We start from the raw sequence: 53064 nt of genomic DNA on the forward strand, positions 1-53064 counted from the left end.
AGGTAGAAGGCGGCGTCGAGCCCGGTGAAGCCGAGAACGAGCGGCAGGATGAGGAACAGGACCCCGACCGCCAGATCGACCGCAAGGTGCAGCCGGTAGGGAAGAACGCGGACGATGCCGAGGTGATGGTCGGTGAACACCGTCAGCACGAGGGCCGCGACGCCGACGATCGGCGACACCGCAAGGGCCAGCGGATGCGAGGCGCCGAGACCGAGGAGAAACGGCAGGGCGATCAGTGCCAGGGCGACCGGATAGTCGAGCCAGGCGTGGATGGTCTTCGTGACGAAGCGCATGGATTTGTCCTTTGTCAGAGTTTCAGGTGATGCACCGTAGCGGTGCATGACACCGGATATGTCTTTCAGACAGGACGATGAATTTCAGATGATCCAATTTATCCGCTAGATCGTCCGAGTGTTCGGACTATCAAGCGAGCTCCCGCTCCGCACCCTTCATCCGGAAGGCCGCGGGAGAAAGCCCGATCTCCTTCTTGAAAACGCGACTGAACGCGGATTCCGACGCATAGCCCGAAATCTCGGCCGTCTCGGCGACCGAAAGACCGCGGCTGGCCAGTGCCTCCCTCGCGATCTGCATTCGCCAGGAGGTCGCATAGGCCATCGGCGTGACCCCGATCCGGCTCGTGAACCGTTCCGCGAAACTCGTCCGCGACAGACCCGCCTCGCGGGCCAGCTTCTCGACGGTCCAGTCCGCGGCGGGAGCACGGTGAAACGCGGTGAGCGCGCGCGCGATGTTGGGGTCTGCGAACCCGGCGAGGCTGTCGCCAGAGGCGGCCGACTGCTCGATATGCGCCCGGATCGCCTGAGCGAAGATCGCCTCCGACATCTTGAGCGCGATCAGGTCGCCACCCAGCCGAGCGCCGCCGGCTTCGGCGCCGATCACGCGCAGTGTCGCCTCCAGCCACGGGCCCAGTTCGTCGCCGTAGCCGCGCAGGTGGATCAGCGCTGGCAAACGGTCAAGCAGGATGTGCTGCGATCCCTCTGCCAGCGCGAAGTGGCCGCAGATCAGCTGCGTGTCCTGCGCCGATTCCTCGCCGCCCCAGACCAGAGTCCCGTGTCCGGGAAAGCACGAGCGGGCGAGGATGTCGTCGAGCGGGAGGACGTCGTCCGGCCCGGTGTGTCGGCACAAAAGAACATGAGACCGCCCGTGCGGCACGATCACCAGGTCACCCTGCTTCAGGTCGACTGTCCGCTCGGTACCCTCGACGCGAATCCGCGCCTCTCCGCGATGGACGTAATGGAACCGTGTCACGTTTCGAAAGGCGGGGACGCGCACGCCCCAGGGCTCGGTGAAGCTCGTCCGGAAGTAGAGTGTCCCCTGAAGGGACAGACGCGTGAGGATGTCGCTCAGAAGGTCCAGCATGTCCGACCGATACACGCTGTGATCCGTATTCGTCCAGCCATCCGGACGATCTGACAGAAATACCGGACTTCACGGCATTCAGAAGACGGCATCGCTGTGGCAATCGAATGCCACCCTAACCCAAAACCGGAGATTCCCCATGAAGATCACATCCCTCACGCTTGTCGTCGCCGTGGCGGCCACGGGCCTTGCTGCCGATGCCGGCCAGCCTATGAACGACCTCGAAATCGCACACACCGCCTATACCGCCGGTGGCCTCGACATCCGTTACGCGCACCTGGCGCTGGCGATCTCCGAGAACGAGGCGGTGCGCGAGTTCGCCCAGACGATGATCCGCGACCACACGGCGGTGAACGATGCGGCAGGCGCGCTGATCGCCGAGCTGAACGTGACGCCAAAGGACAATGACCTCAGCCGCGCACTGGTCGAAGGCGCTGCGGCTAAGCGGGCCGAGTTCATGCAGCTCTCCGGCGCCGCGTTCGACTGCGCCTACGCGACAAACGAACTCGGATACCACCAGCTCGTCAACAAGACGGTCGCCGAGGCGTTCATTCCCGCCGTCACGGTTGCGCCGCTGAAGGCACTGCTGGAGGATGCACTTGTCACCTTCCGCGCCCATGAGGCGCATGCCGAGCGCATGGTCGACGGTCTGCAATGCGCCGGCTGACGTCTCTCTCGCGGCGTCGCTTCGGCCAGGGTCTGGGCGCAAGCCTGGCCCTGGCTTCGACGCCACAGGGCGCAACGGCGCATGACGGCCCCCACGTCGTTACGGTGCGGATGTCCCGCTTCACGTTCGTTCCAGCCGGCGTCGAGATTCGCCCGGGCGATACGGTAATCTGGACCAACGAGGATCTTGCGCCCCACACCGCGACGGCGCGAGACGACAGCTGGGAGACCGGCGCGCTGGAAGTCGGAGAGTCCCAACGCATCACCTTCGCCGCGCCCGGCGAATTCCAATATTTCTGCGCCTTTCATCCCCACATGGTCGGATCCGTTTCGGTCCTGCCATCGGGCGGAGGATGACTGGCCCTCCGGTCGCCCTCCCCCCCCGGGGCGGCCGGACCTGACACTGAAAGGAAACGACATGCCTGCCCCTATCACGCTCATCAGCCACGCGCTTTGCCCATACGTGCAGCGCATCGCGATCGCCCTCGCCGAGAAAGACGTCGTCTTCGAGCGGCGCACCGTCGATCTCGTCCGGAAACCGGATTGGTTTCTGGCCCTGTCGCCACTCGGCCGGACGCCGGTCCTGCAGGTCGGCGATGACGTGCTATTCGAGTCGGCGGCCATTCTCGAATACCTTGAGGAGACGCTTCCGAACCCGCTTCATCCGGCCTCCCCAGTGGAGCGTGCGCGGCACCGCGCCTGGATCGGCTTCGGCTCAGAATGCCTGAACGACATCGCCGGCTTCTATTCGGCCCGCGACGCCCAGACGCTCGACGCGAAGGCGGCTTCGCTCCACGCGCGTTTCCGGATCCTCGAACGCCAGTTGGAGAACGGCCCCTGGTTCGCGGGCGAACGCTTCAGTCTGGTGGACGCGGTCTTCGCGCCGGTCTTCCGATACTTCGACACGTTCGATGCCATCGGCGATTTCAGCGTTTTCGAAGGCCTGTCGAAAGTGACCGACTGGCGCAGAAGCCTTTCCGCCAGGCCCTCGGTTCGGGACGCGGTCACGCCAGACTACGCCGTCCGCCTCGAACGGTTCATCGAGCGAAAGGGTGGTGCGCTGGCCAACGCTCTCGTCGTGCGGTCGGCGGCGGTGCGTGTCGCCGGGGCGGCCTAGATGTATGCTGAGACCAAATCCTCTGAACGTTCACAGGCGACATCCGCGGCCATGCCTCCCCTCGAGATCAGTTTCGTCCGCCTGACCGAGGTTCCGCTCGAATTGCTTGTCGCGCACATGAGCGATCCGCGAACCGCAGAGCATATGCCGCTTCTGAAGGGGTCCTGGACAATCGAAGACGCCGCCGCCTTCGTTGCAGCCAAGGAAGCCTGCTGGCAGCGCGACGGCCTCGGTCACTGGGCAATCCTCGAGGGCGGCCGGTACGTCGGTTGGGGCGGATTCCAGAAGGAAGGCGAGGAATGGGATTTCGGACTGGTTCTGGTCCCCGACGCTTTCGGTCTTGGTGCGAAGATCACGCAGAAGGCGCTGTCCTTCGCCCGCTCCGATGCCCGCATTCCCTTCATCACCTTCCTCCTGCCGCCATCACGAAAGCATTTGGGCGCGCTTGGTCGCATGGGCGCAGAACTGGTCGGCGAGATCGAGTATGATGGCGCCGTGTTCAGGAAGTTCCGGTTAGAAATGAACCTCCGTGATCAGCGCTAGCGATCGCCAAATTCGCATAAGGGAGGGGCCATTATCGCTACTGAAGACTCCGATTTTGACGCCCGCAATCATGCATCGTTCATCACCCTGAACTCCTGTAACAAGTAGCCGCCGCCGTAGTCTCGCGTCTCGGCATGTTCGAGCCGAGGCGGGAATTGGGCGTCGCCGAACAGGCGGACACCATCGCCGAGAACGATGGGTGCGCGTTTGAGGCGCAGCACGTCAATGAGGCCTGACGTAAGGAGCGAGCCGGCAAAGTCGCCGCCGCCGCAAAGGTACACCGGGCCGCTCGATCGCGCCCGAACGGCCATTATGGACTCGTCGTGGCATGATGGTTCCACCGTGATCTCCGAGCTGTCTAGTAATTCGAGAGATTTCGAGAACACGATGGTTTTCAAGTGCGGGTAGGGATTCTGACCGGGCTTCATTCCGAAGCGATAACCGAACTCGTAGGTTGCCCGACCCATGATCGCGGTTGCGTAGCATTCGAGCCGTTCCGTGTAGTCGTCGACCACCGCGCCTTCCTGGGCGAACTGCGAGATATCTCCGCCCGGCCCGGATATGTGGCCGTCGATCGAGACGGCGACATCGTAGATGATGGGGTGCATGGATTGCTCCTTCCTTGCTGTTCTCCTGTCAATGTGTGCCTCGCTCATGACTGCCAGGTACTGATCCAGCACCTATACCAGAGCGAGCGAAACACTTCGAACGGCGCGGTCAGGCCGGCTTCGGCGAATAGGTCTTCCGTTCGGGCGCCCGAGACCACCGACAGGTCCGAGATCGCGTCGCGTTCCAGACAAGTCGCCTCCGGGGACCCCCCGAAGATCTTTGCATGTGCCAGATAGAGAGGGACCAGTCGGCGAAAGTCCTCGAGTTGGTCGAAGCTCACGTCCGCATGTATCAGATAACCGCCTGGTGCGAGCCTCTCCCGAAGCCCCTTGAGGTATGCCAGTTTGGCGCCATCATCCTTTAGGTGATGCATGACGAGCATCGACGTCGCGACATCGAACGTCTCTCCTTCCGGGATGTCGCCCACGGTACCGACCACAAACCGGACCTCCGGCGATGATCTGGACTTTCGGACGACGGCTCGCGCCAGGTCGAGGTTTTCCGCCGACGGGTCGATCGCGGTGATCTGGCCCGCGAAGTGTCCGTCGAGTAGCTCCTCGAGCTCCCTGCCCCCGCCGGCACCGACGATCAGGACCCGCGGCGCCTCCTTCTCGTGACTTGCGATCAGCGCATTAAGAAGCCGGTACATGCCGTCGAGACCGGGAACGGCGCGTTGCATCTCCCGGTACATGGCAAGCCTGTCGGCATTTTGCTTTTCCGGACCGCGCATCATATCAGCCCCTCACGCGCCATCGCTTGCCGGACAGATGGTCGTTCCGCGATGGTATCAGTGTGCCGCTTGAGAGCCGGCCAATCCGCAAGGGCCATGTTCAGGTCCTCCAGCCACCGGCAGACGACGTAGAGATAGACATCTGCCAGGGAGAAGCCGGTTCCCATGAGGTATGCATTCTGGCGCAGATGTCGCTCGACAACGGCCAATCTGCGGCGCAGATGCCGCTTTCCCGGCTCGAGGAAGGACGGTGGTGTATCCGGTCGGAAGAGCGGGCTGAAGCTCTTGTGGATCTCGGTCGCGATGAAGTTCAACCACTCCAACGCCCGCAGCCGCGGCAGTCCAGATGCCGGCAGCAATGTGGCCTCTGCGGCTTGGCCAGCCACGTATTGAAGGATCACCGGCACCTCGGTCAAAATCTCACCGCTGTCGAGCGCGAGCGCCGGCACATACCCCTTCGGATTGATCTCTCGGTAGTCGCCGCCGCCCGTTGTGCGTCGTGTCCGGTAATCGACTTCGACAAGGTCAAATGGCAGAGCCGCCTCGCAAAGGGCAATGTGCGGGGCGAGCGAGCAGGCGCCGGGCATGAAATAGAGCCTCATGTGGCCGCTCCCCCGGTGAGATGCCTGCGAAGCGCCAGAATGCACAGTCCCGAATACACGATCGTTCCGGTGGCCATCGCGATCCAAATGCCGATCGCACCCATGTCGAAGACGATCGTCGACACAGCGATCAGGGGCGCCGCGACCACCCAGTTTCCGATCAGCGAATAGATCATGACCGGGCGCGTCACCTTCCGCGCGCGCAGCAATCCCGCTGCGGCTGCGCCGGCAGGACCCGACAGCTCGGCCACGGCAAGCGCGCCGATGACGGCGATTGCAACGCTGACGGCGGCAGGTGCGGAACTCCGCAGCATGTAGTCTGCGACCGGTGACGCTATCGCCAAAAGGACGATACAAAGCGACAGACCGACCGTGACGCCAAGCAGCATCGCGGTGCCTCTCACTTCGTGCTCCCGATCAGACCCGGGCTCCATCCGTGCCAGGCGGGTCATCGCTGCCTGCTGCAGGCCGAAGTAAAAGGTGTATCCGACGCCAGCGAGGCGGATCGCCACGGAATGCGCCGCCGCATCTGTCACGGTGAGCGAGGCGGCATAGATCGTGGCCCCGAGATAGATTCCGACTTCGGCCAGGGTGGCGATCCCGATGGGAACGCCGATACGGAAGATCTCGGCAACGTCGCCCGGATCAACGCGGCCTGCCCCGCTATCTCCCGTGCGCCAGACTTCCCACGTCAGAGCCGCGAGAGTGAGCAGGCCCACCAGAAGGGACGACAGGCCAGCGCCCGTTACGCCAAACTCCGGAAGTCCGAACGCGCCGTACATGAACACGTAGTTGAAGACGGCATTCAGAGGCACCGCGCACAGGGTGATCCGCAGCATGACGCCCGGTCGCTCGATGGCGGTCAGCCGGGTTCGCAGCACACCCACCGCCAGCATTGGCACCAGCGTCAGCGCCATCGCCCGGACATAGCCCGTGCCGGCTTCAACGAGGCTCTGGTCGATCCCGAGCACGCACAACATAGCCGGGGTATTCCAAAGCAACGTACAGATCGGAAGCGCCAGAAGAGCGCAGGTAATGTTGCCAGCCGTCCTGAGACGCGCCAAGCGATCCGCGTCACCCGCCACATGGGCAGCCGCATAGAGCGGACCAAGCCCGCCAATGCAGCCGACAGCCAGATAGAAGCAGATCGAGTAGAAGTCGCTCGCGACGGCGACGGCAGCCAGAGCCTCAATTCCGAATGCCGCCGTCATCAGCGTGTCCGTCACACTCATCGCCATGTTGACGAGCGCGAGACCGGTCAACGGCGCGGCGAGCTTCAACAGCGCCCATGCTTCGGCCTTGGTCACGCTTTGCGTATGGTGCCGGGAAGAGGCGCCCGTGCTCCGCGAGATATCGATGTAAGTCATTATTATCACTTCGCTCTTCTTCAGCACCTGCCGGTGCTGGACACGTGTTCCGGCTGGCGGCGCGAACAGGTCGCATTCGCGCCGCCAGCCCGCTCCTCGGGCCTCGTATCACCCGGTCTGCAGCGACGCATTCGGCAACACGGGACCAACCGGGAAACCGGAATCCCATTCCGTGTGATCTTCCTCGCTCGGGTAGGTGGGTTCCGGACCATCGCCGAGCTCGATCTGGAGCCGCACGCCGTAGCCGTCGCTCATGCCGAGCATCACCTGGTGCATCTCGGCTGGCGCTCCGGCGTAGTCACCCGTGCCACCCGTCACGGCCCGCGTGACGACGAAGCCAGGGTCTGCAAGTTCGGCGCCGTGGCTGATCAGCAGATCCCCGTCGTTGAACCGGTACACCTGCCGCGTCATCACGATGGCTCCGGTCTCGGTGCGCATGCCGTCGCCTACGAAATAGCCGTCACAGGTCCATTCGCCGATGACGAGGTCCGGAAAGGCGGGTTCGCCGTCGGGCAGCGTGCCCTCGACGCCGCCATCGAGCGTCCCGGCCGGATAGATGTAGCCCTGGGTGACGAAGGCGTTCCCATAGGCCGGCATCCCGTCCTCGAAGACCGGCGCGGAGGCAAAGACGAAGCGCGAGAGGTCCTCGGCGACGTCGAACGCCGCGAGCGGTTCGTCGGCGCTAGCTGCCAGTGGCATCGACGCGATGGCGGCTGCGCAAAGAAGGGTGGTGTGTCGCATTTGTGTGTTCCTTACGGTGAGTTCTGGGAGGGTCATGCGTCCGCCGCGGCGGATCGCTTCGGTGCGGCGCCCCTGATCGGCGCGCCGAGCGTTTCGGGGGATGTGATCCGACGCGCGTCACCCGTAATGGCAGAGGCGATACGGCGGGCCGCAATCCCGGCAGCGTCGAAGAAACCGGTGTAAATCGGCTTGAACCCGGTAAACCAGAGGCCGGGATTCTCCGGGTCGTGCTCGCCCATCGGATGGCGCGGTCTGCCATTCTCGTCGAGGACGCCGAGATGGCCCATGAGCGGTTCAAGGCCGGTCCTGTACCCGGTTGCCGCGATCACCACGTCGGGTGTGCAGAACGTGCCGTCGGCGAGATGAACGCGCTCGCCGTCGAAACGCTCGACGCGCGGCACGATCCGGAAGCGCCCGGCCTTCAGCGCCGCGACGAAGCCGTCATCGATCGCAAAGGTCACCCCGTCCCGCAACAGGCGCGTGCTCCCGCCCTCCGGGTGGCTGGTCAGCCCGTAGCGCCGGAGATCCCCGAGAAAGAGCCGTTCCGTCATCTTGAACGCCGGATCGAGGACACGGTTCGGCAGAGCCGCGAACACGCGCGCCAGCCCGTGGATCGGGTACCCGAAAATGCGCTTCGGCACGACGACCGGTCCGTAGCGAACGGACACCATCACCTCGGCCGGAGTATGGCTCGCCAGGTGGTTGAGGGCGTCCGTGCCGGAGTTGCCCGCGCCCACGACAAGCACGCGCTTGCCGTCGAAGCGGGACACATCACCGAGATCGGCGACATGAAGGAACTCGCCGGAGAAGCATTCCTTCCCAGGCCAGTCGGGGACATGGGGGATGCTCTCACGCCCCGTGGCGACGATGAGGTTCTCGGCACAGTGCAGCCCGGTGTTCGTGGCCACATGCCAAGCGCCGTCGACGGCGCTGATCTCCGTCACGCGACAGCCGTAGTGCACCGGCGCGTCGAGCCGTCCGGCATAGCGCTCCAGATGCGAGACAACCGTGTCGCGCTTCAGATAGGTGCCATCACCTTTCGGTGCCGCCTGCCCGGGGAGGCCGGCGAACTCACGGTGGATGTTGAGCCGCAGGGCGGGGTGGCGCCCGCGCCAGGGTTCGGCGGGTCGGTCCCGTGCTTCCAGCACGGTGACGGGCACGCCGCGTTCGGCCAGCACATGTGCCGCGGCGAGACCCGAGAGCCCCGCGCCGATCACCAGCGCGCTGCCTGGTTCTATCCTGTTCATGGGTCTTTCCTTTCTGTGGTCTATCGCCAGAGGAGCGGAACTGCGTTGTCATGTGGGGCCGCATATTGCCCGAGCCCCATGTCGCGGAGCAGGTGGTCCGGGAGATGGGAAAGCTCCCGCATCTCCCGGCGAATGCGACGCCTCTCTCCGGCGCTCTCCACCCACCGGCGAAAGTCGTCGGCGATACGTGAACCCCGCCGGCGCCCTGCGCCGGCATTCGATGAAATCATGGTCATGTCCTTGATCCTTTCTGGGCCCGCTCAAGCGCGGGCGACGAAGTAGGCGTTGAGGGGATCGTGCGGCAGGCGATGCGTCTCGACCGATGCGAAGCCTGTCTCGGCGAGATACTCCTCGGCCGTCTCGACACCCCACATCGCTCCCAGTCCTGGCCCGCCCTGCCCGAGCGAGATCGGCATGCAGTGCATGCTGGAGATCATGAACAGGAGCGGTGCGAACGGGTTGGCGATGTTCTTCTCGAGATCGCGCGAGCCGCCGATGTCTTGCATCAGGAAGATGCCGCCGGGGTTGAGAGATCGGCGGATCAGACGCAGGAACCCTTTGGGATCGGCCTGATCGTGGACCGCATCGAAGGCGGTTATCAGGTCGAACGCCCCGATGACTTCTTCGCGGGACAAATCCCTTGTGTGGAAACTCAGGTTTCCGAGCCCCTCTCGCGCCGCGACATCGGCGGTCCGCGCAAAGGCGTCTTCGCAGAGATCGAAGCCGGAGAAGCGGCTGTTCGGAAAGGCCTTCGCGAGGGTCAGCATCGCCAGTCCGCCACCGCAGCCGAAGTCGGCCACGTCGATACCGCTTTCGAGGCGCGCGATCAGACCCGGCACAACCGGCAGGATCGCGTCGATCAGATTGGCGACGACGAGCTGTGCGCTGTCCTCTGCCATGACTTCATGGAACCGGTCGAAATGGTGATAGCAGAGGCCCTCGCCACTCTTGAAACGATCCAAAAGCTTGTCCTCGACCGACGCCGCGAGACCCACGAACTGCGTCGTGACCGCCATGTTGTCGGGGCTGGCGGCGCGGGTCAGAAACGCCGCGTGTTCGGGCGGCAGGGTGTAGGTTCTCGCGGTCGGGTCGTAGTCCACGACGCCCGAGGTCACCATCACGCCCAGCCATTCCCGCAGGTAGCGCTCGCTGACGCCGATCTTCGCGGCAAGTGCCGCCGAGGTCAGGCCGGGATGGGCAGCCAGCCCGTCAAACAGGCCGGCCCGATGGCCAAGCGACGACATGACGGCCAGTGCCGCCTCGTTGAGTGTGCCGACGAAACGCTCTGCAAAGGCGTCCGCCTTCGTTCCGTCGAATGCCGGGATATGTTCCTGAACTGTCATCTTGCGTCCTTCCGTGTTTCCAAAGGCCCAAGGGGCCGTTTTCCTGTGCGCTGGATGGACGGATCGTCAGAGATGCGTTAGAAGAGAAAAGGACGGAAACGGTGATAATCGGACCACCGAGGAAGATTGGAGCGGGGCATGAGCATCAATACGGTCGTGATCGGATCGCGGCACTCAGGAACGTCGACGCTGTTCTCGATCCTGGACGTGCTGGCGTCCGTGGGGCGGGACTGGGAGATGCTGCACGGTCTTCCGATGCAGGTCCCGCTGTTCAGCGCCAGCCTCAGGACGGTCGACGGGGCACCCTATTGGGACGTCAACGGCCGGAAGATCACACCCGATGCGATGCTCGGAGAGGCGCCCGAGCCGGATGTGATTATTGTCTCGGACCTGCACATCGATCCGAACGCGGGGCTACCGGAGGACCTGCGGCCGGTCGCGGATTGGATCGCGGCGGCCCATGCCCGCGGCGCGATCGTCACCTCGGTCTGCTCCGGGTCCGTACTCCTGGGCGCGGCCGGTCTGCTCGATGGCGAGGAAGCAACCACCCATTGGGGATACGCCGACATGCTGGGGCGGGACTTTCCGGAAGTGAAGGTCTGCCGTGAACGGATATTGGTGCCTGCCGGCGACGGACACCGGGTTGTCACCGCCGGCGGTGCGTCGGCCTGGGCTGATCTCATGCTCTACCTGATCGGGCGCTTGGCCGGTGCCGAGGAAGCGCGCCGCGTTGCGAAGATCTACCTGATCGATCCGCATCTCGACGGGCAGTTGTCCTATGCTTCCCTGACCTCGGGGCGCCAGCACCAGGACCAGTTGATCGCCGATGCGCAGGTCTGGGCCGCAAAACACTACGACTCGCCAAGTCCTGTCTCCGCCATGGCCGATCAGTGCGGCATGACCGAACGCGGGTTCCATCGGCGGTTCAAAAAGGCGACAGGCCAAGCGCCCGCCGACTACGTCCAGACCCTGCGGGTCGAGGAGGCAAAACAGCTCCTCGAAACAACGGCCGCACCGATAGACGAGATTTCCGCCGAAGTCGGATACTCCGAGCCATCGAGTTTCAGGTCAGCGTTCCGCAAACGCGTCGGCATCTCCGCGTCGGCCTACCGGAAGAAATGGCGGGCGCTTGCGCCAGTGGCGAATTGAGCCGGGCACCAAGCAAGAGACCGACAATGATTTCTGACACAGCGCGATACGGTGGGGCCATTATCGTGACGGCATTTGCGTTGTGAACGACATCTCCGGTGTTTGAAGCAAACGAGCGGTCCGGCGGAAAGCACTGCCGGACCGCAGGTGTCACGCCGCGCGAGCTCGGCGCGCGGGGAAGTCGATGTCAGTCTCCGCGACGTGGTTCAAATAGTTCGTGATGATGTTCGCCACTACGTTGGCGACAGTCTCCACGATGTCGGCCTCGGTCAGCCCGGCCGAACGCGCTTTCGCGATGTCGCCGTCCGACACCTTGCCGCGGGACTCAACGATCTCCGTGGCGAATTCGAGTATCGCTCCGGTACGCGGATCGTCCGATTGGCCGGCGAGATGATCCTCGATCGTCGCGGGCGGAACCCTCAGCCCCGACGAGATCGCCGCATGGGCTGACGCGCAGTAGTCGCACGCGTTTGCGCCCGCGACCGTCAGGGCAATTGCCTCGCGCGTTCGGGCGTCGAAGCCGCCGCCGGCCAGGGCTTCGTTGAGGCCCAGCAGTCCTGCAAGCGCGGCCGGCTGGTTTCCGGCAACCCGATAGAGGTTGGGCACCATGCCGATCTTCTTCTTGATGGCCTCGAACAGGGAGGCGGTTTCGGGTGTAGCGTCGCGGTCAGCGACTTGGGTTATGCGTGCCATGGAATGTGTGTCCTTTGGATGGAGTGGGAGTGGGATCAGGCCGTGGCCCTGCCGTCTTCGGGCTTCGAAAGGCCGATGACGGCCACGACGGCGGCGCCGTTGAGAAGGTAGAAGGCGGCGTCGAGCCCGGTGAAGCCGAGAACGAGCGGCAGGATGAGGAACAGGACCCCGACCACCAGATCGACGGCCAGGTGCAGCCGATAGGGAAGAAGGCGGACGATGCCGAGGTGATGGTCGGTGAACACCGTCAGAAAGAGGGCGGCGACACCGACGATCGGCGACACAGCAAGGGCCAGCGGATGCGAGGCGCCGAGACCGAGGAGAAACGGCAGGGCGATCAGTGCCAGGGCGACCGGATAGTCGAGCCAGGCGTGGATGGTCTTCGTGACGAAGCGCATGGATTTGTCCTTTGTCAGAGTTTCAGGTGATGCACCGTAGCGATGCACGACACCGGATAGCTCTTTCCGTCAGGACGATAAATTCAGATAGTACGGATTCTCGGCGATATCGTCCGAACTACGGGACTGTCAGGCATGCTCGTGCTGCGCACCCTTCACCCGGAAGGCCGCGGGAGAAAGCCCGATCTCCTTCTTGAAGACGCGGCTGAAGGCGGATTCCGAGGCGTAGCCCGAAATCTCGGCCGTCTCGGCGACTGACAGTCCGCGGGTGGCCAGTGCCTCCCTGGCGATCTGCATTCGCCAGGAGGTCGCATAGGCCATCGGCGTGACCCCGATCCGGCCGGTGAACCTTTCCGCGAAACTCGTCCGCGACAGACCCGCTTCGCGGGCCAGCTTCTCGACGGTCCAGTCCGCGGCGGGCGCGCGATGGAATGCGGTAAGCGCACGTGCGATATTGGGATCCGCGAAGCCTGCGAGGCTGTCGCCCGACGCGGCTGACTGCTCGATATGGGCACGGATTGCCTGGGCGAAGATCGCCTCCGACATCTTGAGCGCGATCAGGTCGCCGCCCAGCCGGGTGCCACCGGCTTCGGCTCCGATCACGCGCAGTGTCGCTTCCAGCCACGGTCCCAGATCATCGCCGTAGCCGCGCAGGTGGATCAGAGGTGGCAACCGGTCGAGCAGGATGTGCCGCGACCCCTCTGCCATCGCGAAGTGGCCGCAGATCAGCTGCGTGTCTTGCGCCGATTCCTCACCACCCCATACCAGCGTTCCGTGTCCGGGAAAGCCCGAACGGGCCAGGATGTCGTCGAGTGGCAGGACGTCGTCCGGCCCGGTGTGCCGGCACAAAAGAACATGAGACCGCCCGTGCGGCACGATTACGAGGTCACCCTGCTTCAGGTCGACCGTCCGCTCGGTGCCCTCGACGCGAATCCGCGCCTCGCCGCGATGGACGTAATGGAATCGTGTCACGTTTCGAAAGGCGGGGACACGCACGCCCCAGGGCTCGGTAAAGCTCGTCCGGAAGTAGAGCGTCCCCCGGAGGGACAGGCGTGTGAGGATGTCGCTCAAAAGGTCCAACATGTCCGATCGATACACGACCGAAAGCGTACTCGTCCAGTCATCCGGACGATCTGACAGAAAACCGGGACTTTATGGCATTCAGAAGACGGCCTGGCTGTGGCAATCGAATGCCACCCTAACTCAAAACCGGAGATTCCCGATGAAGATTACAACTCTTGCTCTTGCCGGCGCCGTGGCGGCCACGGGCCTTGCAGCCGAGGCCGGCCAGCCGATGAACGACCTTCAGATCGCGCATGCGGCCTATACCGCCGGTGGTCTCGACATCCGCTATGCGCACCTCGCGCTGGCGATTTCGGAGAACGACGGGGTGCGCGAATTCGCCCAGACGATGATCCGCGACCATACGGCCGTGAACGACGCGGCAGGCGCATTGATCGCCCAGCTGAACGTGACGCCCGAGGACAACGATCTCAGCCGCGCGCTGGTCGAGGGCGCTGCGGCGAAGCGGGATGAACTCGCGTCGCTGACCGGCGCGGCATTCGACTGCGCCTATGCGACGAACGAACTGGGCTACCACCAGATCGTCAACAAGACGGTCGCCGAAGCGTTCATTCCCGCCGTCACGGTCGCACCGCTGAAGTCGCTTCTGGAGGATGCCCTGGTCACATTCCGCGCGCACGAGGCCCATGCCGAGCGCATGGTCGACGGTCTGCAATGCGCGGGCTGACGGCTCTCTCTCGGCGTCGGTTCGGTCAGGGTCTGGGCGCAAGCCTGGCCCTGGCCTCGGCTCCGCTTGCCGGTGCGGCGCATGACGGATCGCACGTGGTGACGGTGCGCCTGTCCCGCTTCGCCTTCGTCCCGGCCATCGTCGAGATACGGCCGGGCGATACGGTGGTCTGGATCAACGAGGATCTGGCGCCACATACCGCAACGGCGCGTGATGGAAGCTGGGATACCGGCACTCTGAAGACAGGCGCATCGGCACGCATCACCTTCTCGACGCCCGGCGCGTCCGACTATTTCTGCGCCTTTCATCCGCACATGACCGGAACCGTCTCGGTCCGGGCAGCGGTTGCCGGATGACGGGCATTCCGGCCTCCCCGGGGGGCGGTCGGACCTGACACTGAAAGGAAAATCCATGCCTGCCCCGATTACACTCATCAGTCACGCGCTTTGCCCCTACGTGCAGCGCATCGCAATCGCCCTTGCCGAGAAGGACATGGCCTTCGAGCGACGCACAGTCGATCTCTCCCGGAAACCGGACTGGTTTCTGGCCGTGTCACCGCTTGGCAGGACACCGGTTCTGATGATCGGCGATGACGTGCTGTTCGAGTCGGCGGCCATTCTCGAATACCTCGAGGAGACGCTTCCGAGCCCGCTTCATCCGGCATCCCCAGTGGAGCGTGCGCGGCACCGCGCCTGGATCGGCTTCGGCTCAGAATGCCTGAACGACATCGCCGGCTTCTATTCAGCTGCTGACGCCCAGACGCTCGATGCGAAGGCGGCTTCGCTCCACGCGAGGTTCCGCGTCCTCGAAGGCCAGTTGGAGATCGGCCCCTGGTTCGCGGGCGACCGCTTCAGCCTAGTGGACGCGGTCTTCGCGCCGGTCTTCCGATACTTCGACACGTTTGACGCCATCGGCGATTTCGGAGCCTTCGACGGCCTGTCGAAGGTCGCGGAATGGCGGAGGAATCTCTCGTTCAGAACCTCGGTCCAGCAAGCGGTCACGCCTGCCTACGCCGATCGACTGGAACTTTTCATCGAGCGCAAGGGCGGCGCACTTGCCGACATCCTCGCCTCGCGTGCCCTGCCCCATGCGGTGGTGCGTGTCGCAGGGGAAGCATAGATGTATGCTGAGTGCAAACCCCTCGACCGTTCAAGGACGAACTCAACAGGCATGCCACGACCCGAGATCAGTTTCACCCGCCTGACCGAGGTCCCGCTGGTCTCGCTCGTCGCGCACATGAACGATCCGCGGACCAGAGAGCACATGCCGCTCCTGACGTCACACTGGACAATCGAAGACGCCGAAGCCTTCGTCGCCGCGAAGGAAGCCTGCTGGCAACGCGACGGTCTTGGTCATTGGGCGATCCTCGAGGGCGGTCGCTACGTCGGCTGGGGCGGATTCCAGAAGGAGGGCGAGGAATGGGATTTCGGATTGGTGCTTGTGCCCGACGCCTTTGGCCTTGGTGCGACAATCGCGCGCAAAGCCTTGGCCGTCGCCCGCGCCGACGCTCGCATTCCCTTCATCATCTTCCTCCTACCGCCATCGCGAAAGCATCTGGGAGCGCTCGACCGAATGGGCGCCGAACTGGTCGGCGAGATCGAGTATGATGGCGCCGTGTTCAGGAAGTTCCGGTTAGAAATGAACCTCCGTGATCAGCGCTAGCGATCGCCAAATTCGCATAGGGCGGGCCATTATCGTTACCGGCGATGCGGGTGATTTCGGAGCACTGAACGGCCCATGCTGAACTGGCTGAACCCCACCAAAGGAGTTCAGCATGCCCCGCTTCGATCACACCGCTTTCGTCAACGCCTGCCGCGATGAGCGCGGCGTCGGACACCACACCTTGCGGGCTTACGCCCAGGACCTGCGGACCTTCTCCCGCTTCACAGAAGAGCATCGGCTCGGCGATCGGCTGTCGAGAGACGACATCCTCGCCTACCATCGCCACCTGCGCGATGTGATCGAGGCGAAACCGGCGACCATCGAACGGCGGCTGTCGACCCTGAAGTCGTATTTCGCCTGGCGGGAAGGTCGGAACGCCGCCCTGCCCCCCCGTTTGCCGACCTCCGCATCTCCATCCGGATCCCGCGACGCCTGCCGCGCCCCATCGATCGCTACACCCTCAGAGCGGGCCTCCAAACGGGTGAACACGCAATCGCTGCACAATCGGCGCGAGGCGCATACAACGCGGCGCCGGCCTCGCAGAGTGCCGTCACGCTCCTGATCATCAAGCTGCTCATCGTAACCGGTCTCCGGATCAGCGAACTGACGAATCTGAAGATCTGCGACGTCTCGCCGGATGGAGGCCAGATCCTCGTGAATGGTAAGGGCAGTCGGGAGCGGATGGTGTTCGTGCCGATCCGCCTGCTGCAGGACGAGTTCAAGCGATACTGTGAGGCACGTCGCGAGGAAGGCCCGCGCTCCGCGCCGCTGTTCCTGAACACCGAGAGTCGCCGGTTCCGACACTCGGCCGCGACGCTGCTGATCTAGGAAGGCATCGATATCCGGATGGTCCAGGCCCTGCTCGGCCATGCCAATCTCTGGACCACCGAGATTTGCGTACAGGTTTCGAACCATGCGCTGCGACGCGCACTGGAGAAGGTCGATGTATTAAGCGAATTGGGGCGGTGACCGGCCCGATCCTGCCGTTCGCTACCGGCCCCCACCGCTGCGCTGCGGCCCGTCAAACCTGCCATTCGCTGCACTGGCGAAATCCAGAGCGGGACGAACTGGAAGCGTGCGGATGGAGCGGACGCTGCTGAGCCAGCTCAGGACGTGCGCTTGTCCAGTCAGAGTGCTGGATTATCTACCCACAGTTGACCAAACGTCACGTGCGCATACTACTAAAGCCTACGATCCTGATTCATCCTTTAGATTCGAGGAGGTGCAACATGCACCGGCGTATCTCGTACTTGGCTTCCGTGCTGGTCCTGTCAGCCTTGCCGCTCGCGGCACAGGAAGAGAGCAATGCTTTCAATCTGACCGTACAGAGCGAGCCCTATCTTGAACCGCACATACCCCGACCGGAGCAGGAAGCTGAAGCCGCGGAGAAGCTCGCCGCGCTTGCTGAGAAGACCGGTGGCAAACCGAACATCCTACTGTTGCTTGTGGATGACATGGGCTGGGGCGATCCCGGCTCCTACGGCGGCGGCATTGCGGTGGGCGCACCGACGCCCGAGATGGACCTTCTGGCGCGGGAAGGGCTGCGGCTTACGTCGACCTACTCGCAGCCGACCTGCACTCCGACCCGTGCAGCGATTCTCACCGGACGTATTCCCACACGCAGCGGCCTGACCCGTCCGACCCTGTCGGGCGAAAACCCGACGACCAATCCCTGGGAAATCGAGGCAACGCTCCCCGGCCTTTTGTCCGACGCCGGTTACCGCACGGCGCTGGCCGGAAAGTGGCACCTCGGCGAAGCCGAAGGTTCGCGTCCGCACGAAGCCGGTTTCGACGAATGGTACGGAATCCTGTCGGTCATCAGCGACATGTCGCAGCAGCTCGACGAACGGCTCTATCCCGACATGGTGTTGCGACCCGAGCGGCTGGCTGCGCTCAGGGAACTCTCCGAAGCGGCGATCACCAAGGGCCTGAAAGGTCAACCCTTGGAGGTCGCCGAAGAGATCACCTCGATAGAGCAACTGGCGCAGATCGATCAGAAGTTCGCCGACTTCTCGGAAGATTTCATCCGCCGTGCCGCAGCGGACGACGTGCCGTTCTTTCTCGAGCATTCCTTCGCCCGGCTTCACAACGACAGCTACCCCGCCGAGGGTTACGCGGGAAAAAGCCCGGCAGGCTTTCCTTACAAGGATGCAGTCCTCGAGGTCGACGACATCATCGCTCGCCTGATCGGAGTTCTGGAAGAGACCGGCGAGCTTGAGAACACCTTCGTCTTCCTGACGTCAGACAACGGCGCCAACGAGGACCTCTATCCCGACAACGGCTTCCAGCCATGGCGCGGGGGCAAGGGGACAACCTGGGAAGGGGGCGTGCGCGTTCCGGGCATCGCATACTGGCCGGGAATGATCGCACCGGGTCGTGAAAGCGACGGGCTGTTCGACCTGACCGATTTCTTCAACACCTCGCTGGCCCTTGCGGGCGCATTGGACAGCATTCCCAGCGAACGTTTCATTGATGGCATCGACCAATCATCCTTCCTGCTGGCGGATGACGGCCAGTCCCGGCGTGATGCGGTGTTCATGTATTCCGAGAACAACCTGATGGCGATCCGCTGGATGGAGTATAAGGTCCACTTCAAGGTGATGCTGCAGCACGCGCCTCGGCGGAATCTTGACGAAACCACCGTGTCGGATGTCGGCATGAGCCCCTGGGTCTACAACCTCTACCTTGATCCGAAGGAGCAGGCGAGCTCAGGCCATTCCCGGTTCGAATGGGGCCTTCCCCAAGCCCTGCAGAGGGTACAGCGCCATCTTGCAACTTTCGCTGACTATCCAAGCACGGACATCGGACTCGGAAAGCCCTGATCGCAGATCGTGACCCCCAGAGACGCTCTTCGGCGGTCGCCTTACTGCCAACCGCCGGGCATTTCCAGAATTGGACCCTCCTACGATTTGGCGAATGTCGTGATAGCGCTCGCTGCGGACATTCTCCGCAGCGGCATCCCGGCGTGATATTCTTGGATGCCAACGTCGGGTTGGTGCTGGGGCGGACTGAGGCGGATCGGAGAAGCCATCATGACCGTCGCCAACTTACCCGCCATTCGCGCCTGCCGACCCGCTTGGAACAAGGGCCGCGTCGTTGGCCAGAAAAGCCCCCTCATGCCGAAGCACGTCTGGGCCATCCGAGTACGCCTGGAGATTGCCGAGAACCATCGCGACCTCGCGCCTTTCAACCTGGCTATCGACAGCAAGCTGCCCGGCTGCGACCTCGTCAAACTGAAAGTCGCCGATATCTATGCCTTTGGGCAAGTCAGAGAACGCGCCTCGATCATTAAGAACAAGACTCGGCGGGCAGTTCGATTTGAGATCACGGAAGGCACGCGCAAGTCGATCCTGCAGTGGATGGAGGAGCCTCTGATGATCGGTTCCGAATTCCTTTGGCCAGACAGGTTCCACGAGCGGCTGTACATTTCGACGCGACAGTACGCCCGGCTCGTTCGCGAATGGGTGACTTCAATCGGTCTGATCCTGCCGTTGGCTACCGGACCCCACCGCTGCGCTGCGGCCCGTCAAACCTGCAATTCGCTGCAAGCTCGAAACTGCGTGCTCGACGAACTGGAATTATGCGGACAAAGCGCCAATGTGCTGTAGCCGCGCAGATATCGTTCTTCCTGCTTTTTGCAGACATACTTTTTTTGCAAGTTTGTTGCACAATTGAGATGACTACGATCTTGAGACTAACTGGCAGTCTGTCCCTTCCCACATGGTCGCTGCATGGCTCTGGGCTGCAAGGCGAACCGCAACTCCGACCGTAAGGTCGTTCAGGGTGCCCCGATCTCCTGAAAAACTGCCGGAGACCGGCACGATATGATGAATATCGCGCCCGACTGCGACTGGGATCAGGTTCTGAGACCCAACGCTTCGGTTCGTTGGATCAAAGGCAATCCATCCAGCACCGGGAATAAATATCTCGACCCAAGCATGGGTAGACCCTGAACCCGCCGACCCAACGAGGCTCATTTCGGGGTCGTACAGATAGCCCGAGACAATGCGGGCGCCAAAGCCAAGCCGGCGGGCTGCCTCCGCAAGCAGGACCGCGAAATCACGGCAAGAACCCCATTGCCGGTCGAGCGTTTCGATCGGTGACTGGGTGCCTTCAGTGTCACGGCTTTGGTAGGAAATCTGGTTGAACACACCGTTGCTGACGTCCTTCAGCAATGACAACGTATCGGTCGGGCGTGCCATGACGAATCCTTCGGCCCATCGGGCAAGGCGGCTGTCTGGGTCGCAATATTGCGGTACCGTCAACGCTCCGAGGTCCGTCCATTCGTCGGCGGCGTAGAAAAAGGGGAACTGCGCTGCCGAGGCAGCGATGGAAAAGACCGGCCAGGCTGGCGCGGTCAGTTGAACGCTGGCCCGGCTCTCGATCACCAGGCGATCTGCCGTTTTGTCAAAGACGGCAGTGGCGATGGCGTTGCCGGCCACATCATGCGCCCATGTCAGGGTCCCCGTCGGAGTGATGGAGAGAGTGTGCGAGAGAAGCCGCAACTCCCGCGTTTCTCGGGGACGCAGCATCAACCGATGCGGCCCAAGTGGGACCTCGTGACAGTATCGATAGGTCGTGGAATGAACGATGTCGAGGCAGGCCAAAAATGGAGATCCAGTGTGGTTCGAATAAAACGGCGCGCGTCGGCGGGGATCAGCGGTGCCGAGATGCACTCGGGCTGCCGGACACTGCGCTCCGCCAGGCCTTCAACCCCTTGCAGCGCCGACAGATCCGTTCTCCGAAGCCTTCACTCCAGAAAACAACATCGCATCTCAGACAGGGGCGCTCTCGAGGTACGTCGCCAAAGGCCCTTCCGCGCGTGACGTCCGGAAATGCTGCGTCGACCGAGGATTTCTTAGCGTTCATTTCGAATCCGTGCTGAGTTTCGAGCGCATAGCCGACGTCCCTGTCGGTCGTAGAGGCATGCCCGCGTTTTCAGCAGCATGGATTAACGCAATGTCACGTGCACCTAAACGCGCCGGGTTCCGGTCCAGGACATCCTTGTCAGACTGGGGCGTCCGGAGCCCCGAATAGAGATGCCGCATATGTGCTGCAGAGACCCCGTCGGCCTCCATCACGAGGCGCACCATTGGATCAGCCAGCATTTGCTCAAGGAAAAAGTCGGACAACTCCCTGCCCGTTAGCTTGTCCCTGGCGCGTGCATGGTCCAGATCGGCAAGGGAAACGGTCAGAAACCGCGCAAGCCCCGGATGCGATATTCGGGGATGAAGTTTTATCAGGACGGAAGCTTTCCGAGCTGTGGGGTCCTGTTGATCCGGTGGTGAAACCAATTCCGTTTCGATCTCGTACTCTCCCGCCGGGAGCGTCTCGTCGAAGCCTGGAACGGTAAACGGCCGACAAAAAACCGCAACGGTCTTGCTCGTCAGATCTTCCATTAGCGCGTTCCACTCCCTTTTTGCTGTGGGTAGTCCGCGCCCCTCATAGTATTGGGGCGCGTAACCTGTGTAGGTCTCAAGATGTCTTGGACTTCGCGGGTGCTTCTTTGCCAGCGGCCTTGGGCTCAAACGCCTTGGCAGGGGTCTTCGCAGGCTTGGGCTTCATTGCAGCCGCTGCCCGTGCAGTCAGGTCCTTGAAAGACATGTCAACAATCCTTTGATTGGCCAGCGCGAACTCCTCGTCCAAAACGGACCGGGATGCTTAGCACCGCTAATATGTATATGGGGATTGGCGACCCCAGTTACGATGGCACATCGAAAAGAAATCCAAGGTCAGTCAGGCCAAGCTATCCGTCCAGACCTTGAACTCGGTCAGAGTATTCTGACCAAATGTCTGGGTCAGCGGCACATCGGCGGCATCGCGCCCGCGTGCGATCAGAATTCGCGCAAACCGCGGCTCGTTATTGCGCGGATCGAACGTGCGCCATTCACTATCGAGGAAGACCTCCATCCATGCGGCGAAATCACTCGGGGGATGTGGCAGAGGCTCCCCGATGTCGCTGAGATATCCGGTGCAGTAGCGGGCCGGAATGTTCATGCAACGACACAGCGCGATGGCGAGATGGGCAAAGTCGCGACAGACACCCTGCCCCTCGGCGAGGGTCTGCGATGCAGTGCGCGTGGCCTTTGCCTGCATATAGTCGAAGCGGACATGTCCATGCACGAAATCGCAAATCGCCTGAACACGTGACCATCCGGAATCCACGGTTTCGAAAAGGCGCCACGCCTCTTCCGACAGAAGGTCGGTATCGCAATACCGACTGCCCTGCAGAAACACGAGGGTCCCGAATGGCAGATCCTGAACCGCGTGCTGTCGCGCTCCTGGGGATGCAAGATCGGGCTGGCCCGTGTCGCGGAAGATGCCATCCGTCGACAGGCAGAAGTCGCCAGCCGGAGCCACGAGACGCGTGCACCAGTTGCCGAAACCGTCACGGTAGCTTTCAAGCGGCACGCTGGGCGAGGTCACAAGATAGTCGGCACGCTCCAGATCGCCGAACCGCGAGTAGTGGACGTTCAGCATCGCAATCAGCGGCGTCGACTGCGGGAAGCTGTATCGCAGCCGGCACCCGATGCTGACGCGCATGCCAGACGCGCCGCGACGAGAAATATCCGCATCACCGTCCAACGATGCACATCCCGTCCGAGAGCCGGAAGCCTCGATTGCAGCTCCACCGATTGCCGGATCGGTCGAGATGGGCGTTCTCTGGCAGATCGATGGCGACGCATGCGCCATTCAACACCTCGTATCCCCGCTCGCAGCTCCAGCCCGGTCCATAGGATGCTTCGTCCAGATAGGCATTCGATGGCACGACAATGGCGTCGCATCGGTTGTCGATTCTGACGAAGCCTCTCTCACAAGCCCAGGCGGCGCCGTATTCTGCGTTGGTCAGATACGCGTTCGCTGGGACGGCAATCGGCGAACATGTCCCCGCAAGAGCCTCATAGCCACGATCACAGGTCCATCCAGTCCCCGTGTGATCGTCTGTCAGGTAGGCACGCTCGGGGAGTACGATGGGCACGCATGTCTCGTACTCTTGCCGGAACCCGCGTTCGCATTGCCAATCGTAACCGGAAGACCGGAGGAAGGCGTTGGCAGGTACTGGGATGCGATTGCAAGATATCCCGTTTACCTCTTCATACCCACGGTCGCACTCCCACCCCGTCCCGTAGGAGCGCCCGGTTGGATAGGCATGCGCGGGGATGTCGAGAGCCAGGCATTCTGCGGCCTCTACCCGGTAACCGAGGTCGCAGATCCATCCGTCGCCATAGCTGCGCGGCTGGGCGTTCTCCGGCATTGGGCCGGTGCCATCCTGCGCAAACACGGGAAAGGCGAAGGAGGCGATCACACCGGCTATAGCTGCCGTCCTCGCGATCAGCCTGGGCAAGGGATGTCTCATCGCAACTTGCTCCTTGGCGGACCAGAGTCGGCCGGTTGCCGCGCGAGTCCTCGATAGCCCAAGCGTGGGAGTTCCGGTCAGCCGCCGAGTGGGCACGGGTGGTAGCGGGGAGCCCCTGGAATTTGATCCCGATGGCATGCCTTCGTTCCCGGCCACCTGGATCGAGAAGCCCCGCGGGTCCGTCGGATGCGTGCTCCCGGTCATCGGGTCGACAATTTGTGCAATGCCTCAGCGGCAAGAGCATGTTCCTTCTGGTGGTAGTCGCCGCGGAACTTGCCATCGAGCTGCACCTCCCAGATCCCCTTTCTTTCGCGCACCTGAACCCCACCGCGTTGAATCTGCCGGTTCATCGAAGAAACTTGTCCGCCTCTACTATTTGGCGACACGAGTTTCATGTCGGTCATTTGCGGCTCCTTCGCCTTTGGCACGCGCGCTTTTCCGAGGAGCATCACAGCGCGAATAAATTCTGCCGCATAATCATCAGTTTCGCGGTGGTCGTGTTCACGCTGGGTCACTTTCATCGGCTCCACGAACCGTTCTCGGAGGTTGTCTACGAAACGCGGTTCAGTGCGGGTCATGAAGGCGATCAGGGCTTGCGGGATCAGTTCATGAGCCAGCACACGCCGTTCGAGGTCGGTGGTCTCTGGGGACGCAATCCGAATGGCGCGGTTCATCCTTCGTCTACTCCGCTTTCCGGGCGCTCCGGCAACGCGTCGACATCGAGAGCTGCCAGGCAGGCCTGCGCGATATCGCGGCTCGGAGCATCTGTTCCGGGCACCGTCGCCCAGCCCGCCTCCATCAGAGCATCGCGCCGCTGATAGGTCGAGGTGGCCCGGATCGTTTCAAGCTTTTCGGCCCGTGCTGGATCAGACTGTGCCATCTCGTGGCAAACCGGCACCATGGAGGCGACGACATCGTCTTGGGACATCGCCATCGCCCTGTCATTTGCGGTTCCGGCGGTCACCCACCCGCCCCAGGTAAAACCGACCACGCCGACAAGAGCCGCGCCGATCACGGCACCATAGACGCCGGGCTTAAGCCATTCGGGAGCATTCATTTCAAGTCCTCCTGCGGAGAAAGCGCCGCATCGCTGTGATTGATTTCCTCAGTCGCGCCCCGATCCCGGCTCAGCGCCTCTTTCAGGTCGTTTTCGGAAATCGCCCGTAACTCAGTCCGTCCCGCATGCCCGCCCCTTCCGCGCACCGTCAGGTAGGTCGCCGTCCGGCGATACGCCTCGAAGCTGAGCCCCTGGAGAAGCTCTTCCTCGACAAGAACCTCGTAGTCGCCCGGGGGCAAATCGCCCGGGTATCCTGGCAAAGTGAACCGGTTCGAAAACGTCACCGTCGATATGGTAGACCGCATGTTCATCCTTGGTCTCCGCGATGTTGGCAGATCCGTCGCTTAACACTGTTGACGGCCCTTTGGAGTGCGGGACGAACCGGTCGAACAATTGAGTGTCTTGTACCTCGAGATCGTTCGACTGGCGCTGACGCATGTTAGTCCCAGGCACCGAACCGGCTGCGATCTTCCTGAAGGCAGTCGCGAGCACTGACCTGTGTAAGGGCGACGTGACCGACCTGCGCCTATCCTCTGGCAAACCAGGATGATCTGCATTTCGGCAACCCTTGAAAGGATTGGCGATGGCCCAACCCAATGTACTCAACCCGCACCCGCCCGAGTTCGATCGGTTTCTCCATGCCTCCGTCGGCGAGGACCGGAACGGCTATGCCGTGACTGTGCTCTCCACGCTTGCGCGGCTTGGCCTCGATCCATGGAAGGAAACCGCTGAACTGGTCACGCTGGGGCGCGACGCCGCGCGGGCGCGATTGGGAGCGCTGCTTGCTCGATCTCATGACGTTCCCGCGCTCGCCAGCGACCACGGGAGGGTTGCACGAGACTTGAGCCAGCTGCTTCCCGAAGGACCGACGTCAGGTGCCCTGCAGCGCGCTGGCTCGACGGTGGCCGATGGCCGCCCGGGCACAAGCGGAGCGATCTGGGCAGTAATCGCGATCATCTTTGTACTGGTTCAGGTGTTCATGGTTGGCGAGTGGGGGTCAGGCGAATGACCGTATCAACCGCGACCGCGAGGAGACCGGCTCATGCAGCGCACGAGTCCGGTACGCTTTCTCCACACGAACAGGGCATACTTTGGGACATGGAGGAACACTTCTGGACCAGTGGCGCCGAAAACGCGCGGGCAATGACAGCAAGCAACGCCGTGATGATTTTCCCCTATCCGCCCGGCATCCTTCAGGGCGACCAGATCTGGACCCATCTTCGGGAAAGGACCGGCTGGCGCACCGTTGTCATGGCCGAACGGCGCGTGACGCGGTGTCGTGTGATATCGCCATTCTCACCTATCGCGCCTCGGCGGAAAAACCCAATGTGCCGATGTACACGGCCCTCTGTGCTTCTACCTGTCTCAATGAACAGGACAACTGGCTGAGGATTTCCCACCAGCAAACTGCAATGAGTTAAGACGCTCGTGGGCAATCGAACCGCCGCAGGCGTCGGGGCTAACCTGCGTCAGTGCGGCGGGGCGCCGACTCCGCTTAGGTGAGACATGCCGCCAAGTATTAGGTGGTGCGTAATTTCCAAGTACCAGAGAAGCGTGTGGGCGTGCCGATCCCAAAAGGGTCGGCATGTCGGCGCGCTTCTTATTCTCGGAACGTCCAGAAAGGACAAGTCCAATGGCACCCGAACAGAACAAGACCGCCGAAAAGATGACGTCCGTTAAGGCCGCGTGGGACAAGGCGCCCGCTGGTCCGAAGAAGGACGCGGCGCTCAAGCACTGTAAGGCCGCTGAGAAGGCGAACGCGGAGAAGAACGACGCCGAGACCATCAAGGAACTCGATGCGGCGACCCACGCCCTCTCGTGAACGCAATCCTCTGACGTGATCACCGGGGCCGCCTGCCGAGAAAGAGAGGGCGGCTCTCTCACTTCAGGAGCGGCCCGGTCTGGTCCAGATATGTTGGATCGAATTCGGCGAGGTCCACCAGCCCACCATAGTCGTGAAACGTGACATGGCCGTCCCGGAAGGTCACCAGTCCGCTCTCGCGAAGCTGCCGCAGGACGCGGTTTACATGTACCGCGCTCAAACCCAGCGTATCGGCGAGGTGGTATTGCGTCAGCGGGCAATCGAATCCTTCCCTGCTGCCAATGCCGACCAGCTCCAGCCGCGATCCCAACTCCAGCAGGAAATGCGCCATGCGGGCATCCGCATCACGCCGACCGATCCCGACGAGATGCTCAACTACCATCGCTTCGTCCCTTGACGCTGCCCAGAGAATGGCGGTCGCAAGGCGCGGCGTCCGCGCGAAGGCATCGAGGAGGTCGCTCGCCAGCACTTCGGCGGCCTCGATGTCGACGATGGGCTCGAAGCTGTGGTCCGAGGTGCGCAACAGGACGCTCCGCAACCCCAGAAAATCACCGGGCACCTGGAAATCCACGATCTGTCGGGTCCCGTCGGCCTGAAGCTTGTAGGAGCAGACCCAACCCGCCGACAAAATATATGCGGCCTCAGCCGACTGACCCTGATGCACCATATTGCGCCCGGCAGCGAACGAGCGCCGACGCTGGTGCAGCTTTTCAAGGACGGCCAGCTCGACCTCCGACAGGGCGACGAAGGTCGAGAGCTTACGGGTCAGCGGGCTGTGTTCAACTGATGTCATGAGGTCTCCTGACGTGTCGTGACCAAAGAGCGCAAATAGGCCCTGACACTGCTCTGGATCAGTTCAGCATAGAGCACTTCCTGCGAGAAGTACGTATGCATTCGAGCCCCGCCTACCATCGGTTTACAATGCCAAGAAAGGAAACCGGGATGACAATCGACAGCGAACATGCAGGCCAAGCCGCCCTATCGATCTGCGAGGCGCTCCTGCTCGCAATGAACGACAGTGGATTGCTGCCGGAGCACGAGATCGTCGGCCTTCTTCGCGACGCCGCGGCGTCCCATCAGAACGCGGCCGGCACGGAACTCGAAATAGCACAGCACCGTTCGGTCGCAGATTTGATCAACGCAGTAATCGCCGGTGGCAAATCTGTTCGACGCTTGTGATGCAATGCCGCTGTGATCTTAATCCGCAAGCATGGAGAAGAACCCGATCAGCGTATTGCTGCCTTCAACGCATCGAAGCCGGGTAAAAGGAAGAAAAAATCTGGTCTCTGACATGTAAACTGATCGAACTCACTCATTTGCTGTTTCAGGTTTGCAAACAGCGCGACACGGCGCGATATCGAGTAATCCAGTATGAACGTAGGCCGCAGACGACATCACACGATTCATAAACGACGCGACAACCTGCACGTTCCATCTCGGACAACGGCAATTTTCCGTTCTCCGGTGACCGCTCGCACAGGCTGTCAAATTGTTGGCGTATGAAGCAGCAATGGGGCAACTTGGCCTCGGACCCGAACATCCCGCGAGCGGGCTTGGAACCGTGATGTATGGTGCAACATGTATAACCGCCCCTTGCGCAAGGGGTAGTTTCAGAGCTGTGGCATGCGGGCCTTTATCTTGACGTCGAGTTGGGCGCACGACTTGCAACGCCCGTCCATAGAGCGCCCACCAAACGGAATGTGGCCTCAAGCCATGGCGCGCTTGCCTTGACGGTGATGAGCGGCGCCGAGTGCCTGTGAGAGTGCCTATCCGGGAAGCCGGGCGATTTTTCGATATGGAACGCTACAAGCGCGCCAGAAGTTCATCTTTCTTCGCTTCGTACTCTTCCTTGGAGAGGATGCCCTTCTCAAACAGGCCGGCGAGCCGTTCAATCCGGCTGCATATCTGGTCATCGCTCAGGGCATGAGAGGCCACGACACCAGGCGCCGGTTGTGTTTCCGGTTCAGCACCCTGTGCAGTGGCCGGAGTGGCAAGAGGCGCCTCCGTTGAAGTCGGGGTCGCGCTGTCTCGCGACGTGGGCGATGTGCCATCGACGATGGACAGCTCCGAAATCGGGACAAGGCCGCGCTGGCTGGTGAAGCTGAGGCTCTGGCCCGCGCCCTGCGCCTGTCCGAAACCGGCGATCTGGTGGTCGCCGGTGTCGTAGACCGTGGTCTGTCCTCCGACCTTGAGCGCCAGCCTTCGCTTTTCGGGGAAGTAGGCGTAACGCAGGTCATTTTGCGTTCCGACGGAAGACGGCTGACCAAGATCGGCGGGTCAGTCGCTGCTCTCCTGCACGAACAGGCTGTCCCCGGATACGTCGCGAGTCCCGCCTTGAGATTGCGATTGCGAGGAGACCGGTACGGCAAAAAGTCTGTGCTGTTGCACGATCCCCGAAAGCTCCGTGCAAAGGGTGTCGACTCGGGCCTTCTGGCCGTTGTTGAACATGTCACCGACCATGGTCATCCCGCCCAGTGACCATTGCCCAATGGCGACAAGCTCAGGCTGGTTGAACTGCGCTTGAGTGCCATGCCCTGCGGACACTGCCATGAGCATATGCATGGCGGCATCGCCGCTGATCACATGGCGAGCCGCGATATCGGCGACGATCGCCTCGCCTTCTTCAGTCAGTTGGGCCAGGTGGCCACGTTCGGGTTGCTTCAGCCGTGACGGTAGCACCGATGGGCCGCGGCAGGTACCTGGGATCGCGCGGGAGCTGAGCTTGTGCCAACTCAGCTGCCGTTTCAAGCTATCACGCTGAAGCCGGTATTAGTTCGAGGCAGCCACCTGAACGGAGCATCAGTTGCGCCGCGTTCGACAGGCGCTGTCATGCCGCCATGGGCACGCGTCCGATGGGTCGGGGTCCTCAGCGTTTCAGTGCAGCCGGGCTCGCACGAAATAGGCCAGCACATTCGCTTCTCCGAGCAAGCGAAGCGCCTCAAGTCGGTGGAGACCTTCGATCAGAACGTAGCCTTTTCCGTCCGGGCGGAGTTGAACCGGGGTGGTCTGCCCGTCTGCCAGAATATTTTCGGCGAGTTTCAGGACCTTGTTCTCGCACAGTGTCTTTTTTCGCTTGAGCGGAACCCGGACGTCGTCGATCGCAATGGTGTGCGTTTGCAACATGACGCGAGCTTGGAGTAGATGGGTGTGAGACGCCAGTCCCTTTCGTAGCGGGGAAGACCCACCCGGGAAGCCGGATAGGCCTTTGGCGCGTGTATCAGCCCCTAAGAGCCTAACCAAGCCGGCAACTTACGGGCCTCCCGGAAGGTCACAAGGCGGCGTCCGGCCTCGTCCCAGAGTGCGAGCTTCGCGCAACCGAGACTTTCGCGGATCGTGATGCGTCCGACATCGTTGAGCTCGCCATGGTCCCGAAGCACGTCGGGCAGCCGGTAGAAGGGGATGCGGCTCGCGAGGTGGTGGATATGGTGCGCCCCGATGTTCGCCGTGATCCAGGTCAGGACTGGCGGCAGCACGTAGTAGGACGACCCGTGAAACGCGGCGCCCTGCACCGTCCAGTCAGGGTCCTGGTCCCAAGAGGTCTCCTCGAACTGATGCTGGACGTAGAATAGCCAGGTGCCGGCGATAGCCGCGAGCACTATCATCGGCAGGTAGACGAAGACCAGTACCGGAACGCCGCCCAGAATGTAGAGCAACCCGAGCAGAGCGACGATCGCCGCATCGGTGCCGAGTGCGCTTTTCCACTCGCCCCTTCGCGCGTTCAGGGGGTTGGGCGGCACACGGTTCCAGATAAGGAAATTGAATGCCGCAATGACCCCGAAGAGGATGACCGGGTTCCGCAGCAGCCGGTATCCGATCCGCGCAACCAACGGCTTGTCGCGATACTCCGCGATCGTCAGTGTCGGGATGTCCCCGGTGCCGCGATGGTCGAGGTTGCCGGTCGTCGCGTGATGAAGCGCATGGTTCTGTTTCCACACGCCGTACGGCGTGAGCGTCAGCACACCTATGATCCGCCCGCACCAACCGTTCCAGAAGCGGGACGTGAAGAAGGCGCCGTGGCCGCAGTCATGCTGAATCACGAAGAGACGTATGACAAAGGCCGCGTTGATCAGCGATAGGACGACAGACAGCCATGGGCTGATCGCAAGGGACCACCATGACAGGGCGAAGATGAATGCAAAGGGGAGTGCCGTGACCACCAGTTCGAAACGACTGCGCGACGGGATCGGGGTGCGATAGGCCGCGAGGCGTCGAGTCCACGACTGGGCCTTATCGGGCACAGCGGCCGGACCGGAGTCCATTGCCCGAAAGCCTGACTGTCGTGGAGGTTGGTGGGCCGGGCGCCCGTCAGGGCACCCGGTGAAGCTCGGCTCAGGCGAGCGCGAGATTGGTCGCGCTCTCTCTGTTGTCGCGGCCTGCTTCGATATCGAAGGTGACCTTCTGGGCATCGGCGAGGCCGGTCAGACCTGCGCGCTCGACGGCAGAGATGTGGACGAAGACGTCACGTCCTCCGTTTTCGGACTCGATGAAGCCGAAACCTTTGGACGCGTTGAACCATTTCACGGTGCCATTGGCCATATCCGTGATCTCCTGTTCTGGGCGCTGCCCGCAGGATGCGGCAGCCCGGCAATGTCAGACTGATTGATCGACTGAAGCCGGGTGAACGGAGGCAGAGGGTCGCAGAAAAACGTTAGCCCGACTCATGTGGGGATTTCCGGGACGGAAAGCAAGCAGAAGCTTTCAGTAAGTCGCGCTCCCTCGCGAAAAGCCGAGCCGAGAGAGGACATAGTCTGGCGCGGTCCCAGATAGAAAATCGGAACCTTTGTAGACCGTTCCGTGCCAAGCTGAACCATGATTGCAGTCGTACCCAAGCTCAACGACTTTCAACGGACCCTTCGGGTGATCTTGGGCACGGCGGAAGACCCGGGAGAAACCAAATGCGTCACAAGGGCGGCAGACCTGCACGAGGAAGTCGACGGCCATCCCGGTTCCGCAACCAAAATCTGGAATCATCCACGGCGCGATCATCGCGGAGGTGGCCGGGTTATATTGGCGGGATGTCCGCTTCCGCAGTAGGTTCGGGCTGCGTTCGCGCCTGCGGCGAACTTCCGGAAGCCGCCCTCCCTGCAGAAAGATAGCTGTTCGGCGGCAGCTCTGCAGTCTTGGCAGTCGCAACCATGATATGTTAGAAAACCTCGGACTAAACGCGAAGTTGTCCGAGGTTACCCATCAGTGCCACGCGATCCGACACAGAGACAGCGCCTCCTTGAGTATCTGGAGTCCCATGCGCCAGCGCGCGCACGGGAACTCGAGGGTGTGGGCGTCTCAGCGGCAGCGATCTCTCGCGCAGTGCGGTCCGGAGACATCCTCCGGCTTGGTCGAGGGCTCTATAGCCTGCGCGACAGCGCACCCGACACGCACGAGACCCTGATCGAAGTCGCCAAGCGCGCGCCGAAGGCCGTCATCTGCCTCACATCGGCACTGGCGTTCCATGGCCTGACCGATCAACTTCCGCGTCGTGTCTGGATCGCCATCGGCGCCAAGGATTGGGAACCGAAAATCACGTATCCGAAGGTCCGAAGTGTCCGGTTCCGCGAACCCTATTTCTCCGGCGGTGTCGAGGAACACCAGATGGGCGGGGCGACGATCAGGATGTACAAGATACCGAAGACCCTCGCCGACGCATTCCGGAACCAGCGCCTGGTCGATCGATCGGTCGCCATCGAGGCGCTCAAAGCCGCGATCGAGCAGCGCAAGACGACGCCGTCTGCGATTGCCGTGGCTGCGCGGACCTACGGCGCCTGGAACCAGATGCGGCCCTACCTTGAGGCCGTGACGTCGAATGGCTGACAAGCTCAAGAACATCGCCGCGTCGGTGCGTCAGAGACTGCTGAACCTCGCACGAGCGGAGGAGCAGGCCTTCGACGTGGTGTTGGTCGCATTCGGACTGGAGCGCCTGATCTACCGCCTATCGGTGTCTGCACACCGCGATCGCTTCGTCCTGAAGGGCGGGATGCTCGTGACTCTCTGAACGAATGACAGAGGCCGGTTTACCCGAGACATCGATTTCCTGTCGTTCGGCGCCAAGGACGAGGCGACCCTGAAGAAGACCATCGCGGAGATCCTCGAAATCGACGCCGGTGACGGACTGGTTTTTGATGGTGGCAGTCTCACGGCGGCCCCTATCCGAGAAGATCAGGTCTACGGCGGCATGCGCCTCAAGACGGTCGCGTATCTCGAGAAAACGCGGATCCCGATCACGATCGATGTCGGATTCGGAGACGCGCTTGGAAACCCCGACTACACGCTCGACTACGGCTCCCTGCTGGACTTTCCCTCAGCATCGGTGCGCGCCTACTCCCCCGAGACCGTCATCGCGGAGAAGTTCCAGGCGGTCGTCGCGCTCGGTGTCATCAATGGTCGGATGAAGGATTACTACGACCTCTGGGCACTGCCAAAGGCCGTCGATCTCGATTCCGACGACTTGCAGGTTAGCATTGAGAAGACCTTTGAGCGGCGCCAAACGGAGGTGCCGCACGAGCGACCGCCGGGCCTGTCCCAGGCGTTCGCCACCGACGCGACGAAGGCCGCACAGTGGCGCGCCTATTCCGAGGCGACCGAGATCGAAGGTATGAGCCTAGCGGAAGTCGTGGATGACATCTGGACCACGCTTGAACCGATTTGCGCGCGCGCCAGTGCTGCGAACAAGAAATAGTGACGTCAGCTTGTGGTCCGGCGACGTGCTCATGCCCCAGTCGCGGACAGCACGCCAGCATCTTCGAGTTGCTCACGATCCGGCAGGTCCTGCAGTGACTCCAGATCAAATGCCACGAGGAACTGTTCCGTCGTCACATAGGTATAGGGCGCCCCGCGTTGCGGCGACCTGGGCCCGGTCCCGATAAGCCCGCGCGCGTGCAGGCGGCCGATCAGGTCCCGGCTGACTTCCTTGCCGAAGATGTCCTTCAGCCCGTCTCGTGTAATCGGCTGGTGATAGGCGATGGCTGCCAGGACGGCGACATCGTACTCGCGCAAATCGAGATCCTGATCGCGCACATCGGCGGCCATCCGGATTGCCGCCGCATAGGTTGGTCGCGTCCTCAGCATCCAGCCGCCCGCCACCTGGGAGACTTCGAACGCCCGGCCTTCGAGATCGGCGATCAGGTCTTCAATGAGGAGATCGACCGAGGCCCCCTGCCCCACCACGCGGGCCAGGTCTTCGCGTGGCACCGCCGAGGCGCTGGCGAAAAGCACGGCTTCGATCCGGCGCATCCATTCTTGCCAGCGCAGATCGGGCGGCAGGTCTTCCAGCTCGCGGTCCAGATCGGTGTCGGCATTGTCCCTGGCCATCGCTCAGACCCCGTAGAGCCGGAAGGTGTCGCGCCCGGTCATCTCGCGCACGGCGCCGAGGTCCACGAGTCGGTCACAGAACCTGCGTGCCGCGCGATCGGAGCGCAACGAGGTGAGCGCCGCCGGCGCAACCGCGTCCTGGCTCAGAAACAGGGCCACCGCCTCGTCAGCACCTTTGGCCCGAAGCTTCGGTGCCACGGCATGAAGCCGCGCCACGCGACGGGTCAGATCTGACGCCTCACGCACCGCATCGGTCGCTGCTGCCGAGATCGCCCGATGACAGGCCAACCGCAGGTCTCCGTCGGCCTTCCGCAAATCGGCTCGCTTGAGACTTAGGGCCAGAAGCGGCAGGACATGGCTCCACTCGAGCGCTTGTGCCAATGCTGCATCCGCGAGCAGCAGTGATGCGGTGTGGTCTCGCGGACGCTCCTTGATCACGACTTGCAACACGGCTGCGGCCCGCGCGATCGGCGCCCCCTGCGCCGCGTCCAACCAAGTGGCAATTTGCTCCGCCTCGACTTGGGGCAACGCACAATGCAGCGTGTTCACCGAGACCGGGCGCTCGACGGCCTGCCGCCAGGTCAGATAGACCTCGCCTGCCGGACCAGGGTTATCATCGGATTGCAGGAACGCCAGGACATCGCGCAGGTCTGAAGCCCGTTCTGGTCGTCCCTGGTGCGTCACGCAGGCCTCCGCCACCCGCAGCGTCAGCCGCGCTCGGAGCAAGGTCTGGGGCACGTCCTCGTGTCTCAGCACAAGATGGAGGTGGGCAAGCGCTGCGCCCGACAAAAACGCCACATCTTCAGGGGTTTCCGCGCGTGTCGACGTGACCCAAGACGGCATCCGGGGTAGGCTCTCGAAGTCGTCGCGGGCGTAGGTCATGCCACAACACTAGTCTCTCGCGGCGCTTTTGCCTACAAGATAGTGTATAAACCGCCCCACCCTGTCGGTCGTCAATATGTCCAATAAGTTTGCCTTATCGGACGTATTTGGATAGGCTCGAAAACATGAGAAATCTCACAAACAAGGGGACCAGAACCGAAGCCTCCGGCGCCACTGAGGCCGAGATTTCGAGCTCAACGCCCGAGGACACGCCGAACAGCAACGAGCGTGACGCGAGAGACGCTCCGGACGGAGCCTCTATCGCCCTGCCCTCCCATGTGGCCGGCTCCGGGACCCTGGACCGTCTGGTCGACACGGCGCGCGACTACGCGAAAGCTTCGACAGCCGAGAACACGAACAAGGCCTATGCCGCCGACTGGAAACATTTCGCGCGCTGGTGCCGCCTGAAGGGCACAGACCCCCTGCCCACTTCGCCTGAGATGATCGGCCTCTACCTGACCGACCTGGCAGCGCCGACGAACGGCTCCCTTGCCCTGTCGGTCAGCACCATCGAGCGCCGACTCTCCGGCCTCGCATGGAACTACGCGCAGCGCGGTGTCTCGCTCGATCGCAAGAACCGCCACATCGCCACCGTGCTGGCCGGGATCAAACGCAAGCACGCACGCCCGCCCGTCCAAAAAGAGGCCATTCTCCCCCAAGATATCCTCGCCATGGTCGCCACCCTGTCCCACGATCTGCGCGGACTCCGCGACCGGGCGATCCTCCTGATCGGCTATGCTGGCGGCTTGCGGCGCTCCGAGATCGTCAGCATCGACGTCCACAAGGATGACACGACGGACAGCGGCGGCTGGGTCGAGATCCTCGAGGATGGTGCTGTCCTCACGCTCAACGCCAAGACCGGCTGGCGCGAGGTCGAAATCGGCCGTGGCTCGACCGAGCGGACTTGCCCGGTCCATGCGCTCGAGCAGTGGCTCCATTTCGCCAGGATCGACTCCGGCCCGGTCTTCGTGCGCACCTCGCGGGACGGCAACCGCGCGCTCGACACCCGGCTCTCCGACAAGCATGTCGCGCGGCTGATCAAGGCCACCGTTTTGAAAAGCGGCATCCGGTCCGATCTGCCCGAGAAAGACCGGGTCGCCCTCTTCTCTGGACATTCGCTCCGCGCTGGCCTTGCCAGTTCGGCCGAGGTCGACGAGCGCTACGTCCAGAAGCAGCTCGCGCACGCGTCGGCGGAGATGACCCGTCGCTACCAGCGCCGCCGCGACCGGTTCCGGGTCAATCTGACCAAGGCCGCCGGACTGTAGCCCCCCAATCACGCCGCCTGCCCGCTCAACCGGCCATAGATGCTCCGCTCGAGATGCAGCTCCCCTGCCCCGGCCTTCTCGACCATGCCGCGGAGGTAACCGCCCGGTGATGCCACCTCGCCTTTGGCATGTTTGTCAAACACGAGCACCATCGCCGCCGCGGCCGCCTGCTTGCCCAGGCCCTCCTGCGCCTCCAGCCAGGCATGCTCGGACACCCCGATCATCGGCCTCAACTGGCCCGCAACCCGATAGACATCGCCCCAATCCTTCAGGTATCCGCCCAGATCTCGGGCCCACTGGGCGAATTCCGGACAGGCCTGCATGATCGTCGGCACATCCAACGCCACACCGCGCAATTTCGGCTCCGGTTGTGCCTCATCCTTTCGCGCCCTCTCAATCGGGACCGCCGGTTCAGGTTTCCGCGCCACGCCCGCCGCTTGCTCAGTTTCCGAGCGATTACAGGTTACAGGTTCAGGTTGTTTTGTAATTTGTATATGGGGTCCGGAAATGACCTCCCTGGGGTTCATTTTATGAGTCTTGTTGATCCGTTTTCCCTTGGTTAGAGACTGTTTCTCCACAGAATCTTCCGTCCGCGCCGCCTTGAGATAGGCCGCCTCCACCTTGCCCTGCAGGTCCCGGAACCAGCCCAGGAGCCGCTCGAGCGTCTCCGCCGCGACGATGCGCCTTGGAAGCCTCCCTAGAAGCTCCTCGAACACTGCCTGGAGCTGTCCCCAGGGGCCCTTGAGCGCTCCGCTGAGCGCAGCCTCGAGCCGGGCACGGATCATCCGCCGTGACACGGTGATCTGGCGCTTGAGGAACTGGCAGAGCTCGCGCTCGGCCTGCAATTCGGCCTGCAGCGCTTCGAACTCTTCCGCCCGGGCCGCCATTGGGGACAGATCGAAGCCGTAGGCCTCGATGATGACGCCGTTCTCGTCGCGCCTGCCCCACCGCTTGCCGTTCGGGCTGTCCTTGAAGGCAATCACACCCGCCTCCGCGAGCCGCCGGGCATGGCGCTTGAGCGCCGAGAGCGAGAAGCCCGTCTGCGCCATCAGATAGGCGTTCGAGGCCCAGACGATCGGCCGCCGCCCCTCCTCCCAGTCCTGGGCCTGCGTGAACGCCCCGAGCGTGTCTAGGAGCATCAGGTCGCTCGGTTTGAGTCCTATGTGGCTCCCCACACGCTTCACCGCGACGAAGGCGCGCGATTTCGGGACGTTGATCTCCGCACCGGCCTCGGCAAACTCCTCGGCCCGCGCCAGACCCGCACTGGCTTTGCGCCATCCAGTGTTGACCGGCAAGCCGAAACCGTTCCGAACCCCATGCGGTCCGGCTGCTCCACCTGGAGCGCTGCTCAGATGTTCCATCTTTGTTCGACAGGCAAAGAAAACCCGTTCGTCCGAGGACGTTTTTCGTTGTCTGGTGATTCGCGGGCTGCTAGAGTTGTCGTGTCAAAACAAGTTGCGCTTCGTGCGCTGCAGCCCTCGAGACCTCGGTTTCGAGGGTTTCTTTTTCCGCCGTCCTCCTTTCTGCTCTGTGCCTCACGTCATGCGGTTAACAGCTGCTAACCGCCCTCGCCTCCGCGGTTCTCTGCCTGGAACCGTTCGAAGGACTCCGCGATCAGACCGTCGAGATTCTGGTCCAACCATTCTGCAAACTCTTTCTGCGCCCCCGATTTCGCCACGGACATCGTGACCGAGGACCTGCTGGTCTTGATCTGCACCCCTGCAACCGGGCTGCGCTCCTGCTGCGCGCGGTCCCGGGCGCCACGACGGGCCACCTCCGACAGGACAGCCTCGAAACGTCCGTCCGACGTGCCGCCCTCGCCAAGCGCGGCGAGGATCTTGAGGGCCTTGGCCTCGTCGAGACGTCCGCTCTCGAAGCCGGTTGCGAGCGACATCCATTTCGGCCGACCGGCCGCTGGTGCCGCGCCGATCCGGTCGCCTACGGGGTCCGGCACCAGGCGGGTGATCCGTTCGAGTTGCGAGAGCGTGGCCTTGCTAACGGCGAGCGCCTGGCACACCTCGCTGCGGGAATAGCCCTGTTCCAGGATCGCCTGCGCAAATCGCGCCCTCTCGTAGTAGCTGAGATCGGTCCGGCTGGCGTTCTCGAGACCCTTGGCCATGAGGGCTTCCGCATCATCGAGCGTCCGGATCAGGGCTTTCACCGGAATCCCGAGCTGCCGACAGGCCAGGATCCGACGCCGTCCGTAGATGACTTCGAAATGTCCGTCCTTCTCCTTCGACGGCCGCAGGAGCACCGGCACCTGCTGGCCGGAGGCGCCGATGCTCTCGGCAAGCTCGTCCACCTCGGCGCTGTTAACAGCTGTTAACTCGACCCCCAGGCGGTCTTGCGGTCCCCACGCGAGGATCAGCGCCGGATCGATCTCCTGGATGCCGCCGAGGCCCGCCCGGACCGACCCGATCGTCCCTCTCGGTAAGGTGCGCTGCGCGCGATCGCGGGGCTCCGTATGCGAGGCAGCGACCTCTGTCGCCGCACTGATCGCCGCCATGATGCCGGTCTTGTTCTTACCCATCGCCATGACTACCGCCCCCACGCCCGTTGGATCATCGACGCGATCTCCACGCCCACCGCATCCGTACTGCCTCGGGCACGGTCATAGGTCGATCGCGTCATCTCGGCGCGGGCAACCTCGTAGATCGACATCTTCAGCATCGCCGCATCCGCGACCGCCGTGCTGCGCAGCATCGTCGCGCCGACGACGCGGTCCTGGAACAGCGCCCGCATGAGGCTGACGATCTGTTGGCTCGGAATGTCCGAGGGATCGTCGCGGGTGATCAGAAACGAGAAGAAATCATGGTCGAGATGCACCCCGGTCTCCTCGATCACCCCGAGATAGGCCGAGGTCATTTCGATGAACTGCTGGGTCGAAGCGAGATCGAGCATGCTCGGCGTCATCGGCACAATCACCGAGGTCGCTGCGTAGAGACCGGTCAGCGTCAGGAACCCGAGCGCCGGCGGGCTGTCGATCACCACAACATCGTAGTCCTGCTCGACGGTGGCCAGGGCCGCACTCAATCGCTCGAAGAACGCCACGCCGCGACCAGCATTCACCGCGGTCTCGGTCTCGAACTCGCTCAGCACCAGCTTCGCAGGCGCCAGGTCGAGGCCAGGGAAATAGGTTTGCACGATGGCCTCGCGCATCGGCAGCGGATCGTCATAACGCAGCGCATCGTAGACCGAGGTTCCGTCGAACTCGAGCTCGGTCTGGATGCCGCAGAACCCGGTCATGCTGCCTTGCGGATCGAGATCCACCGCCAAGACGCGATAGCCGTTGAGCGCCAGGTAGTGGCAGAGATGGATGGCAGAGGTCGACTTCGCCGATCCGCCCTTGAAGTTCATGAACTGGATGACCTGTAGCCGATCCTCGCCACGGCGCCCAGGCAGATACTTGCCGGGCGTGCGGGACCCGTCCTCTAGAAGGCGCCGCGCCGCCAGCATCTCGGCGGCGGAATAAAAGCGGCGTCCGTTCCGGATGTCCTGTGGCTCGGGCAGGGTGCCGTCACTATGGCACTTGCGCAGAAACTGGCCGGTCACCCCGAGAAGATCAGCAGTCTCTGTGGCGCTGAATAGTCTCAGATACTTCCGCTGGTCGGGGGCATAGGCCTGCTCGAGATGGGTGGTGAGCGCGGTGTGTAGACGCGCCGCCATCTCCCGCGTAAGGTCGGTTTGAGAGGCCGCCCGGATCGGTGCCGTCTGGAACATGGTTTTCATTTTCCTGCTCGAATGCGCTTATTTGCGCAACTTGACTCGATAGGTTGCGATTCACCTGCCTAAGTCAAGGAAAATATCCACAATTTGTGTGTTCGGGTTGTTCACTATACCAGCTAAAGTGACAGCTCGCGCCAGTTAACAGCTGTTAACAGCGCTTGGGCCGCGCCCGATAGGCCGTCGGCGCTCTCTCACGCCGCCCGGTCTTTGTCTCCGCGCATTCAGACAGCGCATGCCGCAACGGGGCCACGTTGGCGGCATCAGCGGAGCGGACTTCTACCGCAGCAATCCCTGGCTCAAGAACCTACCGCTCGTAGCGTAGGTTCTCCAGTGTCACGCCCTCAATGACTGTATCGAGGAAGGGCAGGGCCCCGAACGTCCTGGGCTGACATGCCGCAAGACCTCGCCGCCTGCTCGAGATGCCCCAGCGCCTTGCGCGAGGTCTCCGGCAGTACACGAACCGCCCTGCCAGCACGAGGTCTAGCGGCAGCCTGACGCCGAGATCGGGGGCAGTCAGACTCCCAGTCAGTGGCAATGCCTCCGAGTCGCTAACGCCGTATCCGGGCAACGCTGCCTGCATCTTGGCTTCCCGAGCCAATATCCGCTTCGCAGGCGCACGAACTGGCTGCGATGTTGGGCATCTCCGCTGTATTTAGCGGGGCAGGTAGCCGGCCCTCATTTCGCGCGATCGGACAATTCAGGGCCGGGCAAGACTGGGCGTGAGGCGGCAGAAGGAGTCCTTGCCGACGCAAGGCGAGGAGCCACCCCAACAGAAGTCTCGGGTGCAGTCCGTGACCTCCTGCGCCAGTTAGTCTTTCTACTCGGTGGTCCGGCCCATGAGTTTCTGCGTCGTCGTGTTTGCAAAGAGCCGAGCCAGTTTTTCCGCCTTCACAGTTTTCGTCAGCCCGGTATTGGCGATGACCTCTTGTTCTTGCGCATCGCGGCCTAGGAACGCGCAGAGGATGTTGATCAAGTGGCTGGCCGAGGCCCTTTCCGGAAATCACTCCGATGCCACCAGAGGCCTCGGAGAAGCCAAATGGGAGGAAATTGACCTCAATATCCGGCTTGCACGACAAGGAGGGCAGGGGGGCGATGAAGATCACTTCGGAGGAAATATCGTCCGCGATGCTACAGCTCACAGGGTTCTAGATTTCAACCGCAATGAGGTGCCGCAGTTTGCGAGGGAGCTTTGCGAGGTACATCAACGCTTTAAAGTTCGCCGAAAACTGAATGAGTAGGGCAGGGGACTCCAAGACCGAATTCGGTCCGTTGCGGGCAGCAGATAATCGACCACGCATCCTTGAAACCTACAGCGAAGGCCAATTACGCCAGTTCAAACCTAACAACCTTGTGGCAAGCAATCTAAAATCTAGGGACACCTCACGGACCTGACAGTCGCCCAATGCCGCTCCCGTGATGGATGGTGGAGATTGCGACAGGATTTCAACAGGTTGCAGGGTGTCGTGTGCAGCACATGTTCATACTCTGATCGCGTAATTTCGTGCTGATTCGCGGTCTTTTCGAGAGTGGGTTTGGGTCGGTGCGCATCCAAAAGGACGACCCCGGCTTTGGTAGCTGCATAAGATCCCCTCGGGGCATGAACACCAACAAAACCACGATGGCTAATTTTTCGGAGATCGCACCCGTACAGAATCCGAACCGGTGCAGGCGACTACCTTGCCGGAACAATAAAGGGGCAAGTTTCGTAAAGGGAACTGTTCTTCAGCGAATCGACAGTGAACGCGCCCAAATCAGCGAATGTAATCGGCGAAAGGCTGCCATTTTTTTGATCGGCCCGGAGCGCTACCCCTCCAGGTTTCTCGGCGATGGCCCCGGGGCGCGTGACGATCGTGTTGAAGCTGCGGGGTGAGCTTGCACCGATGAATTGCGTGACCGCCGTGTTGTCCTTCAGCATCTGGGTGTTCCCGCTCAGGTAGGCCGCGGCGGGTGCCAGGATCTTGAGCCACGTGGGCAACTTCCCATCGGTGTCCGGGGCGAAGATCACGGATTGGAACAGGAACACCCGCAATACCGGTTGCGCGTCCAGCAGAGGCCATAGACGCCGGATGAAGGCGATCATCATGCCCGGTTCGTAGTGCTTGCCCGACGGCCCGCCTGCACAGCAGATGACATAGGCCGCTCCGTTCACGGTGTCCGCAAGCGCCGGGATGTCTTCGAAATCGCCCTTGATGACGGTCAGTCTTTCGTCCGGAATGGCCAGTTGTTCCGGGCGTCTGGCCAGCGCGCGAACCTTGTAGCCCCTGTCCAGCGCATGCCTCACGACGTGGCGGCCGGTTTTTCCGGTCGCTCCGAAGACGGCGATCGTTTCGATCTCGGCGTTTGTTTCGGTGGTCATCGAGACCTCTTCAATTGGCGATGCGCGTTCTCTGGACGTCAGTGCGGGGTCAGTCGGGGCAGGGCATGCCGGCGGCGGTCCAGATCGCCATATCCTCGAGATGGGACTGGAGGCTGCCGGGTGCCGGGTCCCGCCCGGGACCAGGGTTGAAGCTCCAGGTGATGAACCCGATCAACTCGGCATCGTGCAGGATATGCTCGACGAGATCGGCCGCGTCGCGACCGCCGTTCCTCTCGGGGTCCCGCATCTGCTCGCAGATTTCGGCACTGGTCCGGTCGCCCCACTGAAACTCGATTGGGGCGAGTTGCCAGTCCATTCCAGTATGCGGCGCGGCGTACGCGATGTCGTTGGGCCGGGTTGATGTCTGGTGGCAGGCGTTGCACGAAAGCCCCTCGGCGCCGATCCGGCTTTCGCCCGCGACAATGGCCATGCCGTGGGGCCTGTCCGGCTTCGACAGGGTGCCCCAGAGCGGGACGTTATCGCTGCCGACATGACAGTTCACACAGCGAGGGTGGCTGGTGACGGCATGGATCCGTTCCCATGCGGCCAAACCCTCGGCTTCAGCGACCGATCCCGGCTCCGGCAGGCTCGAGGTATCAAGCTCTGGTCCCGTCTGTGCGCTGGCCAGTGTTGCGAAGCCGTAAAGGGTGAGCAGAAGAAGGAGGGGTCGCATGATCTTGCTCATTGATTCCAGGGTTCCGATCATTTGCGCGACCCAAGTGTGAACGCGTCGATCACATCACGGCGGAAGAGAAGGCCCAGGGCGATCAGCTGGAAGACCATGAACAAGCCGATCCCAAGATAGACCGTGGCCGGAGACGCCATTTCCAATGGCATCGGGCTGATAATCTGGGTGATGAGGCCCTGCGAGTAGTCGAAGGCACCGACAGCGTTGTAGGCGACGAGCACACCCCAGACGCCCGTGCCCCGCTTCGTCCAGAAGAGATACAGCATCACCGGCAGGATAAAGCCGATGATCGTGTCGCTGAACCAGGGGCCAAACCAGCCGTCAGGCGCCGGGCCGCCGTACATCTGCAAGTCCGGCAAGAAGAGGATGGTCTGCGCCCTGAAGATCGTGGCGCCCATCAGGAGCGTGATCGCCCATTTCACCGGGTGAGACATGCGCATCGGCCTTCCGAAGATTCGAGCGCCGCAAACAGCGCAGAGATGAGGATTAGTACGTGCGTTCCATCGGTAGCCGCCGCCAAGATGGCTGCGTTACCGACGCTCACGCAATATCTTTCTGTCTTGTCGCGCACCTGACGGATCCTCCGTGCACCGGGTTCGAAAACATCACTGAACGGGGATAAAGTCCGCGCGCTCTTCAAAGATGACCAAGTTGATGCAGGGTTCCGGCCCAACGCAGAGGTCGGCATGGGGCACGTCGGCGGGCTGATACCAGCTCGACCCGGCGGTCAGGATCGGGCCCTGGTCGGGTTCCGACATTTCCCAGTGCTGGTGACGGCCCGCGATAACGAAGCCCCAGTAGCCATCGGTATGGGTGTGCGGAATGGCCATGGCCTGCCCGGGATCGGTGCGTGACAGGATCGCCGTGGGGATGCCCTGCTCGAACCCGCCGTAAAGCGTGTAGGCCTCGACGCCGGGAAAGAGCGGCGCAAAAGGGGCCTCTTCGAACGGGGTGCGGACCATATTGTCGGGAAAACGTTCCTGCGCCATGGCAGGAAAGACCGCGCCCAACAGAAGCGCGACGCCGAGTGCGGCGGTCTTGATGGATTTGCTGTTCATTGTAAGGAACTCCTGAGTTGAGGGGCGGGCAGGGCCCGTCCGTGAAAATTCGTCACTGTACGGGGGTGAAGTCCGCCGCCGCGTCGAAGACGACGAAGACCTGGCAGATTTCGGGGCCGAGGCAGTCTTCGGCATGAGGCACGCCACCGGGCTGGAACCAGTAGGACCCGGGAAGCAACTCGGGGCCCCGGTCCGGTTCGGACAATTCCCAATGCTGCATCCGGCCTTTCACCACCATCGCCCAGTACCCGTTCTCGTGGGTATGCGGCAGGACCTGATAACTTGCGGGATCGAGGAGCGAGGTCATCGCGGTGGGCAGGCCGGTGCCAACCCCGCCATAGAGGGCCACGCTTTGCACGCCGGGGGCGGGAAAGGGGACGAACGCCGTTTCTTCGGCCGGCACGCGGATGCCCGCTTCGGGGCTCTGCGCATCCTGTGCGTGTGCCGTCTGGGCAAGGCAAGCGGCCAGAAGAAGGCAGACACGCGTGCCTTTGCGGTTTCGTGTGAATGTTCCGGGGTGCATTTCAAAAGCTCCTGTTGACGTGATTTCAGAGAATTATCGTGCGATCTTCGTGCGCCGGTGAAAAACGGCCTGCATGGCAAAGACCGAAAGGGCGACGGCCAGCGCGATCCGGGGCACGTGACCGAGCAGCCAGATGGCTCGGGTGAAACCCGCGGTTTCGGGCGTGACGCTGCCGAAAAGGCTCAGGAGCCCGTAGAGATTAGACGCGGCGGCCTCCTCAGGGGAGAACGTCGCGGCGCCGAGCCGCAGGTTCAGCGGCATGTGAAGCACCAGCGTGATGAGGCATGTGGCGACCCAGCACAGAATGGCCCGACGCCAGAGCCTGCGCAGCGCCGGGTCGCCCGCGTCGAGCCGGGCCGACCGGACAAGCCCGTAAAGCGTCAGGAGCAAGAGCGGCATAATGGTGAACAGGAACCGCAGCCACTGGCCGAAGAACGTCTCCATGAAGACGCTGGCTTCGAGGCTGAGCCAGTAGGCGCCCATCGACAGACCGATGAACAGGTTCCCCCCGGCAAAGGCGCTGCTCGACAAGAGCGTGATCATATCCAGGCGGTCGCGCGTCTCGGGAGGGTGGAAGCTGGCGTCGGTCATTTGCTGGGTCTCGATACGTTGATGTGTATGGCAGAAACCCGAGGCGACACCCGCGCATCAGGCGAAGGCGATGCTATCGCCGAGGGGCAGGGTCCTGATCCTTTGACCGGTCAGGGCGAAGACGGCGTTGGCGAGCGCGGGCGCCGCGGCGGGTGTGCCGATCTCGCCGATGCCGCGAATGTGCGTCTGGTTCTCCAGAATGCGTGTCGTGACCTGCGGGGCCTGGTACATGCGGAGCGCCGGGTAATCGTGGTAATTGGACTGCTCGATCCGGCCTTCGGACACGGTGATTTTCTCGCCGATGGCCGCACTCAGGCCGAAGTTGACGCCGGAGATCAGTTGCGCGTCGAGATTGCGCGGATCGAGCGCGGTGCCGACATCGGCCGCGACCCAGGCGTGGGTGATCCTGAGACCGCGCTCCGCCTGTTCGACCTCCACGATCTGGGCCGAGGGCGCGCCGAAGACCAGTGCAAAGGAAACGCCGCGCGCCCGGCCACGCGCCGGTGCCGTGCCCCAATCGGCCATCTCGGCGACAGCTTCCAGCACTTGGCGGCTTGGTGCGTCGGTGAGAAGGTCGAGGCGCATCTCCACCGGGTCGCGCCCGGCGGCGACGGCCAGTTCATCCATCATGCATTCGTGGAAGAAGCTGTTCTGCGACGCGCCCACCGACCGCCAGAAGCTGACCGGCAGGAGTGGGGCGACCTTGTAGGCCGACACGCGGTAATTCTCGATCCCGTAGGGTTGATCCCAGAGCGCCTGACCGATGGTGAAGTCCGGCACGAAGTCGGGGATGGAGGCAGGCGCGCCGCCCCGGCCGTTTATGCCGGACAGGATCGAGGGGCAGGCGGTGGAGATATCCACCGCCACCGGCAACCCGTCGTGGACACTGGCCCGAAACCGGCCGATTGCGGCCGGCCGCCAAGTGCCGCCTGCCATGTCATCCTCGCGGCTATAGGTCAGCAGCACGGGCGTGCCTTCCATCTGCACCGCGACCTTCGCGGCGTTCTGGACGAAGTCCATTTCGCCGCGCCGCCCGAAGCCGCCGCCCAGAAGCGTCGTCGTGATGGTCACGGCGACTTCGTCGATCCCCGCCGCCTTCGCCGCTTCGCGCCGGGCGACGGTCGGACCTTGCGTGCCGGACCAGACGTGCAGGCGGCCGTCCTGAAACAACGCCGCCGCCGACATCGGCTCCATCGTGGCATGGGCGAGGTAGGGGACGCGGTATTCGGCCTCGATCACCTCGCCACCACTCAACGCCGCCTCGACATCGCCATCGTCCCGCTGCCGGCTGTCGAGATGGTCGGGCGTGAAGGACGCGGCGATGGCATCGAAATGGCCCTCCGTCTCGGCCGGATAGGTCGGCGGCGTCCATTCCGCCACGACGGCGTCGAGCGCCCGCATCGCAGCCCAGGTGGTGTTGGCAACGGCGACCACGGCAGTGCCGATGTCGAGCACGGCGTCCACGCCCGGCAGAGCAAGGGCGTCAGTGGCATTCAGGCTGCGGAGCGTGCCGCCGGGGTAGGGCGTGCGCCGGATCACGGCGAAACGCATATCGGGCAGACGGATGTCGCTGGCATAGATCGCCCGGCCCGTAGACTTGGCGATGACGTCCAGACGGTCCTGCGACTTCCCGAGGATGCGCCATTCACTTTTCGATCGGAGTGGCGGTGCGTCGGCCAGTTCGACCGAAGCCGCCTCGGCGGCGAGCTCAATGTAGGCGATGCGCGTTCCGTCGGGCAGCACGACCGCACCCGCCCCGGTGCCGAGTTGGGCGACCGGCACGCCGGTCCGGGCCGAGGCGGCGGCCTTCAGCGTCTCGCGCGCCACGGCACCGGCGTGTCGCATCTTCTCGTAGGCGTCATGGGTGGAGGTCGAGCCGCCGGTGATCTGGTAAGCCAGGAACACGGCCGGTATGTCGCGCTGAGCCCGTGCGAAATCCGCGAGAGCGCTCTGGTCCGTCGCGGGGAAAGGGTAGCCTTCCTCGACCACGCCACCGTTGAAATAGGCCGCGGAGGGTGGGCCATGGTCGATGGAGATATAGGCAAGCTCGACATCCAGTTCCTCGGCCACCAGTGCGGCAAGCGTGGTTTGAATGCCTTGTCCCATCTCGGCGCGGGGCGTGATGATGGTGATCTCGTCCGCGGTGATCTTGATATAAGGCGTAAGTGCGGTCTCGCCCGGACCGAGGGAGGCGATCAGCGGGTTCTCAAGGTTTGCGAGGTAGGCGCGGATGGCGAAGACCACGCCGCCCGCGACGACGGCCGACGCGATCAGAAAGCCGCGTCGGGTGTATCTGCCCACTCGGCTCATTCTCAGACCTCCCGCATCATGGTGGCAGCGGAGTGAATAGCGGCGCGAATGCGCGGGTACGTCGCGCAGCGGCAGAGATTGCCGCTCATCACGGCGTCAATGTCTGCATCCGTCGGCTCGGGATTGCGCGCCAGCAGGTCGACCGCCTGCATGATCTGTCCCGATTGGCAGTAGCCGCATTGGGCGACCTGGTGCTCGATCCACGCGCGCTGAACGATGTGAAGGGCATCCGGTGTACCCAGCCCCTCGATGGTCGTCACCTCGCCCCATACATCGCCAAGGGCAACCTGGCAGGACCGGACCGCCGCGCCGTCGATATGGACGGTACAGGCGCCGCATTGCGCAATCCCGCAGCCATATTTGACACCGGTGATGCCGAGCCCATCCCGCAGCGCCCAAAGGAGCGGCGTGTCCTGAGGCAGGTCCACTTCATGCGATGTTCCGTTGACCGTAAGCTGCATGGTCCACCCCCGTCTTCTTCTCCCATGACCATGTGTCGATCTGACTGGATCGGACAACTTGCAGTTCGGCCCATTAAATTGCGGATCGTCCCAAGTTGCGCGGCGGGCCGGTCAATCGGGTGCGGGAACCCTGTAAATATAGAACGGCGCCTCGGCTTGCATGTCCTCCAACGCCGCCGGACGGGCGAACGTATCGAGGAAACGGGCAAGCCGACTGTCGGTGAACCAGACGTCGCCGTTCGGGGCGACGCTCACGCTGTCGGCCCAGTCGACACCGGGAACGCGCACCAGGGTCGTCAGACGTCCATCGGGCGCAAGGCGCGCCAGGCCGCCCGATTGCACGTCGGTCAGGATCACGTTCCCCGAGCCATCCATCTCGATACCGTCGCTCGGCGGCGCGCTGCCGAGGGTTTTAACCGCGGCTGCCACCACGTCGGGCGTGGCCGCGGGGTCGCGCAGGATGGCGGTCGGCACACGGTAGACCGTGTCATGGGTCATCGCCTTGTAGACAAGCCATTCCCCGTCGGCCGACAATGCGATCCCATCGACGCCGACCTGGAAGGTGACGAGTCCGAGAAACAGCCGGAAGGGCGTGCCGTCGGGCAACGTCATCGTGCGGTTCTGCGGCGCGGTGGAGGGATGATCCTCCAGCACGCGTCGAACCGTGCGGGTTTCGACATCCAGCACAACGAGCGCTGCGGGCGTGAGCCGAAGAAAGCCGGTATCGGCGAGGTATACCGTGCGGCCATCTGGTGAGACGCGCAGGTCCTGCGCACCGGGTGACGAGCCGTCGGGAAACCGGAAATCGAAGACTATCGTGCCGCTGTCTGGGTCGATGGCGAGCACCTCGGTCGCTTCGCCCGACGTGCTGCCGGGGCGGACGGCCCAGATGTTCCCGTCTGGTCCGACGGTTATGCCGAAGATGTCGTGCAGACGTTCTCCAAGATCCGGTGCGATGGGGAGCGCTGCGCCGTCACGCCACTCGAAAAGGACGTGCGCGACGTGGTCCTGCGGACGATGTATAGGGTGATAGGTGAAGAATACGCGCCCATCGGCACCCACGGCCACCATCCCCGGGGGAAGGGGCAGGGCGATTTCCGCGATCGCCTGTGACGCCGGTTCACCTGACAGGCCGGGGTATGTCGCGCCCATGCCGAACAGGAGCTTGATGGCGAGCACTCCGGCGAGCATGATCGCAACGACGCCGGCCACGCAGATGGCGACGTATCTCGGCCATCTCCGGGCTTGATTGATCTGCTGCATGAAGAAGCCTCTGTTCTGGCAACGGCCCCGCTGTTCCAGGCCGATCTCGGCGCTCTTCTGGATGCGTCCGTTTGTGTGACGGAGCCTATGGAACCGACGGGTGGGAAGAAAACTTGCGGAACGGCCCAATTGCTTGCGGATCGTCTCAAATGACTTGCCACGCGGCCCGGCACGAATGAGGATCGGCCATCTTCGCCCTGGAAAGGTCTCGCGGTTGGAAGCCATACAACAGCCCAAGTTCTCGACCGCTGTCCTGCTGGGGGCGATTTGCAAGTTGCTGGATCTTGACCCTGCGAAAGTCGTCGCCGAGGCGGGGCTGCCTCAACGCATCGTCACCGGGCACGGGGTTCTGGTCGCCGAGGACGACTTCTTCCTTCTCTGGGACACCATGGTTCGCCTTGGGCACCGCCCTGACTTTGCGGCGTTCGTCGGTCGGGCGCTGGCAAACGGGGCGACGTCCGCGGTCTTCTTCGCACTGTCCTGCGCGCCGAACCTGAAGACCGGTTTCGAACGCTTTGCCCGCTTCAAGCATGTCTTCGGGCCCATGGGCATGTCGGTCCGGCTGCACGACAATGCACTTCGGATCAGGCTGGTCCCCCTCCGTCCCGACGGAAGTGTTCCGGCGAGCATCGCCGGTCCGATCCTGACTTTCCTCCACGAGAAGGCGCTGTCTTGCACGGCCAGGACGCTTGTCCCCGAAGCCGTGTGTTTACCGGCATCCTCCGATCCTCGGGGCGATCTCGCCGAGGTGTTCGGGGTCGCACCGACGGAAGGCGAGCCCGAGCTGGTTTATTCGGTGCGGGATGCAGACTGCAGGCTGGTTTCCGAGAACGCGGAGCTGTGGGCCGCCATGGAAACGGATCTGATGGCGCTTGTCTCGGCGTCGGACAAGTCCACGCCGCTTGCGGATCGGGTCAGGTCCTGCCTGATCGAGGCGATCACCGATGGCGACCCCTCCATCGCCTTCGTCTGCGAGCGCCTGGGAAAGAGCCGAAGCAGTTTGCTGCGAGAGCTTCAAGCAACCGGCGAGACGTTCCAGGGCCTGTTGGAAGAGACCCGAAAGACGCTCGCCCTGCGCTATCTGCGCAACAGCGACATGCCCGTGAAGCAGGTGGCGAACCTTCTGGCCTACCGCGACCCGAATGCATTCTACCGGGCCTTCAAGGGGTGGACCGGTCGGACGCCTGGTTCGGTGCGCCGGGGGGAAGACTGACTGAGCGTTACCCGCATCGCTGCATTTCACGTTCCTGATAGCACTTGGTGTCAGCCGGGTCGTCACGAAAGGTCATCTGACGTCCGCAGCAACAGGCTTGGTCACGCCTTTGGGGACGAAATAGTAAAGATAAAACAGCATGGCCCAGTAGACGAACATCAGGTTCGGGATGGTGCCGAGCAGGTCAGAGTCGATTTCAGGGAGCCCAAAGCGCTCGCCGTAGGATGTGCCCACGCCGAATGTCAGGAAGATGACGGTACCGGCGAAAAGCCCGATGATCGCGGCCATGTTATCCCGCGAGCGATGGACGCCGCGTCGCCGCTCGGTTCTGAAGAACAGGTAGAGGAATGCCGCGGAGAAAGCGGCCTCCCAGGCCACACCCACAAGAGGTTGGGTCTTGTAGGCCGCATATCCGATCGACGGAGTTTCGGGACCGAAGACGTGATGGGGATATCCCGCCATATAGTCCGTAACCGTATGTCCGATGAGCAGAAGCGCGCCCAGAAGTGCGATCTTGTGGCGTTTGAAAAGCCAAAGCCCTAATCCATAGAACACCGGGGCCCAAATCAACGTCGGGATCAGGTCATGGCTGTAGGTCATGTCGACGTCGAGGTTCTGGAGCGTCATGTCGAGGATGTTCGCAGGTCCGGTCGGCTCGAGCCCGATGAGGGCGAAGGCATGCCAGAGAAGATCGGGCACCGCGCTCGCGACGAGAAAGAAGAACAGCGTGTTTTTTTCGGTATGCTGATCGGCAACGAGGGCCGTAGCGTAGTGTCCTGCGAGCATTGTCGGTCTCTCCTTGCGTTAACCGGCCTGCATGAAAAAGGCTTGGCGATTTCGCGCAATCAAATCGGCCGAAGTGGAATGCAGAACGATGCCGACCGGGATTACGAAGTATGGTGCCGTCCCGACCGGAGAAATGAGCTGCAATTCCACGGCGACATAGAGGTCGCTGAGTCCGGTGAACTGCCAGGTGAAGCCAAATGTCCAGACGCCAAAGGTTCGGCGCGTTTCAAGCAGGTCAGCGACGATCGGGGCTGTCATGCGGCCATCGTATTGGTTCTGATCGATCCGCACCGCGGTTGCGACGCAGGACCGAACCTCCGGTTCCGAAGCTCGGGTGGTTCGCCGATATGTGCTGAACCATTTAGGAGTTGAGGTCAGATGACGAGGAAGGCGAAGGGCAAAACGCCGAACAGACCGTAGAGCCCCAGCCGAGCGCCCGGCGAGAAGGTTCTCCCGCGTGTGAAGACAAGGACGCAAAGGACACCAAGCGCCGCCTCGAACGTCAGCGCTGCGGGCAGGTTCAGATGATACCAGTCGGTTCCGATCGGATGGCTATCCGGCCCGAACACATGATGCCCGTAGCCGGCGACCAGGTCGCCCAGCCAGTGGCCTAGTGACAATGCCATAGCGATCAGCGCGAACATGCGCTGCCTCGTCACCGCAAAAGCGATCGCACCGGCCAGCAACGTCCAGCCGATCTGGGGAACAAGATCGTGACTGAAAGTCATCTGGGTCACGTTGGTGGCGAGTGTTGGCCCGTCCGCACCTGTCGGTTCCATGGTTTCGATGCCAAGCGCCACGAAGGTGAACATCGCGATGTCGATGAGGAAAACGCTGACAAGAAGAAGCCACCAAGGCATGTCCGGGGCCGCGCGTTTCGCTACCAGTGTCGTTGCCGCGTGCCCGAGGATCATCGGGCGGCCTCTTCGCCGCACTTCTTCATGTCCGACACCGGTCGAACCATGACGACAGGGTCACTCACCTTGCCCGCGGCATCCAGGCGGATGATGTCCATGCCGGTGAGGGCCGCATGGCCGACGCTACCGCGAAACTCCAGCACATGGCCCTCGTCACCGACGAATTCCTTCGCGTATTCGAAGGTCTCGAAGTTGCCGAACGACCGCTGCAAGCTGGCGACGAAGGCCCCTTTGCCACGCATCGCCGTCGCGCCTCGGGGGTATTCGGTCGTGGTCATGGATGGCTCCTTTCAGATGGGCTTTGACAGGATGGTCCTGCATTATCGTATGCGGTCAGGTTGTTGCGTGCGGTTCGGGATGGCGCAAATGTGGACGTCATTGCTCCGGACACGGCATCCCGGCGGTTGTCCAGACGGCCATATCCTCCAGATGCGCCCGCAGGCTGCCCGGGGCTGGATCGCGGCCCGCGCCGGGATCGAAGCTCCAGGTGATGAAGCCGATCAATTCGGCATCGTGCAGGATGTGTTCAACCAGTCCGGCCGCGTCGCGTCCGCCATTACGCGCCGGGTCGCGCATCTGGGCGCAGATCTCGGCGCTGCTGCGGTCGGTCCACTGGAATTCGACCGGTGCCAGCCGCCAGTCCATGCCGGTATGCGGAGGCGCGCGCGGCACGCTGTTCGGCCGCGTTGAGGTCTGGTGGCAGGCGTTGCAGGACAGGGTCTCGGCCCCGATCCGGCTTTCGCCTGCATTGATCGCCATGCCGTGGATCTGCTCGGGCGCCTCCACGGTGCCCCAAAGAGGAAGGTTGTCCGCCCCCACATGGCAGTTGAGGCAGCGGGGGTGCGACAGCACCGTGTGGATATTGTTCCAGGCGGCCAGCCCGTCCTCGGTCGGGACGGTCCCGACCTCCGGCAGCGCGGAAAGGTCGAGGCCGTGTTCGTCTTCGGCAAAGGCGAGGGTTCCAATCGCGAGACTGGCCGCGACGATCAGGGCAAGGCGAATGGGGGGCCTCATGCGAAATCCACCGATTTGTTGAAGGGCATCTCGCGTGGACGCTGGCCGGTTGCGGCGAAGATCGCATCGGCAAGTGCCGGGGCCGCAGGTGCGGTGGCCGGTTCGCCCAGTCCGCGCACCCGTTCGGCAAGCCCCAGCAGCCGCGTGTTGAAGCGCGGAGTCTGGTGCAGGCGCATCCCCTCGAAGGCATGGAAGTTGGTCTGCTGCACCGTGTGGTTCTCGTAGGTCAATTCGCAATTCATCGCGTGCCCGAGGCCGAAGATGGCGGCACCGGTCAATTGTGCCTCGGCGTTGACGGGATCGAAGACGGTGCCGCAGTCGGCAGCGATCCAGACCTCGTCGATGCGGATGCCCCGGTCGGTCATGGTCACGTCGATGACCTCGGCCACGGGCACGCCATGGGTATGGGCGAAAGCGATGCCGCGTCCGCGCCCCGGCCCGATATCGGCGCCCGCCCAGTTCGACATCTCGCCCAC

General features: G+C 62.9%; 66 protein-coding genes and 1 pseudogene (1 of these 67 only partly in view). 22 read left to right on the top strand and 45 right to left on the bottom strand.

Annotated elements, in window-relative coordinates; genetic code table 11:
• Both R5H30_RS19525 and R5H30_RS19530 read right to left on the bottom strand, forming a co-directional pair.
• A partial coding sequence (locus R5H30_RS19525; RefSeq protein WP_318330326.1) for an SPW repeat domain-containing protein occupies positions 1-293 on the bottom strand: 293 nt, incomplete at its 3' end.
• 130 nt (positions 294-423) lie between these two features.
• Complete coding sequence (locus R5H30_RS19530; protein ID WP_318330327.1) at positions 424-1377, bottom strand: AraC family transcriptional regulator; 954 nt, start codon at positions 1375-1377, stop codon at positions 424-426.
• Positions 1378-1516: 139 nt separating this feature from the next.
• Here R5H30_RS19530 and R5H30_RS19535 point away from each other — a divergent pair, with 139 nt between their 5' ends.
• The 4 genes from R5H30_RS19535 (at position 1517) to R5H30_RS19550 (ending at position 3703) form a co-directional block, all read left to right on the top strand.
• Positions 1517-2044: a DUF4142 domain-containing protein gene (locus R5H30_RS19535; protein WP_318330329.1), complete on the top strand. Its 528-nt coding sequence runs from the start codon at positions 1517-1519 to the stop codon at positions 2042-2044.
• Positions 2032-2400, top strand: a complete 369-nt coding sequence (locus R5H30_RS19540) for a cupredoxin domain-containing protein (RefSeq protein ID WP_318330331.1) — start codon at positions 2032-2034, stop codon at positions 2398-2400. Before R5H30_RS19535 ends, R5H30_RS19540 begins: the two co-directional genes overlap by 13 nt.
• 61 nt (positions 2401-2461) lie before the next feature.
• The gene (locus R5H30_RS19545) at positions 2462-3160 is read left to right on the top strand and encodes a glutathione S-transferase family protein (RefSeq protein WP_318330332.1); all 699 of its coding nucleotides are present in this window, start codon (positions 2462-2464) and stop codon (positions 3158-3160) included.
• Positions 3161-3211: 51 nt separating this feature from the next.
• Positions 3212-3703 (top strand): GNAT family N-acetyltransferase, encoded by a 492-nt coding sequence (locus tag R5H30_RS19550; protein ID WP_318330478.1) that lies wholly within the window; start codon positions 3212-3214, stop codon positions 3701-3703.
• A gap of 68 nt (positions 3704-3771) precedes the next feature.
• Here the strand turns inward: R5H30_RS19550 and R5H30_RS19555 are convergent, their stop codons facing one another.
• The 7 genes from R5H30_RS19555 to R5H30_RS19585 form a co-directional block, all read right to left on the bottom strand.
• Positions 3772-4311, bottom strand: a complete 540-nt coding sequence (locus tag R5H30_RS19555) for a dihydrofolate reductase family protein (RefSeq protein ID WP_318330333.1) — start codon at positions 4309-4311, stop codon at positions 3772-3774.
• Positions 4312-4355: 44 nt separating this feature from the next.
• A complete protein-coding gene (locus R5H30_RS19560; RefSeq protein ID WP_318330334.1) occupies positions 4356-5042 on the bottom strand; it encodes a class I SAM-dependent methyltransferase in 687 nt (228 codons plus the stop codon).
• Entirely contained in the window at positions 5042-5644 is a 603-nt protein-coding gene (gene gstA / locus R5H30_RS19565) for a glutathione transferase GstA (protein WP_318330335.1), read from the bottom strand. Before gstA ends, R5H30_RS19560 begins: the two co-directional genes overlap by 1 nt.
• On the bottom strand, positions 5641-7038 hold the full coding sequence (locus tag R5H30_RS19570) for an MATE family efflux transporter (protein ID WP_318330336.1): 1398 nt from the start codon (positions 7036-7038) through the stop codon (positions 5641-5643). Before R5H30_RS19570 ends, gstA begins: the two co-directional genes overlap by 4 nt.
• Before the next feature lie 81 nt (positions 7039-7119).
• Positions 7120-7752, bottom strand: a complete 633-nt coding sequence (locus R5H30_RS19575) for a hypothetical protein (protein WP_318330337.1) — start codon at positions 7750-7752, stop codon at positions 7120-7122.
• A 32-nt stretch (positions 7753-7784) separates the two neighbouring features.
• Complete coding sequence (locus R5H30_RS19580) at positions 7785-8999, bottom strand: flavin-containing monooxygenase (RefSeq protein WP_318330338.1); 1215 nt, start codon at positions 8997-8999, stop codon at positions 7785-7787.
• A 260-nt stretch (positions 9000-9259) separates the two neighbouring features.
• Positions 9260-10342 carry a class I SAM-dependent methyltransferase gene (locus R5H30_RS19585; RefSeq protein WP_318330339.1) on the bottom strand — a complete coding sequence of 361 codons (1083 nt, stop codon included), beginning with the start codon at positions 10340-10342 and terminating at the stop codon, positions 9260-9262.
• A gap of 126 nt (positions 10343-10468) precedes the next feature.
• Between R5H30_RS19585 and R5H30_RS19590 the strand changes: the two genes are divergently transcribed.
• The gene (locus R5H30_RS19590; RefSeq protein ID WP_318330340.1) at positions 10469-11491 is read left to right on the top strand and encodes a GlxA family transcriptional regulator; all 1023 of its coding nucleotides are present in this window, start codon (positions 10469-10471) and stop codon (positions 11489-11491) included.
• A gap of 150 nt (positions 11492-11641) precedes the next feature.
• Here the strand turns inward: R5H30_RS19590 and R5H30_RS19595 are convergent, their stop codons facing one another.
• The 3 genes from R5H30_RS19595 to R5H30_RS19605 form a co-directional block, all read right to left on the bottom strand.
• The gene (locus R5H30_RS19595) at positions 11642-12184 is read right to left on the bottom strand and encodes a carboxymuconolactone decarboxylase family protein (protein ID WP_318330342.1); all 543 of its coding nucleotides are present in this window, start codon (positions 12182-12184) and stop codon (positions 11642-11644) included.
• Positions 12185-12219: 35 nt separating this feature from the next.
• The gene (locus tag R5H30_RS19600; protein WP_318330343.1) at positions 12220-12582 is read right to left on the bottom strand and encodes a hypothetical protein; all 363 of its coding nucleotides are present in this window, start codon (positions 12580-12582) and stop codon (positions 12220-12222) included.
• Positions 12583-12711: 129 nt separating this feature from the next.
• Positions 12712-13665 carry an AraC family transcriptional regulator gene (locus R5H30_RS19605; RefSeq protein ID WP_318330344.1) on the bottom strand — a complete coding sequence of 318 codons (954 nt, stop codon included), beginning with the start codon at positions 13663-13665 and terminating at the stop codon, positions 12712-12714.
• A gap of 139 nt (positions 13666-13804) precedes the next feature.
• Between R5H30_RS19605 and R5H30_RS19610 the strand changes: the two genes are divergently transcribed.
• The 8 genes from R5H30_RS19610 (at position 13805) to R5H30_RS19645 (ending at position 19602) form a co-directional block, all read left to right on the top strand.
• Positions 13805-14332, top strand: coding sequence for a DUF4142 domain-containing protein (locus R5H30_RS19610; RefSeq protein WP_318330345.1), 528 nt, complete (start codon positions 13805-13807; stop codon positions 14330-14332).
• On the top strand, positions 14320-14688 hold the full coding sequence (locus R5H30_RS19615) for a cupredoxin domain-containing protein (RefSeq protein WP_318330346.1): 369 nt from the start codon (positions 14320-14322) through the stop codon (positions 14686-14688). Before R5H30_RS19610 ends, R5H30_RS19615 begins: the two co-directional genes overlap by 13 nt.
• A 55-nt stretch (positions 14689-14743) precedes the next feature.
• Positions 14744-15451, top strand: a complete 708-nt coding sequence (locus tag R5H30_RS19620; protein WP_318330347.1) for a glutathione S-transferase family protein — start codon at positions 14744-14746, stop codon at positions 15449-15451.
• A 117-nt stretch (positions 15452-15568) separates the two neighbouring features.
• Positions 15569-15994 (top strand): hypothetical protein, encoded by a 426-nt coding sequence (locus tag R5H30_RS19625; RefSeq protein WP_318330349.1) that lies wholly within the window; start codon positions 15569-15571, stop codon positions 15992-15994.
• 112 nt (positions 15995-16106) lie between these two features.
• Positions 16107-16556: a site-specific integrase gene (locus tag R5H30_RS19630; protein ID WP_318330350.1), complete on the top strand. Its 450-nt coding sequence runs from the start codon at positions 16107-16109 to the stop codon at positions 16554-16556.
• Between the two features lie 14 nt (positions 16557-16570).
• Positions 16571-16822: a tyrosine-type recombinase/integrase gene (locus R5H30_RS19635; protein WP_318330479.1), complete on the top strand. Its 252-nt coding sequence runs from the start codon at positions 16571-16573 to the stop codon at positions 16820-16822.
• 326 nt (positions 16823-17148) lie between these two features.
• A complete protein-coding gene (locus tag R5H30_RS19640; protein WP_318330351.1) occupies positions 17149-18816 on the top strand; it encodes an arylsulfatase in 1668 nt (555 codons plus the stop codon).
• A 210-nt stretch (positions 18817-19026) separates the two neighbouring features.
• Positions 19027-19602 carry a site-specific integrase gene (locus tag R5H30_RS19645; RefSeq protein ID WP_318330352.1) on the top strand — a complete coding sequence of 192 codons (576 nt, stop codon included), beginning with the start codon at positions 19027-19029 and terminating at the stop codon, positions 19600-19602.
• 72 nt (positions 19603-19674) lie between these two features.
• On the opposite strand, the gene R5H30_RS19650 is transcribed toward R5H30_RS19645, so the two are convergent.
• The 6 genes from R5H30_RS19650 to R5H30_RS19675 all read right to left on the bottom strand — a co-directional run bounded on the left by R5H30_RS19650 (position 19675) and on the right by R5H30_RS19675 (position 24719).
• Complete coding sequence (locus R5H30_RS19650) at positions 19675-20601, bottom strand: transglutaminase family protein (RefSeq protein WP_318330480.1); 927 nt, start codon at positions 20599-20601, stop codon at positions 19675-19677.
• Between the two features lie 258 nt (positions 20602-20859).
• On the bottom strand, positions 20860-21393 hold the full coding sequence (locus R5H30_RS19655; protein WP_318330353.1) for a hypothetical protein: 534 nt from the start codon (positions 21391-21393) through the stop codon (positions 20860-20862).
• 337 nt (positions 21394-21730) lie between these two features.
• Complete coding sequence (locus tag R5H30_RS19660; RefSeq protein WP_412105158.1) at positions 21731-22537, bottom strand: transglutaminase-like domain-containing protein; 807 nt, start codon at positions 22535-22537, stop codon at positions 21731-21733.
• 1014 nt (positions 22538-23551) lie between these two features.
• A complete protein-coding gene (locus tag R5H30_RS19665; protein WP_318330355.1) occupies positions 23552-24025 on the bottom strand; it encodes a hypothetical protein in 474 nt (157 codons plus the stop codon).
• The gene (locus R5H30_RS19670; protein ID WP_318330356.1) at positions 24022-24408 is read right to left on the bottom strand and encodes a hypothetical protein; all 387 of its coding nucleotides are present in this window, start codon (positions 24406-24408) and stop codon (positions 24022-24024) included. Before R5H30_RS19670 ends, R5H30_RS19665 begins: the two co-directional genes overlap by 4 nt.
• Positions 24405-24719: a hypothetical protein gene (locus R5H30_RS19675; protein WP_318330357.1), complete on the bottom strand. Its 315-nt coding sequence runs from the start codon at positions 24717-24719 to the stop codon at positions 24405-24407. The genes R5H30_RS19670 and R5H30_RS19675 overlap by 4 nt, the downstream gene beginning before the upstream one ends.
• 272 nt (positions 24720-24991) lie before the next feature.
• Here R5H30_RS19675 and R5H30_RS19680 point away from each other — a divergent pair, with 272 nt between their 5' ends.
• Both R5H30_RS19680 and R5H30_RS19685 read left to right on the top strand, forming a co-directional pair.
• Complete coding sequence (locus R5H30_RS19680; protein ID WP_318330358.1) at positions 24992-25417, top strand: hypothetical protein; 426 nt, start codon at positions 24992-24994, stop codon at positions 25415-25417.
• Positions 25418-26041: 624 nt separating this feature from the next.
• Positions 26042-26230 (top strand): hypothetical protein, encoded by a 189-nt coding sequence (locus tag R5H30_RS19685; protein ID WP_318330359.1) that lies wholly within the window; start codon positions 26042-26044, stop codon positions 26228-26230.
• Between the two features lie 58 nt (positions 26231-26288).
• Here the strand turns inward: R5H30_RS19685 and R5H30_RS19690 are convergent, their stop codons facing one another.
• Positions 26289-27023, bottom strand: coding sequence for a Crp/Fnr family transcriptional regulator (locus tag R5H30_RS19690; protein WP_318330360.1), 735 nt, complete (start codon positions 27021-27023; stop codon positions 26289-26291).
• 149 nt (positions 27024-27172) lie between these two features.
• Here R5H30_RS19690 and R5H30_RS19695 point away from each other — a divergent pair, with 149 nt between their 5' ends.
• Entirely contained in the window at positions 27173-27409 is a 237-nt protein-coding gene (locus tag R5H30_RS19695) for a hypothetical protein (protein ID WP_318330361.1), read from the top strand.
• Positions 27410-28033: 624 nt separating this feature from the next.
• On the opposite strand, the gene R5H30_RS19700 is transcribed toward R5H30_RS19695, so the two are convergent.
• The 5 genes from R5H30_RS19700 to R5H30_RS19720 form a co-directional block, all read right to left on the bottom strand.
• A complete protein-coding gene (locus tag R5H30_RS19700) occupies positions 28034-28165 on the bottom strand; it encodes an SHOCT domain-containing protein (RefSeq protein WP_318330362.1) in 132 nt (43 codons plus the stop codon).
• Between the two features lie 342 nt (positions 28166-28507).
• The gene (locus tag R5H30_RS19705; protein ID WP_318330363.1) at positions 28508-28978 is read right to left on the bottom strand and encodes a hypothetical protein; all 471 of its coding nucleotides are present in this window, start codon (positions 28976-28978) and stop codon (positions 28508-28510) included.
• Between the two features lie 126 nt (positions 28979-29104).
• Positions 29105-29353, bottom strand: a complete 249-nt coding sequence (locus R5H30_RS19710) for a ParB N-terminal domain-containing protein (RefSeq protein ID WP_318330364.1) — start codon at positions 29351-29353, stop codon at positions 29105-29107.
• A 101-nt stretch (positions 29354-29454) separates the two neighbouring features.
• On the bottom strand, positions 29455-30468 hold the full coding sequence (locus R5H30_RS19715) for a fatty acid desaturase (RefSeq protein WP_318330365.1): 1014 nt from the start codon (positions 30466-30468) through the stop codon (positions 29455-29457).
• 91 nt (positions 30469-30559) lie between these two features.
• Positions 30560-30766: a cold-shock protein gene (locus tag R5H30_RS19720; RefSeq protein WP_318330366.1), complete on the bottom strand. Its 207-nt coding sequence runs from the start codon at positions 30764-30766 to the stop codon at positions 30560-30562.
• A 654-nt stretch (positions 30767-31420) separates the two neighbouring features.
• Between R5H30_RS19720 and R5H30_RS19725 the strand changes: the two genes are divergently transcribed.
• The 3 genes and pseudogenes from R5H30_RS19725 to R5H30_RS19735 all read left to right on the top strand — a co-directional run.
• The gene (locus R5H30_RS19725; RefSeq protein WP_318330367.1) at positions 31421-32038 is read left to right on the top strand and encodes a type IV toxin-antitoxin system AbiEi family antitoxin domain-containing protein; all 618 of its coding nucleotides are present in this window, start codon (positions 31421-31423) and stop codon (positions 32036-32038) included.
• Positions 32031-32219 carry a hypothetical protein gene (locus R5H30_RS19730; RefSeq protein WP_318330368.1) on the top strand — a complete coding sequence of 63 codons (189 nt, stop codon included), beginning with the start codon at positions 32031-32033 and terminating at the stop codon, positions 32217-32219. Before R5H30_RS19725 ends, R5H30_RS19730 begins: the two co-directional genes overlap by 8 nt.
• 24 nt (positions 32220-32243) lie before the next feature.
• A pseudogene (locus R5H30_RS19735) lies at positions 32244-32903 on the top strand (nucleotidyl transferase AbiEii/AbiGii toxin family protein); the annotation flags it as partial.
• 29 nt (positions 32904-32932) lie between these two features.
• On the opposite strand, the gene scpB reads toward R5H30_RS19735, so the two are convergent.
• Together scpB and R5H30_RS19745 are read right to left on the bottom strand one after the other, a co-directional pair.
• Positions 32933-33535 (bottom strand): SMC-Scp complex subunit ScpB, encoded by a 603-nt coding sequence (gene scpB / locus R5H30_RS19740; RefSeq protein ID WP_318330369.1) that lies wholly within the window; start codon positions 33533-33535, stop codon positions 32933-32935.
• Between the two features lie 3 nt (positions 33536-33538).
• Positions 33539-34417: a DUF1403 family protein gene (locus R5H30_RS19745; RefSeq protein WP_318330370.1), complete on the bottom strand. Its 879-nt coding sequence runs from the start codon at positions 34415-34417 to the stop codon at positions 33539-33541.
• A gap of 125 nt (positions 34418-34542) precedes the next feature.
• On the opposite strand from R5H30_RS19745, the gene R5H30_RS19750 reads away from it, so the two are divergent.
• Positions 34543-35682 (top strand): tyrosine-type recombinase/integrase, encoded by a 1140-nt coding sequence (locus tag R5H30_RS19750; RefSeq protein WP_318330482.1) that lies wholly within the window; start codon positions 34543-34545, stop codon positions 35680-35682.
• Positions 35683-35690: 8 nt separating this feature from the next.
• Here the strand turns inward: R5H30_RS19750 and repC are convergent, their stop codons facing one another.
• The 4 genes from repC to R5H30_RS19770 form a co-directional block, all read right to left on the bottom strand.
• The gene (repC, locus tag R5H30_RS19755) at positions 35691-37043 is read right to left on the bottom strand and encodes a plasmid replication protein RepC (protein WP_318330371.1); all 1353 of its coding nucleotides are present in this window, start codon (positions 37041-37043) and stop codon (positions 35691-35693) included.
• A 197-nt stretch (positions 37044-37240) separates the two neighbouring features.
• Positions 37241-38212, bottom strand: coding sequence for a plasmid partitioning protein RepB (repB, locus tag R5H30_RS19760; RefSeq protein ID WP_318330373.1), 972 nt, complete (start codon positions 38210-38212; stop codon positions 37241-37243).
• An 8-nt stretch (positions 38213-38220) separates the two neighbouring features.
• Positions 38221-39402, bottom strand: coding sequence for a plasmid partitioning protein RepA (gene repA, locus R5H30_RS19765; RefSeq protein WP_318330375.1), 1182 nt, complete (start codon positions 39400-39402; stop codon positions 38221-38223).
• A gap of 823 nt (positions 39403-40225) precedes the next feature.
• Positions 40226-40381, bottom strand: coding sequence for a hypothetical protein (locus R5H30_RS19770; RefSeq protein WP_318330376.1), 156 nt, complete (start codon positions 40379-40381; stop codon positions 40226-40228).
• Here R5H30_RS19770 and R5H30_RS19775 point away from each other — a divergent pair.
• A complete protein-coding gene (locus tag R5H30_RS19775) occupies positions 40371-40646 on the top strand; it encodes a hypothetical protein (RefSeq protein WP_318330378.1) in 276 nt (91 codons plus the stop codon). The two genes, R5H30_RS19770 and R5H30_RS19775, sit on opposite strands and share 11 nt — an antisense overlap.
• Positions 40647-41080: 434 nt before the next feature.
• Here the strand turns inward: R5H30_RS19775 and R5H30_RS19780 are convergent, their stop codons facing one another.
• From R5H30_RS19780 to R5H30_RS19820, 9 genes are all read right to left on the bottom strand, one after another.
• Complete coding sequence (locus tag R5H30_RS19780; RefSeq protein WP_318330379.1) at positions 41081-41764, bottom strand: NAD(P)-dependent oxidoreductase; 684 nt, start codon at positions 41762-41764, stop codon at positions 41081-41083.
• A gap of 49 nt (positions 41765-41813) precedes the next feature.
• Complete coding sequence (locus tag R5H30_RS19785; protein WP_318330380.1) at positions 41814-42437, bottom strand: hypothetical protein; 624 nt, start codon at positions 42435-42437, stop codon at positions 41814-41816.
• A gap of 29 nt (positions 42438-42466) precedes the next feature.
• On the bottom strand, positions 42467-42886 hold the full coding sequence (locus R5H30_RS19790; RefSeq protein ID WP_318330381.1) for a hypothetical protein: 420 nt from the start codon (positions 42884-42886) through the stop codon (positions 42467-42469).
• A gap of 171 nt (positions 42887-43057) precedes the next feature.
• A complete protein-coding gene (locus tag R5H30_RS19795) occupies positions 43058-43510 on the bottom strand; it encodes a cupin domain-containing protein (RefSeq protein WP_318330382.1) in 453 nt (150 codons plus the stop codon).
• 52 nt (positions 43511-43562) lie between these two features.
• On the bottom strand, positions 43563-44033 hold the full coding sequence (locus R5H30_RS19800) for a cupin domain-containing protein (protein ID WP_318330383.1): 471 nt from the start codon (positions 44031-44033) through the stop codon (positions 43563-43565).
• 33 nt (positions 44034-44066) lie between these two features.
• The gene (locus R5H30_RS19805) at positions 44067-44624 is read right to left on the bottom strand and encodes a hypothetical protein (protein WP_318330384.1); all 558 of its coding nucleotides are present in this window, start codon (positions 44622-44624) and stop codon (positions 44067-44069) included.
• 57 nt (positions 44625-44681) lie between these two features.
• On the bottom strand, positions 44682-46934 hold the full coding sequence (locus R5H30_RS19810; RefSeq protein WP_318330386.1) for a xanthine dehydrogenase family protein molybdopterin-binding subunit: 2253 nt from the start codon (positions 46932-46934) through the stop codon (positions 44682-44684).
• 2 nt (positions 46935-46936) lie between these two features.
• The gene (locus R5H30_RS19815) at positions 46937-47395 is read right to left on the bottom strand and encodes a (2Fe-2S)-binding protein (protein ID WP_318330388.1); all 459 of its coding nucleotides are present in this window, start codon (positions 47393-47395) and stop codon (positions 46937-46939) included.
• A 111-nt stretch (positions 47396-47506) separates the two neighbouring features.
• Entirely contained in the window at positions 47507-48787 is a 1281-nt protein-coding gene (locus R5H30_RS19820; RefSeq protein WP_318330389.1) for an SMP-30/gluconolactonase/LRE family protein, read from the bottom strand.
• Positions 48788-48833: 46 nt separating this feature from the next.
• Between R5H30_RS19820 and R5H30_RS19825 the strand changes: the two genes are divergently transcribed.
• Positions 48834-49871, top strand: coding sequence for a helix-turn-helix transcriptional regulator (locus R5H30_RS19825; protein ID WP_318330390.1), 1038 nt, complete (start codon positions 48834-48836; stop codon positions 49869-49871).
• Between the two features lie 72 nt (positions 49872-49943).
• Here the strand turns inward: R5H30_RS19825 and R5H30_RS19830 are convergent, their stop codons facing one another.
• From R5H30_RS19830 to R5H30_RS19855, 6 genes are all read right to left on the bottom strand, one after another.
• Positions 49944-50657 (bottom strand): hypothetical protein, encoded by a 714-nt coding sequence (locus R5H30_RS19830; RefSeq protein ID WP_318330391.1) that lies wholly within the window; start codon positions 50655-50657, stop codon positions 49944-49946.
• A gap of 18 nt (positions 50658-50675) precedes the next feature.
• The gene (locus R5H30_RS19835; protein ID WP_318330392.1) at positions 50676-50915 is read right to left on the bottom strand and encodes a hypothetical protein; all 240 of its coding nucleotides are present in this window, start codon (positions 50913-50915) and stop codon (positions 50676-50678) included.
• 116 nt (positions 50916-51031) lie between these two features.
• Positions 51032-51571 carry a hypothetical protein gene (locus R5H30_RS19840; RefSeq protein WP_318330393.1) on the bottom strand — a complete coding sequence of 180 codons (540 nt, stop codon included), beginning with the start codon at positions 51569-51571 and terminating at the stop codon, positions 51032-51034.
• On the bottom strand, positions 51568-51852 hold the full coding sequence (locus R5H30_RS19845) for a hypothetical protein (RefSeq protein ID WP_318330394.1): 285 nt from the start codon (positions 51850-51852) through the stop codon (positions 51568-51570). The genes R5H30_RS19840 and R5H30_RS19845 overlap by 4 nt, the downstream gene beginning before the upstream one ends.
• Positions 51853-51949: 97 nt before the next feature.
• Positions 51950-52588: a hypothetical protein gene (locus R5H30_RS19850; protein ID WP_318330396.1), complete on the bottom strand. Its 639-nt coding sequence runs from the start codon at positions 52586-52588 to the stop codon at positions 51950-51952.
• Positions 52585-53064: the 3' portion of a xanthine dehydrogenase family protein molybdopterin-binding subunit gene (locus R5H30_RS19855; RefSeq protein WP_318330398.1), read on the bottom strand. It continues 1764 nt past the right edge of the window; the window shows 480 of its 2244 coding nt (coding positions 1765-2244); the start codon falls outside the window, past its right edge; the stop codon is at positions 52585-52587. Before R5H30_RS19855 ends, R5H30_RS19850 begins: the two co-directional genes overlap by 4 nt.

The sequence above is a fragment of the Roseobacter sp. FCG-D35 genome (assembly GCF_033436665.1).
GTDB lineage: Bacteria > Pseudomonadota > Alphaproteobacteria > Rhodobacterales > Rhodobacteraceae > JAWQFO01.

What these genes read in the sequence shown, in the direction of transcription:
- repB (WP_318330373.1), bottom strand. Translation starts at nt 38,212, where the DNA reads ATGGGTAAGAACAAGACCGGCATCATGGCGGCGATCAGTGCGGCGACA.
- R5H30_RS19685 (WP_318330359.1), top strand. Translation starts at nt 26,042, where the DNA reads ATGGCACCCGAACAGAACAAGACCGCCGAAAAGATGACGTCCGTTAAG.
- R5H30_RS19830 (WP_318330391.1), bottom strand. Translation starts at nt 50,657, where the DNA reads ATGCTCGCAGGACACTACGCTACGGCCCTCGTTGCCGATCAGCATACC.
- R5H30_RS19585 (WP_318330339.1), bottom strand. Translation starts at nt 10,342, where the DNA reads ATGACAGTTCAGGAACATATCCCGGCATTCGACGGAACGAAGGCGGAC.
- R5H30_RS19675 (WP_318330357.1), bottom strand. Translation starts at nt 24,719, where the DNA reads ATGAACATGCGGTCTACCATATCGACGGTGACGTTTTCGAACCGGTTC.
- R5H30_RS19680 (WP_318330358.1), top strand. Translation starts at nt 24,992, where the DNA reads ATGGCCCAACCCAATGTACTCAACCCGCACCCGCCCGAGTTCGATCGG.
- R5H30_RS19720 (WP_318330366.1), bottom strand. Translation starts at nt 30,766, where the DNA reads ATGGCCAATGGCACCGTGAAATGGTTCAACGCGTCCAAAGGTTTCGGC.
- R5H30_RS19655 (WP_318330353.1), bottom strand. Translation starts at nt 21,393, where the DNA reads ATGGAAGATCTGACGAGCAAGACCGTTGCGGTTTTTTGTCGGCCGTTT.
- R5H30_RS19665 (WP_318330355.1), bottom strand. Translation starts at nt 24,025, where the DNA reads ATGAACCGCGCCATTCGGATTGCGTCCCCAGAGACCACCGACCTCGAA.
- repC (WP_318330371.1), bottom strand. Translation starts at nt 37,043, where the DNA reads ATGGAACATCTGAGCAGCGCTCCAGGTGGAGCAGCCGGACCGCATGGG.
- R5H30_RS19610 (WP_318330345.1), top strand. Translation starts at nt 13,805, where the DNA reads ATGAAGATTACAACTCTTGCTCTTGCCGGCGCCGTGGCGGCCACGGGC.
- R5H30_RS19620 (WP_318330347.1), top strand. Translation starts at nt 14,744, where the DNA reads ATGCCTGCCCCGATTACACTCATCAGTCACGCGCTTTGCCCCTACGTG.
- R5H30_RS19845 (WP_318330394.1), bottom strand. Translation starts at nt 51,852, where the DNA reads ATGACCACGACCGAATACCCCCGAGGCGCGACGGCGATGCGTGGCAAA.
- R5H30_RS19690 (WP_318330360.1), bottom strand. Translation starts at nt 27,023, where the DNA reads ATGACATCAGTTGAACACAGCCCGCTGACCCGTAAGCTCTCGACCTTC.
- R5H30_RS19815 (WP_318330388.1), bottom strand. Translation starts at nt 47,395, where the DNA reads ATGCAGCTTACGGTCAACGGAACATCGCATGAAGTGGACCTGCCTCAG.
- R5H30_RS19625 (WP_318330349.1), top strand. Translation starts at nt 15,569, where the DNA reads ATGAACGATCCGCGGACCAGAGAGCACATGCCGCTCCTGACGTCACAC.
- R5H30_RS19555 (WP_318330333.1), bottom strand. Translation starts at nt 4,311, where the DNA reads ATGCACCCCATCATCTACGATGTCGCCGTCTCGATCGACGGCCACATA.
- R5H30_RS19790 (WP_318330381.1), bottom strand. Translation starts at nt 42,886, where the DNA reads ATGTCTCACCCGGTGAAATGGGCGATCACGCTCCTGATGGGCGCCACG.
- R5H30_RS19695 (WP_318330361.1), top strand. Translation starts at nt 27,173, where the DNA reads ATGACAATCGACAGCGAACATGCAGGCCAAGCCGCCCTATCGATCTGC.
- R5H30_RS19670 (WP_318330356.1), bottom strand. Translation starts at nt 24,408, where the DNA reads ATGAATGCTCCCGAATGGCTTAAGCCCGGCGTCTATGGTGCCGTGATC.
- R5H30_RS19550 (WP_318330478.1), top strand. Translation starts at nt 3,212, where the DNA reads ATGCCTCCCCTCGAGATCAGTTTCGTCCGCCTGACCGAGGTTCCGCTC.
- R5H30_RS19600 (WP_318330343.1), bottom strand. Translation starts at nt 12,582, where the DNA reads ATGCGCTTCGTCACGAAGACCATCCACGCCTGGCTCGACTATCCGGTC.
- R5H30_RS19710 (WP_318330364.1), bottom strand. Translation starts at nt 29,353, where the DNA reads ATGTTGCAAACGCACACCATTGCGATCGACGACGTCCGGGTTCCGCTC.
- R5H30_RS19575 (WP_318330337.1), bottom strand. Translation starts at nt 7,752, where the DNA reads ATGCGACACACCACCCTTCTTTGCGCAGCCGCCATCGCGTCGATGCCA.
- R5H30_RS19850 (WP_318330396.1), bottom strand. Translation starts at nt 52,588, where the DNA reads ATGAGGCCCCCCATTCGCCTTGCCCTGATCGTCGCGGCCAGTCTCGCG.
- R5H30_RS19605 (WP_318330344.1), bottom strand. Translation starts at nt 13,665, where the DNA reads ATGTTGGACCTTTTGAGCGACATCCTCACACGCCTGTCCCTCCGGGGG.
- scpB (WP_318330369.1), bottom strand. Translation starts at nt 33,535, where the DNA reads ATGGCCAGGGACAATGCCGACACCGATCTGGACCGCGAGCTGGAAGAC.
- R5H30_RS19535 (WP_318330329.1), top strand. Translation starts at nt 1,517, where the DNA reads ATGAAGATCACATCCCTCACGCTTGTCGTCGCCGTGGCGGCCACGGGC.
- R5H30_RS19800 (WP_318330383.1), bottom strand. Translation starts at nt 44,033, where the DNA reads ATGCACCCCGGAACATTCACACGAAACCGCAAAGGCACGCGTGTCTGC.
- R5H30_RS19660 (WP_412105158.1), bottom strand. Translation starts at nt 22,537, where the DNA reads ATGCGCGTCAGCATCGGGTGCCGGCTGCGATACAGCTTCCCGCAGTCG.
- R5H30_RS19545 (WP_318330332.1), top strand. Translation starts at nt 2,462, where the DNA reads ATGCCTGCCCCTATCACGCTCATCAGCCACGCGCTTTGCCCATACGTG.
- R5H30_RS19785 (WP_318330380.1), bottom strand. Translation starts at nt 42,437, where the DNA reads ATGCGACCCCTCCTTCTTCTGCTCACCCTTTACGGCTTCGCAACACTG.
- R5H30_RS19630 (WP_318330350.1), top strand. Translation starts at nt 16,107, where the DNA reads ATGCCCCGCTTCGATCACACCGCTTTCGTCAACGCCTGCCGCGATGAG.
- R5H30_RS19730 (WP_318330368.1), top strand. Translation starts at nt 32,031, where the DNA reads ATGGCTGACAAGCTCAAGAACATCGCCGCGTCGGTGCGTCAGAGACTG.
- R5H30_RS19780 (WP_318330379.1), bottom strand. Translation starts at nt 41,764, where the DNA reads ATGACCACCGAAACAAACGCCGAGATCGAAACGATCGCCGTCTTCGGA.
- repA (WP_318330375.1), bottom strand. Translation starts at nt 39,402, where the DNA reads ATGTTCCAGACGGCACCGATCCGGGCGGCCTCTCAAACCGACCTTACG.
- R5H30_RS19825 (WP_318330390.1), top strand. Translation starts at nt 48,834, where the DNA reads ATGAGGATCGGCCATCTTCGCCCTGGAAAGGTCTCGCGGTTGGAAGCC.
- R5H30_RS19560 (WP_318330334.1), bottom strand. Translation starts at nt 5,042, where the DNA reads ATGCGCGGTCCGGAAAAGCAAAATGCCGACAGGCTTGCCATGTACCGG.
- R5H30_RS19615 (WP_318330346.1), top strand. Translation starts at nt 14,320, where the DNA reads ATGCGCGGGCTGACGGCTCTCTCTCGGCGTCGGTTCGGTCAGGGTCTG.
- R5H30_RS19795 (WP_318330382.1), bottom strand. Translation starts at nt 43,510, where the DNA reads ATGAACAGCAAATCCATCAAGACCGCCGCACTCGGCGTCGCGCTTCTG.
- R5H30_RS19530 (WP_318330327.1), bottom strand. Translation starts at nt 1,377, where the DNA reads ATGCTGGACCTTCTGAGCGACATCCTCACGCGTCTGTCCCTTCAGGGG.
- R5H30_RS19805 (WP_318330384.1), bottom strand. Translation starts at nt 44,624, where the DNA reads ATGACCGACGCCAGCTTCCACCCTCCCGAGACGCGCGACCGCCTGGAT.
- R5H30_RS19645 (WP_318330352.1), top strand. Translation starts at nt 19,027, where the DNA reads ATGACCGTCGCCAACTTACCCGCCATTCGCGCCTGCCGACCCGCTTGG.
- R5H30_RS19775 (WP_318330378.1), top strand. Translation starts at nt 40,371, where the DNA reads ATGTTGATCAAGTGGCTGGCCGAGGCCCTTTCCGGAAATCACTCCGAT.
- R5H30_RS19745 (WP_318330370.1), bottom strand. Translation starts at nt 34,417, where the DNA reads ATGACCTACGCCCGCGACGACTTCGAGAGCCTACCCCGGATGCCGTCT.
- R5H30_RS19840 (WP_318330393.1), bottom strand. Translation starts at nt 51,571, where the DNA reads ATGATCCTCGGGCACGCGGCAACGACACTGGTAGCGAAACGCGCGGCC.
- R5H30_RS19750 (WP_318330482.1), top strand. Translation starts at nt 34,543, where the DNA reads ATGAGAAATCTCACAAACAAGGGGACCAGAACCGAAGCCTCCGGCGCC.
- R5H30_RS19580 (WP_318330338.1), bottom strand. Translation starts at nt 8,999, where the DNA reads ATGAACAGGATAGAACCAGGCAGCGCGCTGGTGATCGGCGCGGGGCTC.
- R5H30_RS19540 (WP_318330331.1), top strand. Translation starts at nt 2,032, where the DNA reads ATGCGCCGGCTGACGTCTCTCTCGCGGCGTCGCTTCGGCCAGGGTCTG.
- gstA (WP_318330335.1), bottom strand. Translation starts at nt 5,644, where the DNA reads ATGAGGCTCTATTTCATGCCCGGCGCCTGCTCGCTCGCCCCGCACATT.
- R5H30_RS19595 (WP_318330342.1), bottom strand. Translation starts at nt 12,184, where the DNA reads ATGGCACGCATAACCCAAGTCGCTGACCGCGACGCTACACCCGAAACC.
- R5H30_RS19810 (WP_318330386.1), bottom strand. Translation starts at nt 46,934, where the DNA reads ATGAGCCGAGTGGGCAGATACACCCGACGCGGCTTTCTGATCGCGTCG.
- R5H30_RS19835 (WP_318330392.1), bottom strand. Translation starts at nt 50,915, where the DNA reads ATGACAGCCCCGATCGTCGCTGACCTGCTTGAAACGCGCCGAACCTTT.